Source organism: Acetanaerobacterium elongatum (assembly GCF_900103835.1).
GTDB lineage: Bacteria > Bacillota > Clostridia > Oscillospirales > Ruminococcaceae > Acetanaerobacterium > Acetanaerobacterium elongatum.
In genome coordinates this window covers 1-57,671 of record NZ_FNID01000017.1, presented here as the reverse complement: position 1 = coordinate 57,671, position 57,671 = coordinate 1, and the positions used below count along the sequence as shown (strand labels likewise).

At 44.9% G+C, this 57,671-nt stretch carries 54 protein-coding genes, 1 pseudogene and 2 riboswitches (1 of these 57 running past the window's edge); of the genes and pseudogenes, 50 read left to right on the top strand and 5 right to left on the bottom strand.

The features are described 5' to 3' along the window. From fliD to BLR50_RS07760, 3 genes are all read left to right on the top strand, one after another. Positions 1-1,745, top strand: the 3' portion of a protein-coding gene (fliD, locus tag BLR50_RS07770) for a flagellar filament capping protein FliD (RefSeq protein WP_092640265.1). 778 nt of this gene lie to the left of the window's left edge; the window shows 1,745 of its 2,523 coding nt (coding positions 779-2,523); its start codon lies off the left edge, out of view; the stop codon is at positions 1,743-1,745. Between the two features lie 88 nt (positions 1,746-1,833). Then, entirely contained in the window at positions 1,834-2,208 is a 375-nt protein-coding gene (gene fliS / locus BLR50_RS07765; protein WP_092640263.1) for a flagellar export chaperone FliS, read from the top strand. 37 nt (positions 2,209-2,245) lie between these two features. Then, a complete protein-coding gene (locus BLR50_RS07760) occupies positions 2,246-2,728 on the top strand; it encodes a hypothetical protein (protein ID WP_092640261.1) in 483 nt (160 codons plus the stop codon). A 48-nt stretch (positions 2,729-2,776) separates the two neighbouring features. On the opposite strand, the gene metK is transcribed toward BLR50_RS07760, so the two are convergent. After that, entirely contained in the window at positions 2,777-3,958 is a 1,182-nt protein-coding gene (gene metK, locus BLR50_RS07755; RefSeq protein WP_092640259.1) for a methionine adenosyltransferase, read from the bottom strand. A gap of 155 nt (positions 3,959-4,113) precedes the next feature. After that, positions 4,114-4,210, bottom strand: a riboswitch (SAM riboswitch). Positions 4,211-4,273: 63 nt separating this feature from the next. Then, on the bottom strand, positions 4,274-4,870 hold the full coding sequence (locus BLR50_RS07750) for an ECF transporter S component (protein WP_092640257.1): 597 nt from the start codon (positions 4,868-4,870) through the stop codon (positions 4,274-4,276). A gap of 127 nt (positions 4,871-4,997) precedes the next feature. Next, positions 4,998-5,136, bottom strand: a riboswitch (FMN riboswitch). Between the two features lie 110 nt (positions 5,137-5,246). Between BLR50_RS07750 and BLR50_RS07745 the strand changes: the two genes are divergently transcribed. The 5 genes and pseudogenes from BLR50_RS07745 to BLR50_RS07725 form a co-directional block, all read left to right on the top strand. Next, a complete protein-coding gene (locus BLR50_RS07745; protein WP_092640255.1) occupies positions 5,247-5,606 on the top strand; it encodes a hypothetical protein in 360 nt (119 codons plus the stop codon). 124 nt (positions 5,607-5,730) lie between these two features. Continuing rightward, on the top strand, positions 5,731-7,938 hold the full coding sequence (gene recD2, locus BLR50_RS07740) for an SF1B family DNA helicase RecD2 (protein WP_092640253.1): 2,208 nt from the start codon (positions 5,731-5,733) through the stop codon (positions 7,936-7,938). A gap of 55 nt (positions 7,939-7,993) precedes the next feature. Beyond that, positions 7,994-8,698 (top strand): ComF family protein, encoded by a 705-nt coding sequence (locus BLR50_RS07735; protein ID WP_162840366.1) that lies wholly within the window; start codon positions 7,994-7,996, stop codon positions 8,696-8,698. A 138-nt stretch (positions 8,699-8,836) separates the two neighbouring features. Then, on the top strand, positions 8,837-9,856 hold the full coding sequence (gene mreB / locus BLR50_RS07730; RefSeq protein WP_092640249.1) for a rod shape-determining protein: 1,020 nt from the start codon (positions 8,837-8,839) through the stop codon (positions 9,854-9,856). Between the two features lie 190 nt (positions 9,857-10,046). Continuing rightward, positions 10,047-10,154: pseudogene (locus BLR50_RS07725) on the top strand (IS200/IS605 family transposase); the annotation flags it as partial. Positions 10,155-10,305: 151 nt separating this feature from the next. On the opposite strand, the gene BLR50_RS07720 reads toward BLR50_RS07725, so the two are convergent. Next, a complete protein-coding gene (locus BLR50_RS07720; protein ID WP_092640247.1) occupies positions 10,306-11,700 on the bottom strand; it encodes an NAD(P)/FAD-dependent oxidoreductase in 1,395 nt (464 codons plus the stop codon). A gap of 27 nt (positions 11,701-11,727) precedes the next feature. Continuing rightward, positions 11,728-12,975, bottom strand: a complete 1,248-nt coding sequence (locus BLR50_RS07715) for a glycosyltransferase (protein WP_092640245.1) — start codon at positions 12,973-12,975, stop codon at positions 11,728-11,730. Positions 12,976-13,251: 276 nt separating this feature from the next. Here BLR50_RS07715 and hprK point away from each other — a divergent pair, with 276 nt between their 5' ends. From hprK to recN, 42 genes are all read left to right on the top strand, one after another. Next, on the top strand, positions 13,252-14,214 hold the full coding sequence (gene hprK / locus BLR50_RS07710) for an HPr(Ser) kinase/phosphatase (protein WP_092640243.1): 963 nt from the start codon (positions 13,252-13,254) through the stop codon (positions 14,212-14,214). Between the two features lie 59 nt (positions 14,215-14,273). Then, on the top strand, positions 14,274-15,014 hold the full coding sequence (locus tag BLR50_RS07705; RefSeq protein ID WP_092640241.1) for a phosphatase: 741 nt from the start codon (positions 14,274-14,276) through the stop codon (positions 15,012-15,014). Positions 15,015-15,046: 32 nt separating this feature from the next. Next, positions 15,047-16,006, top strand: a complete 960-nt coding sequence (locus BLR50_RS07700; protein ID WP_092640239.1) for an ROK family protein — start codon at positions 15,047-15,049, stop codon at positions 16,004-16,006. A 102-nt stretch (positions 16,007-16,108) separates the two neighbouring features. After that, a complete protein-coding gene (gene murB, locus BLR50_RS07695) occupies positions 16,109-17,002 on the top strand; it encodes a UDP-N-acetylmuramate dehydrogenase (RefSeq protein WP_242871713.1) in 894 nt (297 codons plus the stop codon). 79 nt (positions 17,003-17,081) lie between these two features. Beyond that, a complete protein-coding gene (rapZ, locus tag BLR50_RS07690; protein WP_092640237.1) occupies positions 17,082-17,945 on the top strand; it encodes an RNase adapter RapZ in 864 nt (287 codons plus the stop codon). 45 nt (positions 17,946-17,990) lie between these two features. After that, positions 17,991-18,911 (top strand): DNA-binding protein WhiA, encoded by a 921-nt coding sequence (gene whiA, locus BLR50_RS07685; protein WP_092640235.1) that lies wholly within the window; start codon positions 17,991-17,993, stop codon positions 18,909-18,911. 33 nt (positions 18,912-18,944) lie between these two features. Next, the gene (locus BLR50_RS07680) at positions 18,945-22,445 is read left to right on the top strand and encodes a DNA polymerase III subunit alpha (RefSeq protein WP_092640233.1); all 3,501 of its coding nucleotides are present in this window, start codon (positions 18,945-18,947) and stop codon (positions 22,443-22,445) included. A 228-nt stretch (positions 22,446-22,673) separates the two neighbouring features. Then, on the top strand, positions 22,674-23,663 hold the full coding sequence (pfkA, locus tag BLR50_RS07675; RefSeq protein ID WP_092640231.1) for a 6-phosphofructokinase: 990 nt from the start codon (positions 22,674-22,676) through the stop codon (positions 23,661-23,663). Between the two features lie 212 nt (positions 23,664-23,875). Next, positions 23,876-24,559 carry a sporulation protein YunB gene (gene yunB, locus BLR50_RS07670; protein WP_092640229.1) on the top strand — a complete coding sequence of 228 codons (684 nt, stop codon included), beginning with the start codon at positions 23,876-23,878 and terminating at the stop codon, positions 24,557-24,559. A 160-nt stretch (positions 24,560-24,719) separates the two neighbouring features. Continuing rightward, positions 24,720-26,711, top strand: a complete 1,992-nt coding sequence (gene ligA / locus BLR50_RS07665) for an NAD-dependent DNA ligase LigA (RefSeq protein ID WP_092640227.1) — start codon at positions 24,720-24,722, stop codon at positions 26,709-26,711. Between the two features lie 155 nt (positions 26,712-26,866). Beyond that, positions 26,867-27,139 (top strand): Asp-tRNA(Asn)/Glu-tRNA(Gln) amidotransferase subunit GatC, encoded by a 273-nt coding sequence (gene gatC / locus BLR50_RS07660; protein WP_162840365.1) that lies wholly within the window; start codon positions 26,867-26,869, stop codon positions 27,137-27,139. Positions 27,140-27,246: 107 nt separating this feature from the next. Further along, the gene (gene gatA, locus BLR50_RS07655; protein WP_092640223.1) at positions 27,247-28,710 is read left to right on the top strand and encodes an Asp-tRNA(Asn)/Glu-tRNA(Gln) amidotransferase subunit GatA; all 1,464 of its coding nucleotides are present in this window, start codon (positions 27,247-27,249) and stop codon (positions 28,708-28,710) included. A gap of 42 nt (positions 28,711-28,752) precedes the next feature. Continuing rightward, the gene (gene gatB, locus BLR50_RS07650) at positions 28,753-30,189 is read left to right on the top strand and encodes an Asp-tRNA(Asn)/Glu-tRNA(Gln) amidotransferase subunit GatB (RefSeq protein WP_092640221.1); all 1,437 of its coding nucleotides are present in this window, start codon (positions 28,753-28,755) and stop codon (positions 30,187-30,189) included. 90 nt (positions 30,190-30,279) lie between these two features. Then, entirely contained in the window at positions 30,280-31,083 is an 804-nt protein-coding gene (locus BLR50_RS07645; RefSeq protein ID WP_092640219.1) for a M23 family metallopeptidase, read from the top strand. Then, positions 31,080-31,697, top strand: coding sequence for a site-2 protease family protein (locus BLR50_RS07640; RefSeq protein ID WP_092640217.1), 618 nt, complete (start codon positions 31,080-31,082; stop codon positions 31,695-31,697). The genes BLR50_RS07645 and BLR50_RS07640 overlap by 4 nt, the downstream gene beginning before the upstream one ends. 84 nt (positions 31,698-31,781) lie before the next feature. Beyond that, the gene (locus tag BLR50_RS07635; protein ID WP_092640215.1) at positions 31,782-33,635 is read left to right on the top strand and encodes a TIGR03960 family B12-binding radical SAM protein; all 1,854 of its coding nucleotides are present in this window, start codon (positions 31,782-31,784) and stop codon (positions 33,633-33,635) included. After that, entirely contained in the window at positions 33,550-34,275 is a 726-nt protein-coding gene (locus BLR50_RS07630) for a TIGR03936 family radical SAM-associated protein (protein ID WP_092640212.1), read from the top strand. The genes BLR50_RS07635 and BLR50_RS07630 overlap by 86 nt, the downstream gene beginning before the upstream one ends. Before the next feature lie 32 nt (positions 34,276-34,307). Further along, the gene (gene asnS, locus BLR50_RS07625; protein ID WP_092640210.1) at positions 34,308-35,708 is read left to right on the top strand and encodes an asparagine--tRNA ligase; all 1,401 of its coding nucleotides are present in this window, start codon (positions 34,308-34,310) and stop codon (positions 35,706-35,708) included. A gap of 170 nt (positions 35,709-35,878) precedes the next feature. After that, on the top strand, positions 35,879-37,159 hold the full coding sequence (locus tag BLR50_RS07620) for an aspartate aminotransferase type Ic (protein WP_092640208.1): 1,281 nt from the start codon (positions 35,879-35,881) through the stop codon (positions 37,157-37,159). A gap of 203 nt (positions 37,160-37,362) precedes the next feature. Further along, the gene (gene purB / locus BLR50_RS07615) at positions 37,363-38,793 is read left to right on the top strand and encodes an adenylosuccinate lyase (protein ID WP_092640206.1); all 1,431 of its coding nucleotides are present in this window, start codon (positions 37,363-37,365) and stop codon (positions 38,791-38,793) included. A 154-nt stretch (positions 38,794-38,947) separates the two neighbouring features. After that, a complete protein-coding gene (gene secD, locus BLR50_RS07610) occupies positions 38,948-40,348 on the top strand; it encodes a protein translocase subunit SecD (RefSeq protein ID WP_092640204.1) in 1,401 nt (466 codons plus the stop codon). Then, positions 40,348-41,301 carry a protein translocase subunit SecF gene (gene secF / locus BLR50_RS07605; protein ID WP_092640202.1) on the top strand — a complete coding sequence of 318 codons (954 nt, stop codon included), beginning with the start codon at positions 40,348-40,350 and terminating at the stop codon, positions 41,299-41,301. Before secD ends, secF begins: the two co-directional genes overlap by 1 nt. Before the next feature lie 143 nt (positions 41,302-41,444). After that, complete coding sequence (locus BLR50_RS07600) at positions 41,445-42,455, top strand: type IV secretion system DNA-binding domain-containing protein (RefSeq protein ID WP_092640200.1); 1,011 nt, start codon at positions 41,445-41,447, stop codon at positions 42,453-42,455. Then, on the top strand, positions 42,436-42,888 hold the full coding sequence (locus BLR50_RS07595) for a stage III sporulation protein AB (RefSeq protein ID WP_242871712.1): 453 nt from the start codon (positions 42,436-42,438) through the stop codon (positions 42,886-42,888). Before BLR50_RS07600 ends, BLR50_RS07595 begins: the two co-directional genes overlap by 20 nt. A gap of 40 nt (positions 42,889-42,928) precedes the next feature. Continuing rightward, positions 42,929-43,123 carry a stage III sporulation protein AC gene (gene spoIIIAC / locus BLR50_RS07590; RefSeq protein ID WP_092640196.1) on the top strand — a complete coding sequence of 65 codons (195 nt, stop codon included), beginning with the start codon at positions 42,929-42,931 and terminating at the stop codon, positions 43,121-43,123. A 2-nt stretch (positions 43,124-43,125) separates the two neighbouring features. Beyond that, positions 43,126-43,518: a SpoIIIAC/SpoIIIAD family protein gene (locus tag BLR50_RS07585; protein ID WP_092640194.1), complete on the top strand. Its 393-nt coding sequence runs from the start codon at positions 43,126-43,128 to the stop codon at positions 43,516-43,518. Between the two features lie 84 nt (positions 43,519-43,602). Beyond that, positions 43,603-44,772 (top strand): stage III sporulation protein AE, encoded by a 1,170-nt coding sequence (locus tag BLR50_RS07580; protein WP_092640192.1) that lies wholly within the window; start codon positions 43,603-43,605, stop codon positions 44,770-44,772. Positions 44,773-44,838: 66 nt separating this feature from the next. Further along, positions 44,839-45,306 carry a stage III sporulation protein AF gene (locus BLR50_RS07575; protein WP_092640190.1) on the top strand — a complete coding sequence of 156 codons (468 nt, stop codon included), beginning with the start codon at positions 44,839-44,841 and terminating at the stop codon, positions 45,304-45,306. Positions 45,307-45,318: 12 nt separating this feature from the next. Then, entirely contained in the window at positions 45,319-45,912 is a 594-nt protein-coding gene (locus tag BLR50_RS07570; RefSeq protein WP_092640188.1) for a hypothetical protein, read from the top strand. Between the two features lie 23 nt (positions 45,913-45,935). Further along, positions 45,936-46,550, top strand: a complete 615-nt coding sequence (locus tag BLR50_RS07565; protein WP_092640186.1) for a SpoIIIAH-like family protein — start codon at positions 45,936-45,938, stop codon at positions 46,548-46,550. Positions 46,551-46,674: 124 nt separating this feature from the next. Then, positions 46,675-47,043, top strand: a complete 369-nt coding sequence (locus BLR50_RS07560; RefSeq protein WP_092640184.1) for an Asp23/Gls24 family envelope stress response protein — start codon at positions 46,675-46,677, stop codon at positions 47,041-47,043. 89 nt (positions 47,044-47,132) lie between these two features. Next, positions 47,133-47,597 (top strand): transcription antitermination factor NusB, encoded by a 465-nt coding sequence (gene nusB / locus BLR50_RS07555; RefSeq protein ID WP_092640182.1) that lies wholly within the window; start codon positions 47,133-47,135, stop codon positions 47,595-47,597. A 1-nt stretch (position 47,598) separates the two neighbouring features. Next, the gene (locus tag BLR50_RS07550; protein ID WP_092640180.1) at positions 47,599-48,543 is read left to right on the top strand and encodes a tRNA (adenosine(37)-N6)-threonylcarbamoyltransferase complex transferase subunit TsaD; all 945 of its coding nucleotides are present in this window, start codon (positions 47,599-47,601) and stop codon (positions 48,541-48,543) included. A 17-nt stretch (positions 48,544-48,560) separates the two neighbouring features. Further along, on the top strand, positions 48,561-49,754 hold the full coding sequence (gene xseA, locus BLR50_RS07545) for an exodeoxyribonuclease VII large subunit (RefSeq protein ID WP_092640285.1): 1,194 nt from the start codon (positions 48,561-48,563) through the stop codon (positions 49,752-49,754). A 22-nt stretch (positions 49,755-49,776) separates the two neighbouring features. Continuing rightward, a complete protein-coding gene (gene xseB / locus BLR50_RS07540; protein ID WP_092640178.1) occupies positions 49,777-49,983 on the top strand; it encodes an exodeoxyribonuclease VII small subunit in 207 nt (68 codons plus the stop codon). A gap of 22 nt (positions 49,984-50,005) precedes the next feature. Then, the gene (locus tag BLR50_RS07535; RefSeq protein WP_092640176.1) at positions 50,006-50,890 is read left to right on the top strand and encodes a polyprenyl synthetase family protein; all 885 of its coding nucleotides are present in this window, start codon (positions 50,006-50,008) and stop codon (positions 50,888-50,890) included. 55 nt (positions 50,891-50,945) lie between these two features. Next, positions 50,946-51,473, top strand: coding sequence for a divergent PAP2 family protein (locus tag BLR50_RS07530; protein WP_092640174.1), 528 nt, complete (start codon positions 50,946-50,948; stop codon positions 51,471-51,473). 50 nt (positions 51,474-51,523) lie between these two features. After that, positions 51,524-53,383 (top strand): 1-deoxy-D-xylulose-5-phosphate synthase, encoded by a 1,860-nt coding sequence (gene dxs, locus BLR50_RS07525; RefSeq protein ID WP_092640172.1) that lies wholly within the window; start codon positions 51,524-51,526, stop codon positions 53,381-53,383. Continuing rightward, positions 53,380-54,192 (top strand): TlyA family RNA methyltransferase, encoded by an 813-nt coding sequence (locus tag BLR50_RS07520; protein ID WP_092640170.1) that lies wholly within the window; start codon positions 53,380-53,382, stop codon positions 54,190-54,192. The genes dxs and BLR50_RS07520 overlap by 4 nt, the downstream gene beginning before the upstream one ends. Positions 54,193-54,251: 59 nt before the next feature. Continuing rightward, on the top strand, positions 54,252-55,115 hold the full coding sequence (locus tag BLR50_RS07515) for an NAD(+)/NADH kinase (RefSeq protein ID WP_092640168.1): 864 nt from the start codon (positions 54,252-54,254) through the stop codon (positions 55,113-55,115). Between the two features lie 115 nt (positions 55,116-55,230). After that, positions 55,231-55,683: an arginine repressor gene (gene argR / locus BLR50_RS07510; protein WP_205408678.1), complete on the top strand. Its 453-nt coding sequence runs from the start codon at positions 55,231-55,233 to the stop codon at positions 55,681-55,683. Positions 55,684-55,723: 40 nt separating this feature from the next. Continuing rightward, positions 55,724-57,394: a DNA repair protein RecN gene (gene recN, locus BLR50_RS07505; protein WP_092640164.1), complete on the top strand. Its 1,671-nt coding sequence runs from the start codon at positions 55,724-55,726 to the stop codon at positions 57,392-57,394. Positions 57,395-57,426: 32 nt separating this feature from the next. Here recN and BLR50_RS07500 read toward each other — a convergent pair. Beyond that, the coding region (locus BLR50_RS07500) for an integrase core domain-containing protein (protein ID WP_143008067.1) at positions 57,427-57,671 on the bottom strand (245 nt) is incomplete at its 5' end.

Sequence of the window (57,671 nt, the reverse complement as noted above, 5' to 3'; positions counted from 1 at the left end):
GCGTAGACTTTAACTTTACCAGCAGCGATTCGGTAATGAAGGTAATTAACACCGTTAACTCCAGCAACGCCGGTGTGAAGATGACCTATTCCGAAACGGATGATACATTTTCGCTTACATCTACCACCGCTGGTACCGGCAGTAATATCACTGCTTCACAGTTGAAGGGCAATCTCCTCAGCGCCATGTTTGGCTTTGCCACCGATACAGTTACCGAGGTGGCCAGCCCAGTTACATACGCTTCCAGAATGGTAGCGCAGGGTGAGTTTGTTATGCCCGATTCCGGTTGGGAGGGTTTAAAAACCTTTGATATTACTGTAAACGGTGTTACAAAAACGCTAACTGTTTCTGCGTTTGATCCAACAAAATATGATACGGATGAGGAAAAAATAGATGCTGTTAAGGCAATTGTTGATTCATTAAACGATCAATTAAAGAGTGTATATGGTAACTCCGATGTTCAATTTTCTCTGAATAATAAAACCGTAGAGGTTACCGCAAAGAATAATAAATCAGTATCCTTGAACCCTGTTGACAGCGAAGGAAAAGTTAATGAAGCCTTAAAACTACTGGGATATAATAAGAATATTAATAACAGCATTGTAGCCGGAACTCCGGAAATTCCCGGAACCACATTGTCATCTCTAGGCTTAAGTGGTGGAGAGCTAATACTGGGTGGTGATACCGAAAATAAGATTACATATACGGGAAGTACGACTATTGAGGATTTGTTAGAATTAATTAATGCTCAAAAAGCCACTACAGGCATTACCGCTTCCTTTGACAGCGGAAAGCTTTCTTTAAAGTCTGACGGAACCAAACCCTTCTCGTTTAGCGATAGCGGTAGTCTTGCAAAGACATTCTTCGGAACAGCTGCATTTTCAACCAGTGCTAATAATACAGTAGCTGAAACAGAGGGGAAAAACGCTGTTATTACACTTAAAGACGGCACCACGATTGAGCGCAACTCAAATTCCTTCAACGTGAAGGGCATTAACTTACAGCTTAACGAAACCTTTACGAGTTCAGAGGCTGTAAAGAGTATTACCATACGTTCCACCCAGAACCTTGACGATATCGTCAAAACGGTTAAAAGCTTTGTTGAAGGCTATAATGCAATGGTTGCAAGTGTTAAAACCAAGCTAACGGAGGATGTGAATAAAGATTATCTTCCGTTAACAGACGCGCAGCGTGAAGATATGTCTGAGAGCCAGGTTAAGCTGTGGGAAGATAAGGCCAAGAGCGGTATTCTTAAGAATGACCGTACCGTAAATGAAATGCTGGATGATTTTTACGATGTATTGGTATCCGGTTCATCCAACTCTCCCTATTCGCTTGAGGATATCGGGTTAACTACATCGGTAAGTACAACTGAAGGGACAAAGCTTGTCTTTAATGAGGAAAAATTCCGAGAGATGCTTACCAAGGACCATGAGGGTGTAACCAGACTGTTTACTGACCCGACAGACGGTTTTTCTGATAAACTTTCTGCTGCGATTGATAAATACGGAAGTTCCAGCGTGGTTTCCACCGGCGCGCTCGTTGAAATCGCAGGTACAGCCGGATATAAAGATAGTCAGGAAGCCCAACAATTATCAGATATTGATGAAAAGATTACTGAACTAAAGAATAAGCTAACTGCAGAGGAGACAAAGCTATGGAAACAGTTTTCTGCTATGGAGACAGCTCTCAGTCAGCTGAATTCTCAGGCAAGTTGGCTTACCTCGCTAAATAGCCAGCAATAGTTCATTCTTAATAATATCAGCTTTCCGTATTCCGGCGAACCTGCGGGGAGTTTTCTATAACATATCGCCGGAGAAACGGCGGAGGATTATGTTAACATCAGCTTATGATCAATACAAGCAGCAATCTATCGTTACGCTTACACCTGGCGAAATGATTGTAAAGCTTTACGATGAAGCCATTAAGCGCTGCAACTTTTCTGTAAAGTACCTCGACGATAAGGATTATGAGGCGGCAAATGTTTGTCTGAAGAAGGCTCAGGATATCGTTTCGTATTTGAATTCGTCTTTAGACAAAAACTACAGTCTATCGGCAGAACTGTCCCCGTTGTACGACTATATTAAAAATCAGCTGATTACTGCGAATATTAAAAAGGATACTCAGCCGATAAACGATGTTCTGCCCCTTTTAAAGGAGCTGCGTGATGCGTTTTCCACTGCTGAAAAATCCGTTCGTAAATCATAAGTGCTGTTGGCACAATAAGTATTGAGGTATATGCAATATGAAGATCAGTGATCAGGATATAGCAGCGCTCAACGAACATCTTACATATAAGCTTAATCAAATGCGCATCTACCATTCGCTTACGGTTGCGCTGCTCAATAATGAAATTGATCAGTACGGCACCTTTTTGGATGAACGGCAGCATATTATTGACGAGGTAAATGCTGCTAACCTTAGAATCAAGCGTTGCCTTTCCGCAGAGGATGCCTCGTTAAAGGCAATAGAGCAGGCGATGCGTGGAAAGGAAGCAAAGGTTTCCGATCCAAGGTTTAACGCAGCTCTAAAGCTAACCAAGCAAATCTATGAGCTGATTAACGATATTGCACTTCTTGATAAAAAGCTGATACTAAAAACAGAAGAAAAGAAAAATGGTATGCTTGAAGAACTGAAAGGAATGTCTGGCCAGCGCAAAGTGGTAGATACACTTTATTTTACTGGACAAAACCCCTCAATCGGTAAAAACTACGATATTAAGAGATAAAAATGTGGCAGGAGCGAAAGCTCCTGCCACATTTTCGTAATCAAAGATTTATTGGTTAAAATACTTTTTCAAAGCATCCGCTTTGTCGGTTTTCTCCCAGGCAACGCCTAAATCCTCGCGTCCCATGTGCCCGTAGGCTGCAAGCTGCCTGTAAATTGGCTTTCGCAAGTCTAAAGAACTGATAATTGCGGCCGGCCGCAGGTCAAACAGCTCGTTAACCGCTTGTGAAAGGGCTTCGTCAGAAACAACGCCGGTACCGAAGGTATCAACCATTACCGAAACTGGGTGTGCTACTCCAATGGCATAAGCCAGCTGAATTTCGCACTTGCTGGCAAGCTTCGCTGCAACAATATTCTTTGCAACATAACGTGCCGCATAGGCAGCGGAACGGTCTACCTTCGTAGGGTCTTTACCCGAAAAAGCACCGCCGCCGTGGCGTGCATAGCCGCCGTAGGTATCTACGATAATCTTTCGCCCTGTAAGACCGCTGTCGCCCTGCGGGCCGCCTATTACAAAGCGTCCGGTTGGGTTTACAAAGTAGTGGGTATTTTCGTCCAGCAGAGCAGAGGATATCACCGGGCGAATAACATGCTCAATAATGTCGCTTCGTATTTGGTCAAGAGTAATCTCAGGGTTATGCTGTGAAGAAACCACGATGGTATCAATCCGCTTGGGCTTACCGTCTTGGTATTCAACCGTAACCTGTGTTTTACCGTCCGGACGCAGATAGGGGAGTGTGCCATCCTTACGCACCTCGGTAAGACGTTTGGCAAGACGGTGTGCCAGTGCAATCGGCATTGGCATCAGCTCACTGGTTTCATCGCACGCATATCCGAACATCATGCCCTGATCCCCGGCACCGGTATCGAATGCATTGTCAGCTCCGTTGCGGGTTTCCAACGCATTGTTTACACCCATCGCGATATCGGGCGACTGCTCGTCGATAGAAGTAAGAACTGCGCAGGTGGTTGCATCAAAGCCGAACTTCGCACGGTTATAGCCGATATCGGCAATAACCGAACGGGCAATTTTGGGAATATCCACATAACAGTTGCAGGTTATTTCACCCATCAACAGAACCATACCGGTGGTTACGGTGGTTTCGCACGCCACACGGGCAAGCGGGTCCTCCTTTAAAATAGCATCCAGCACTGCATCAGAGATTTGGTCACATATCTTGTCGGGGTGCCCTTCGGTCACCGATTCAGATGTAAACAGCATTTTTGACATTTCAATTCCTCCGTTAAAAAAGTTGATTAAATAATCCTGTGGTAATTTTATATTGGGCGGCGAATATCAATTTCATTTTACTTAATTATTGTAAGGCATAAAATTAAAAATAAACGCCCCAACTGCAAGTTGAGGCGCTTTTTAATAAGAATTCAGCCTCATCTCTCGTTTTCTACGCAGGATTTGGCACCTTACTGTTACGCAGGTTGCCGGGTTTCACAGGGCCTGTCCCTCCACCACTCTTGATAAGGATTATTTAATTGCTATTATAATATCATACGTTGTAGAATTGTCAATATTTTTTCTATAAATATTTTATGCTGCAATTCTGCCCTTAATCAGAACTGAAAGTCTTTTATAAACCAGCAGAGTGACTACGGATATAATCGTACCCTTGATAAAATTAAACGGTACTACCCCAAACAGAATATATGCATTAATACTGTCAATGTAAGGGTTTACGGCTTTGCAAGCCTGAATAATTGCATCAATCGGCATAATTTTTTCGTAAAATGGGATAATCAGGTATTTGTTTGAGAGAGAGCCTGTAATCAAAATAGTTGCGGTTCCTGCTGCGCAGGCTAGTACAGCAGCTTTTTTGGTTTTCTTAGTGCGGTAAACTAGAAAAGCAACCAATATAAACGAGGTATAGATAATAAAATCTGAAAGCTCTCCAACTCCGCCTGAGGTACTGCCAAACAGATGAGCTATGTCTTTAATTAGGGTTACGGTTATACCCTCCAAGGGGCCGAACATAAAGGCCGCCAGCAATATCGGTATACCGCTCAGGTCAAGCTTTAAAAACGGCGGGAGAAATGGCAGCGGAAATTCGGGGATGTACATCAGTACCGAGGATATTGCCGCAAACATGGCAAGATAGGTAAGTTTTCTTGTTTTGCTGTTCAACTGCATAAGAATAAGCCTCCAAACTATAATTCTCTGTTTTAGGAGTTCTTTTTATGCAAAACCACACGAAGGCAAAATAAAAACCCTTGAACAAATTGTTCAAGGGTGAAAATAAACCTTACTTTTGGGTATGGTTTTGTTTCTTTCATCCGGACTATACCGTCGGTTTCGGAATCTAACCGAAATCTGCGGGGATTACCCGCTCGCGGACTTGTGGCAAAAATATGCCCATTACCGCCGGTGAGGATTTACACCTCGCCCTGAAACAGATTATATTCACATTATATGTATGTTGCGGCGCAGTGTCAAGATGAATTCACAATAATTATCAGCTCTCATACTATGAAATAGATGGCATTTTATACAAAAGGGGTTGTTTTTTGTGGCCGAAAGCGTAAAAATACTTCTTTTAACGATGTTAACCGTAGCAGGTATCTTCTGGGCCCTTCACTGGGTGCTGCCCCTATTCATCTTTAATCATGATACCAGCCCGCTGATAAAGATTATACGGGTAAGTGAACATAAGCAGGATATGGAGTATGTGCTGCGTTCTGTGCAATATACTATCGCCCGCGGGGGGTTAGAGCGAAATACTGTCATACTGCTGGTATGTGGCGATAACGACGGAGATGCCGATGAGGTTTGCAGAAGGTTTTGCGATGAATGCGGCAACATACGTTTGTGCAGTGAAGGAATGCTGACGCAGGAGCTTATGCAGCTAGCAGGTTTACAAATGCCATGATAGGGATTATACTAAAACTAAGTGTGAATTTTCATGATTTTCAAAAATATAAATTACCGAAATCCCTATTGTTGAATATATAAGCTTTACATAGGGCGTTTAACGTGACCGGAAGGATAGTGCCGTGCAGCAAGAGGAATTTACCGTTCTTGAAGGAACGGTTGAGACAATTGTATATCATAACGACGACAGCGGGTTTACAGTCATCGAGGTTAATTGCGGTGGAGAGTTGATTACTGCCGTTGGCGAGCTTGGTAGCCTTGGAGAAGGGGAAGAGGTACGCCTGATGGGGCAGTATGCAACCCATGCCTCTTATGGTTCGCAGTTCCGTGCCGCAACCTGCGAGGTAAAGCTGCCTGCAACCGCAGGGGCTATACTGAAATATCTTTCTGCCGGCGCTATTAAAGGGATTGGGCCTAAAACAGCCAGAAAGATTGTAGAGGCGTTTGGCGATAAAACGCTTGAGATTATCGAGAAACAACCCGAACTGCTTTCAGAAGTAAACGGCATTTCGCAAAGCAAGGCGAAACAGATCGAGAATGATTTTAAAAAGGTTTTTGGCATTCGTACGGTAATGGCTTACCTGAAAAGGTTCAATATTACGCCTTACTATTGTATTCGGGCATGGAAGAAGTTTGGCCCCATGACCATTGATGTGGTGAACGAAAATCCATTTGCCCTGTGTAGTGATGATATTGGGCTGGCTTTTAAAGCCACCGATGAGATTAGCCGGGCATTGTCGCTACCCACCGATGCGCCTGCCCGTATTCTCGCGGGAATTCAATATGAGCTTTCGGCGGCTAACCGCAATGGGCATACCTGTATGCTTTATGCAAAGCTCGTTGAACGTGCCCAACAGTTATTAGATGTTTCAACTGATGAAATTGAAAACGTACTTTACGAGCAAAATCAAGCTCAGACGATAGTAACAGAGCAGATTGGCGATGCCGAATATGTGTATCTGCCGCAATATTATGATGCGGAACGTTTTATTGCATGCAGGCTTTCATTGATTATTAAATCCATCCCTGATACAATGAAAAGCTACGATGAAGACATTTCAAGGCTTGAAGCCGAAAAGGGCATTCACTATGAACGGCTGCAAAAGAAAGCAATCGCCATGGCACTATCTAACGGCATTACCGTTCTTACCGGCGGGCCTGGTACCGGAAAAACAACAACCATTATGGGCATTATCGAACTTTATAAGCGCATGGGTAAAAAGGTACTGCTGGCCGCCCCTACAGGGCGCGCGGCAAAACGCATGAGTGAGCTTTCCGGCTATGAGGCTAAAACCATTCACCGCCTGCTGGAGGTGGAATACTCCAAGGGTGACCAGCCTTCCTTCCGCCGCAACAGCCGTAACCCACTGAACTGCGATGTCATTATTATTGATGAGTTTTCAATGGTGGATACGCTATTGTTTGAATCGCTGCTCAGTGCTGTAAGGCTCTCCTGCCGCATTGTGTTAGTGGGTGATTCTGATCAGTTACCCTCGGTGGGGGCAGGTAATATACTGCACGATCTGATTCAGAGCGATTGTGTACCCACCGTCACCCTTACCGAGATATTCCGCCAAGCCGCTCAAAGCTTGATTGTAACCAATGCACACGACATTATTAACGGAGAGGTTCCGCAGATCGAGGTAAAGGATAACGATTTCTTCTTTATAAAAAGAGATTTGGATCAGATAGCGCAGACTGTGGTTTCACTTTGCAGGGACAGGCTCCCCAAGGCATATGCGTATTCACCGCTGTGGGATATTCAGGTGCTTTGCCCCAGTCGTCAGGGGGAATTGGGTACAGCAGCGTTGAACTCAAAGCTACAGGCATCCATAAACCCCAAACAAGCGGATAGGCCGGAGGTAAAATCGGGGCCAAACCTGTTCAGATTAGGCGATAAGGTCATGCAGATACGCAATAATTATGATATTATCTGGACACGGGATGACGGTGAGAACGGTGCCGGCGTGTTTAACGGCGATATTGGTATTATTGAAAGCATCGATCGTCCGGCGCAGCTGCTGACCATCCGGTTTGATGACAGGGTAGCCGATTATACATTTGATCAGCTTATAGAGCTTGAGCTTGCGTATGCTATTACGGTGCACAAAAGCCAAGGCAGCGAGTATGAGGCGGTGATTATTCCGCTGGCCAAGCCTATGCAAAATCTGTATTACCGTAATCTGCTATACACTGCGGTCACACGCGCGAAGAAACTGTTGATTATTCTGGGTGCACCTGAAACACTGTCTTATATGGTAGGCAACAACCGTAAGACCTATCGTTATACCAATCTGCAGCAGTTTATCACCGATGAAGTGCTTGGTTAACTTACAGATAAACCCCTTGTCATAATTAAGGAGCGGCAAAATGACAATATGGGAAATGCTATTAAATTTTATATTCCCCAATGTCTGTAAATTCTGCGGTAAGGTCATAGCATATGATCAAGAGGTCTGTGCTTATTGTAAAGACAGCATAGAGCCTATTAACGGTATTACCTGCAGTGTTTGCGGTAAAGAGCAGGGCTTCTGCGGTTGCGAGGTAAATCATTTTGAGTTTGAGCGCTGTATTGCCCCGTTTTATTATGAAGGGACAGCAAAGAAAGGTATTAATACGCTCAAGTATGGCGGGGTTCCGTATATTGCAAAGTATCTTGCGTGTTATATCAGCCGGCTAGTTAAAAAGCAGTATAAGGATGTAGTCTTTGATTATGCTTGCTGTGTTCCGATGCACCGTTTAAAGGAGCTAGAACGCGGCTATAATCAATCTGAACTGCTTTTGCGCTCAGTATGTCGCAGCCTTTCAATAAAGCCTGCCAAGCATCTGCTTATTCAGGTTAAAAACAACGAATCTCAGCATCGAAAGCATCGTAAAGAACGTGCTGAGAATGTTAAAGGTATTTACAAGGTACAGGAAAAAATGGATTTGACGGATAAAACAATCCTGCTGATTGATGACATTTTTACTACCGGTGCCACCCTGAACGAATGTACGCGTATGCTTAAGGGCGCTGGAGCAACCAACGTGTATTGTGCCGTTTTTTGTACAACCAAGCCGATAAAGCTTGAAATACATAAGAATAATTAGTATAATAAAAATTGCGATGTGCTTATCCGAGCAAATTAAGGATGTATAGTTACCTTTAATTGTGAAGTGAACTAGAACATTCATATCGTTATAGAGTATATCAACCCTGTGGGTGCAGCTGAAAGGAACGAAATAGGAATGGCAAATAAAGACATAGGAATTGATTTAGGTACGGCTACCGTAATTGTTTATATTGTAGGCAAGGGCGTAGTTCTTTGCGAACCGTCAATTGTAGCGGTTGAAACAGTTTCGGGCAAGATTGTAAGCGTAGGTGAAGAGGCTTTTAAGGTTCTTGGCAGAACCCCTGATAATATCCGTGCAGTAAGGCCGCTGCAAGATGGCGTTATCTCGGATTATGTACTTACCGAGCAGATGATCAAGCATTTTCTTAAAAAATCCTGCGGCAACATGATGTTTAAACCGCGCGTGGCGCTCTGCGTACCCTCTGGTATTACCGATGTGGAGTCGCGTGCCGTTATTGAGGCGGCGATTACAGCCGGCGCTCGAAAAGTGTTTTTAATAGAAGAGCCGGTTGCTGCGGCGATTGGTGCAGGGATTGATATTTCTCGTCCGAACGGCTGTATGATTCTTGATATCGGCGGTGGTACCACTGATATTGCTGTTATTTCGCTCAACGGTATCGTATGTAAAACCTCGCTGAAGATTGCGGGTAATAAGTTTGATAACGCACTGGTTAAATACATCCGTAATAAGTACAGTGTTTTAATCGGCGAAAAGTCAGCCGAGCGCCTGAAGAAAGAGATTGCCTGTGTGTGGAACCCCCAGCCCGATTCGGTGATGGAGGTTAAAGGCAGAAATCTGATTACTGGTCTTCCGCAGAAGATAGCGATATCAGCCGAAGAAACCTGTGAGGCGCTGAACGAACCGGTTTCACTGATTGTTCAGGCCATCCAGTCGGTTGTTGAGCGTACCCCTCCGGAGCTTGTAGCTGATATTTCGGAAAATGGCATCGTGCTTACCGGCGGCGGTTCACTGTTAAGAGGGTTGGCAGAATATATTACCGCTGAGCTGCGCATGAAAGCTCGCGTTGCCGAAGACCCTACCAACTGTGTGGCTATCGGTACCGGTAAAGCATTTGAATACCTGAATATTCTGCAGGATGGTTTCTTTAACCCATCCACCTATAAATATCAATAAATATTATGAAATTAAGAAGGCCAATCGCAGGGTTTTATTATCCGGCAGTTGGCCTTTTTGTTGTAGTTTCAGCGCAAAAAACCACCAGCACTGCTGGTGGAATTAAAACGCTAATAGCGAAAAGAGGTCCTCCAGTGATAGAATGATGAAGGTTCACCAACCGCATCAAAGAACAAAGGAGGACATGTCAATGGATGACATAAATAGTTTAACACATTCGAAATGGAGATGTAAATATCATATAGTATTTGCACCGAAGTATAGACGACAAGATATCTATTCTCAGTTATGGACGGATTGTTTGTGTTTCAGGCTACATTATAAAGAGAATTTAATGCGGGAGCTTCATCTTCAGATAACGAATCTCACCTTGGTTGATTGGCAAGTTATGCGTAGATATAAAAGCAGCCCATGAGATGATTAAAAAATCATATCATGAGCTGTTTTCGTTAATATTGTTTAGATTTATTCGCCAGTAAATCCGCTACATACAAACCATTTGCAGCAGCCTGTGATAAGGATCGTGTAAAGCCTGCTCCGTCGCCGATTGCATAGATATTGTCAAACCCATTCAACCTGAAATTCTTGCATTCCGGGCGTGCGGAGTAGTATTTGCATTCTACCCCATAAAGCAGCGTATCGTAGTTTGCGGTGCCGGGGGCAATCTTATCCAAGGCGTGCAGTGTTTCAACAATATTGTCAATCTGCCGTTTTGGCAGACAAAGGCTTAAATCACCCGCAACAGCCTTAAGGGTAGGGATAGTCGTGGATTGGCCGAGCCGCTTCTCATCGGTTCGGCGCCCGATTTCAAGGTCGCCAAGCCGCTGCACAAGTACACTGCCTCCGCTGATGAGGTTTGCAAGGCTTGCAACATGGCGAGCATATTCAATGGGGTACTTAAATGGCTGGGTAAACCGAATCGTTGTGAGCAGCGCAAAGTTGGAGTTACTGGTTTTCCGCTCTTCCTCCCGGAACGAATGACCGTTTACGGTTAATACCCCATCAGTATTTTCGGTTACTACATGTCCGCGCTCGTTGAAGCAGAACATTCTGGTAATGTCACCATAACCTTTGCTGCGGTACCATATCTTCGGCTCATAAATCTTTTTAGAAAAATGCTCCCAGATTATTGAAGGCAGTTCTACCCGAACGCCGATATCCACTTGATTGTTTGTAAGTGGAATATTGTGGTCGGTACACCATCTGGAGAAGAAGCGGCTTCCGGCACGGCCTACCGCGAAAACTATATTTTCGGCGGTAAGACTGTCTTCAGTTGAACGCTGCTTGTAGAAGATCGTACTGGATTTTGTGTCAACATCGGTTACCTCGGTATCGGTGATAATGTCACATTTATTCCGAAGAGAATCAATCATCCGGCACATTGTATCAAAGTTTGAATCGGTGCCCAGATGCTTAAGCTGAGCTTGGCTCATATGCAGGTCGTGCTGCAAACAGAGTTTTTTCAATTCGTTATCAGGCATAAAACGCTCGGTGGTAGCACCAAAGTTCACAAGGATGCTGTCCGCCTGTTCTATATAGTTAATCACGGTCGAAGCAGGCAGAAAATCTGTCAGCCAGCCGCCGTACTCGGTAGAGATTACATACTTACCGTCAGAGAATGCACCAGCACCTGCCATGCCCTCCATGATGGCACAGGAGGCACAGTGAACGCAGCTTTCAGTTTTTTTAGTAACAATAGGGCAGACGCGCTTGCCAATGTCATGGCCTTTTTCAAGAATGCAAACCGAAAGCTTAGGCGCCTTTTCACATAGCCGGTAAGCCGTCATCAGCCCGCCGATACCTCCGCCGATAATGGCGATATCATAATGCTTTTTTGCGGTCATGTTCTACTCCGTTTCTGGTTCGCAGAATTATTTCTTTACTCGATGCAGCTTTGTCAGCTTAATTTTGGAGTTGTTAATTGAATCACGTAGCTGTGTGGCTTTTTTGTATTTTTTCTTCCCGGTTAAGTCGGTGTATATCTCCAGCAGGCTTTTTGCAAGCGACTCGGCGCCGGAATCCTTTACGGAATTGATAACAGCCTCTCTCATCTTTTTCATGTCTTCAGGGTTCTTACGTTTGAGTATCCTTAAAACCGAAGCCATTTCGGTAGCGCTGTTAAAGAAGAAGCCGTTTTTACCCGCCTGTATCTGGTTTGAGATGAGCTCGTCGAACCGCTGAAGTACCGGCAGACCGGAGGCCATACTCTCAAGAATGGTCATTGAGTATACTTCAGAGAGGGAAGCGGTTACGAATACATCAGAAATCGCGTAATAAGACGCTACCTCCTCGTGAGGTACAGGCCCCGTGAAGGTAACCATTGAATCAAGATTTAATGTTTTGGCGAGCTCTTGGAGGGGCTCACTGTCTGGCCCACCGCCAACAATTAGCAGGTGAATCCCATCCTCTGGCTTTATCGTTTGTGCCCAATACTCCAGCAGCACGTCAACACTTTTTTCCTTACCAATGCGCCCGACAAAGATGGCTATCATCTGATCGTCTGGAATGTTATAACGCTGTTTTAACTCTTTTTTCTGTTCTTCACTAAAGTTATTGGGATCAAACTTTTCAATTTCAATGGTATTGGGAATGATATTCACAGGTTTTTTAACCCCATGAGATTGGAAATAATCCTGTATTTTTACGGATGGGCCGGTGATGGCATTTACCGAGCCCGCAATAATCTTTGCGTAGCCGTGAGAAAGCTTTTTAACCAGTGGTACCAGCTTGCTGGGTGCCACATAGTAAATGTAATCGTCATACATGGTATGAAGCGTATAAACCAACGGGATACGCAAAATCTTTGCAATCATAATGCCCGAAAGCCCAACGCCGAATTCCGTTTGCACATGTATAATATCGGGGTTGAATTTTAAAATCATATTTAAGCGCTTTTGGCTGAGCGGAGAGGCAAGACCATAACCGTAAATGCGTTTTGAGGTGACTGCCGGGCAGTGCAGGATACCATTTTCGATATAATGGTGCTTGGCATGTGCATCTGCAGATACAATCAACACCTCATGCCCTAGCTTTTCAAGCCCGCTTTTTAATACACTGATATGCGTTACCACTCCGTTAAGGTAGGGAAGATACGTTTCAGCAAATATGGCAATCTTCATCAGTTATGCTCCTTTAAATTCTTCATTGTAGGTACCAAAAAACATTGCAAATTGATTATAACATATAATTACGAAATTTTCAGCAATTTAGTCTGCTTCATTGTATTTAAGTTTTCGAGCAATTTCGAAAATATTAATTGAAAGAATTTAATCGTTACGGTATAATTATATAATAGTATTTGTACTATTTTGAACTCTGTTCTGGAAAAAGCATTTATAACCGTCCGACAACGGTTTGCAAACCTTATTCTTTTTGTCGGAGAAGTGGTGGACAAGATGTCGACAATATTTACGGTAGCATTAAATAAGCTGATTGATGAGTTCAAGCTCGAGGCTATCTATCTTCCGGTAGATCCTTCACAAATTCTGATATCCAGCAGCGAAGTAAACAGGCCGGGCTTATATTTCGCAGGCTTTCATGAATATTTTGACTGCCAGCGCATTCAAATACTGGGGAAAGCTGAATGCGGCTACCTTGCCAACATTACGGAAGAAGCTCGCAGAGAAAGCCTCAAGCGTTTCTTTATGGAAAAGCCTGCGGCCGTTATTGTTGCCCGAAGCTTAGAGATCTTCCCCGAGATGTACGACTATGCCAAAGAATACGCGGTTCCTGTTTTGCGAACCAGTGAGTCTACCTCTTCATTTCTTTCTGGGCTTATTTCGAAACTGAATGTTGAGCTTGCACCCAGAATCACGCGCCACGGCGTTTTAGTTGAAGTTTACGGCGAAGGTATACTTCTGCTGGGTGAAAGCGGCGTAGGTAAGAGTGAAACGGCGATTGAACTTGTAAAGCGCGGGCATCGACTGATTGCAGATGATGCAGTTGAGCTGAGAAAGGTATCCAATAAAACCTTGGTGGGTACAGCGCCCGAGAATATACGACACTTTTTAGAGCTTCGCGGTATTGGTATTATTAACGCCAGACGTATTTTCGGTATGGGCTCGGTAAAAGTAACCGAGAAGGTGGATATGATCATCCAGCTTGAGCTTTGGGATCAGAACAAGGTTTATGATCGCATGGGCATGGAAAACGAGTTTACTGAGATTCTGGGTATAGAGCTGCCCTCTCTTACCATTCCTGTTAAGCCTGGCCGAAATCTGGCTATTATTATTGAGGTGGCCGCGATGAATAACCGCCAGAAGAAAATGGGTTACAATGCGGCGCGGGAGCTGCTTGAAAAGCTCGGTATGGCTAGCTCCGAGACAACTAGCACTGACACCGATTGGAACGCGTACTAATATTGTAATGATAATTCTTTCATATAGGCATAATGTTGCCGGAAAGGCATGATTAAACATTGAAACTTAAAGATGCAAAATCTGTTGCCGAAACACATTGTCACACTGTCGCCTCCAGTCACGCCTACAGTACCTTGCTTGAGAATATCCAATACGCTAAGAAATATGGAATGTGCGCACTGGCTATTACGGAGCATTGCCCGCAGATGCCCGATGGGCCATATCTTTGGTTTTTTAATAACCTTTCCACCCTTGATCGCGTAATAGATGATATGCTCATCCTGCGCGGAGCCGAAGCGGACATCATTACCGCTGACGGGGGGATGGACTTAACCGCCCAATCATTGGCGTGTTTGGATTGGGTCATCGCTTCTTTCCATTTTTCACTAGGGGAGTGGGCAACTGTAAAGGATTACACCAGCGCCTATATTGGCGTAGCTAAAAACCCGTATGTGAAGGTAATCGGCCACTGTGGCACCGAGGCATTTCGTTTTGACTACGAGCAGGGAGTAAAGGCCTTTAAAGAATATGGAAAGATCGTAGAAATAAATGCTCATTCATTTAAAGTACGCAAAGGTGCCGACAAAAATTGTGCAGAAATTGCACGATTGTGCAAAAAGTATGAGGTGCCGGTCGTAGTTAGCGCTGATGCGCATTTTGCGCTTGAGATAGGCCGGGTACAGCCATCACTGGATATGTTGGACGAAATCGGGTTCCCTGAGCAATTGGTCTTAAATATTGACAAGCAGCGCTTTCTGGAAACGGTAGAGAAATACTGCGGCATTAAAGCCGAGATATAAATTTAATCATTTAAGGAAAGATGGTTTTAGCAATGAGATATTATGCAGGCATCGACCTTGGCGGAACCAATATTGCGGTTGGTATTGTAGACGAAAACTATAAGATTATCGGCAGGGGTAAGATGAAAACCAATGCTCCCCGTGCGGCAGAATTAATCGCTGATGATATGGCAGCGGCTACAAGGGCTGCTGTTCAGGATGCCAACATCGATATCAGCCAGATTGAATGGGTTGGAATAGGTACCCCCGGTACGGTAAACCAACAAACAGGTGAGATTGAATATGCCAATAACCTCTACTTCCGCAACGTTCCGATGGTTAAAATGCTGAAAGAGCGCCTTGGTAAAAGCGTCTATATGGAAAACGACGCGAACGCTGCGGTTTATGGCGAGGCACTTGCAGGAGCCGCAAAGGGTCGCAGCAATGTAATAGGTATTACACTTGGCACGGGTGTTGGCGGCGGTATTATTATTGATGGCAAAATCTATTCAGGCTTTAACTTTTCGGGTGCAGAGCTGGGGCATACCGTTATTGTTTACGATGGCAGGCAGTGCACCTGCGGCAGAAAAGGCTGCTTTGAGGCCTATTCGTCAGCTACTGGGCTTATCAACATGACCAAGGATTATCTTACTCAGCACCCCGGTTCCGCTATGTGGAAACTGGTGGATAGTGACATTAACAAGGTAAACGGGCGTGTAGCGTTTGATGCAATGCGCGGGGGCGTTGAGGGCGGCAAGGAGATTGTAGACACCTACCTAAACTATCTTGGCTGCGGGTTGGTAAATATGATTAACATCTTTCAACCGGAAATTCTATTCCTGGGCGGCGGTATCTCAAAAGAAGGAGAAACCATCTTAAAACCGCTTCGTGAATATATCAAACGTGAGGTTTACACGAAATATTCCGAAAAGAACACGGAGCTTTGTGTTGCACAGCTTGGCAACGATGCCGGCATTATCGGTGCGGCATTTTTAGGCAATCTTTACGCATAAAGCGGTATTATACTGTGTTAAGAGCTATAGGAAAATTTATATAGTTGCTGTCTAATACCATATGAAATTGAGGTTTTTGGCTTGAAGGATACTGCTTTATTGGTGAGAGATTTTTGTGGCTCAATCAACTGCCATGTAAAAATTGATGAACCTATGTCACTGCATTCCACCTTTAAAGTAGGCGGCCCGGCTGATGTGTTTATTTCTCCCAGTGAGGAAAACCAAGTTTCCGCATTAATCTCTTATTTTAAAGATCACGAGATTCCCTATTGTATTTTAGGCAAGGGTTCCAATATATTAGTTTGTGATGCCGGTATACGGGGTGCGGTAATCCACCTAGGACATCGTTTTTCAGGTATTAGCCAGTATGGTGAGGTTATGGAGTGCAGGGCGGGCACACCACTTGCGCAGCTTAGCTATACTGCATATCAGGCGGCCCTTACGGGCATTGAGTTTGCGTGGGGTATTCCCGGAAGCGTTGGTGGCGCCGCCTATATGAATGCGGGTGCCTATGGCGGAGAGATGAAGGACATCCTCATTTCATGCAGGCATGTTGACCATAATGGGGAAATGGGCGAGTTTGCAGGCAGCGAGCTTGCGCTTGGTTACCGAAAGAGTATCTATAGCGGAAGCGACTCTTGCATCACAAGTGTAAAAATACAGCTAAAGCCCGGCAACAAGGAAATCATTAAAGAGCGTATGGATGAGCTGTTCCAGCGACGAAAAACAAAGCAGCCGTTGGAATATCCCAGTGCAGGAAGTACCTTTAAAAGGCCGGAAGGGTATTTTGCGGCCGCCTTGATTGAGCAGTGCGGGTTAAAGGGCAAATCGGTAGGAGGCGCTATGGTTAGTATTAAGCATTCGGGCTTTGTTATTAATACCGGAACCGCAACCTGTAATGACATCTTACGGCTGATAGAAATTATTAAAGAAGAGGTTTTAAGGCAGACAGGGGTTACACTTGAATGTGAGATTCGATTCTTTGGTTGCGACTAGAATCATACCATTTTGAAAAATAAAGCTGCCGCTCAAGCGGTTTAGACATTTGCAAGTTAAAGAAAGGCATGGATACAAAATGCAGCTCGTAATTATAACCGGGCTTTCGGGCGCCGGAAAAACAAGAGCAATCAACGTACTGGAGGATATTGGTTTCTTTTGCGCAGATAATATGCCTCCCATGCTGATTCCTAAATTCGCCGAGCTGTGCTCTCAATCCGACGGTAAAATCAGCAAGATTGCGGTCGTTACCGATATTCGCGGCGGGAATATGTTTAGTGGGCTGGTTGACAGCCTTGACGAGATGAAAAAGAATGGCTATCGGTATAAGATTTTGTTTTTGGATTGCCGTGACGATGTATTAATCAGACGGTATAAGGAAACAAGGCGAAAGCACCCATTGGTTGACAGTGAAAATGCTTCGGTAGAAAATGCGATAGCCGTAGAGCGCGTTATGCTTAAGAAGATTAAAAGCATGGCTGACTATGTTATCGATACCTCCATATTATCAACTGCGCAGCTGAAAGAGCGCATTTCCGCGTTATTTCTTGAGGATAACTCTTCGGGCATGCTTGTGAACTGTATGTCCTTTGGCTTTAAATATGGCCTTCCGAGTGAGGCAGACCTAGTTTTTGATGTGCGTTGCCTGCCCAACCCGTTTTACTATGATGAACTAAAACCTAAATCGGGGCTGGACAAGGAGGTACACGATTTTGTGCTCAGCTTTGAGGAGTCACGTACCTTTTTAAGCAAGATTAAAGACCTCATTGATTTTACGCTTCCTCTTTATACAAATGAAGGAAAAAGTCAGTTGGTAGTTGCCATCGGCTGTACCGGCGGCAAGCATCGTTCGGTGACGTTTGCACAGGAGCTTTCAAAGTACCTTAATGAAAAGGGTATTATCGCAATTGCAAATCATCGCGATATCACCAAAGACAGATAACGGCATATTCATAGCTTACTTTGCGAAACGGGGTTTGGCATTAGTATGGCAGACACTTACGGATACAAGCTCAAAGCCGAGTTGTGTAATACGGCCAAGCTTTCATCGGCTGGTAAAAAAGCGTTACTTTACGGGTTAATGCTTTTTTCGCGAAGCTTTAACTCTTCCGGGATATCTATTCAAACCGAATACGAGTGCGTAGCCACCCTCTACCAAGACCTTTTGCACGAATTATGCGGTGCCGAGGCAAAGTTGAGGGTAATGGGCACTGAAGCGAAGGCGTTTGCCGTATCTGTTTTACGAGAAATTGACCGGCAGAGGGTACTAGAATATTTCGCGCATGAGTTTAATGAGATTGCGTTAAAGGTTAATATGGCTAACATCGATACACCGGAGGATATCTGCCATTTTATCCGCGGTGCTTTTTTGGCATGCGGTTATGTCAGTGACCCACATAAGGCTTATCGGTTAGAGTTTGTTGAACCTCGTTTCACCCTTAGCAGGAATCTTGCACTGCTGTTGGAGGATGCGGGCTTTACCTTTAAAAGCTCGGTTCGTAAGGGGAGTTATGTACTCTATGTGAAAGACAGCGGTGTAATTGAAGATGTAATTACCTATATGGGCGCTTCGCGGTTTACACTGGAACTGATGGATATTAAAATAATCAAAGATTTGCGTAATAATATTAACCGTAAAACCAACTGTGAAACAGCAAATATTGAAAAGACCATTACCGCTTCCGCCGCCCAGATTCGGGATATTAAATATTTAAAAAAGGCGCTTGGCCTTGCACTTTTGCCGGAAGAATTAAGGGAGATTGCACTGCTTAGGATTAAATACCCTGAAAGCTCTTTAAGCGAGCTTGGGCAGATGTTGAAGCCGCCCCTTTCGCGTTCTGGGGTTAGCCACAGGCTAAGAAGACTTTCAGCTATGGCAAAAGAACAAAAGCAGCTTATCAAGAAGTAAACCATACTGTGTACCGAAAGAGTGATAAACAATATGAACGAGTTTGTCCACCTTCATGTGCATACCGAGTACAGCTTGCTGGATGGTGCGTGCCGTATTCCTCAGTTGATAAAACGGGTTAAAGATCTGGGGCAAACCTCTGTAGCCATAACCGACCACGGCGTAATGTACGGCGTGGTTGATTTTTATAAGGAAGCAAAAAAGAATGGCATTAAACCAATTATCGGCTGTGAGGTTTATGTAGCGCCTCGAACACGATTTGATAAGGTGCATGCATTGGATTCCAGCCCCTATCATCTGGTTTTGCTGTGCCAAAATAATCAGGGCTACCAAAATCTGATACAGCTGGTTTCGTTGGGCTTTATCGATGGCTTCTATAACCGCCCCAGAGTAGATATGGAGCTGCTGAAAAGGTACAGCGATGGGCTTATCTGCCTTTCCGCCTGCCTTGCGGGTGAGATACCTCGAAAGCTCTTAAATGGCGAGTATGATGAAGCCAAGCGCGTAGCCCTTGAATATGAGGCTATCTTTGGAAAAGGAAACTATTACTTAGAGATACAGGATCACGGTATAGAGGAACAGAAACAGATCATCCCTTATATTATACGACTTTCGCAGGAAACAGGTATTGGGCTGGTTGCTACCAACGATGCGCATTATTTGGTAAGGGAAGATGCCAAGATGCAGCATGTTATGGTATGTATTCAAACCGGGCATACCGTGGATGACGATGATACGCTCGAATTTCCCACCGAAGAATTTTATATTAAAAGCGGCGAAGAGATGAAATCGCTTTTTTCTTATGCACCGCAGGCAATTTCCAATACCCTAGCAATTGCCGAACGCTGCGAGGTTACATTTGAGTTCGGTGTTACAAAACTGCCATACTTTAAAGCACCGGAAAACAAGGATAATGTTGAGTACTTTAAAGAGAAATGCTATGAAGGGTTAAAGCGAAACTACGGCGATAATCCTGCACCCACACTTTACGAAAGACTTGATTATGAGCTTTCGGTTATCATCAAGATGGGGTATGTGGATTACTTTCTAATCGTTCACGACTTTATTGCTTATGCAAAAAGAAACGATATTCCCGTAGGCCCAGGTAGAGGTTCAGGTGCCGGAAGCCTTGCGGCATACTGCATCGGCATCACGGGTATAGACCCGATTAAATACAACCTGCTGTTTGAACGTTTTTTAAACCCAGAGCGTGTAAGCATGCCGGACTTTGATATCGACTTTTGCTATGAAAAACGACAGAAGGTTATAGATTATGTTATCTCCAAATACGGCAGTGACCATGTGGCGCAGATTATAACCTTCGGTACAATGGCAGCACGTGCGGCAATCCGCGATGTTGGGCGCGCATTAGGGCTCACATTTCAAGCGGTGGACACGGTTGCCAAGCTGATACCTACTGAGCTGCACATGACTATTGAAAAGGCACTTTCTGTAATGCCGGAGCTTAAAACCCTGTATGAAAACGACGTTAAGATTCGGGAACTGATTGATATGGCCCGGAAGCTGGAGGGGATGCCGCGCCATGCCTCTACCCATGCGGCGGGTGTAGTAATTACACGCGATCCGGTAAGCTCATATGTACCGCTTTCAAAAAGTGATGAGTCTATTATCACCCAGTTTACCATGACCACCCTTGAGGAACTTGGGCTGTTAAAAATGGACTTTCTTGGCCTGCGCAACCTCACCGTTATCCACGACTGCGAAGAAATGATTCGTTGTACGACTCCCGATTTTTCGATGGAGCATATACCAAATGGAGACCAAGATGTCTTCAAAATGCTGTCGCAGGGGTATACCCTGGGTGTTTTCCAGTTTGAATCGGCTGGTATGAAACGTGTGCTAACAGACCTTAAGCCGGATAAGATAGAAGACTTAATTGCCATCAACTCGCTTTACCGCCCGGGGCCGATGGAGTCTATTCCCAAGTACATCGCGAATCGTCACCGTCCTGAGCTGGTTACCTATAAAACGCCGCTGCTCAAGCCCATTCTGGATGTAACCTACGGTTGTATTGTGTATCAGGAGCAGGTTATGCAGATTTGCCGCCAGCTTGCCGGTTATTCGTATGGGCGTGCGGATCTGGTACGCCGCGCTATGTCCAAAAAGAAGGCAGATGTCATGGAGAAGGAACGCCATAACTTTATCTATGGCGCGAAACGTGATGACGGCAGTATAGAATGTGTCGGCGCCGTGAGTAACGGCGTATCAGAAGAGGTTGCAAACGACATCTTTAACGAGATGTCCAGCTTTGCCTCCTACGCCTTTAATAAGTCGCATGCTGCGGCCTATGCCTTCGTGGCATATCAAACAGCCTACCTTAAGTATCATTACCCCAAGGAGTATATGGCGGCGTTACTTACCAGCGTACTGGATAATACCGATAAAGTGGTGGAATATATTGGAGAATGCAGCCGGATGAATATTAAGGTGCTCCCGCCGGATATCAACCAGAGCGGGGAGGGCTTTACTGTTGCGGGCGAGGGGATTCGGTTTGGGTTGGTTGCGATTAAAAACCTTGGCAGAAATCTTATCCGTGATCTAATCAATGAACGAAGAAATGGGCCGTTTACTTCGTTCTACAGCTTCTGTGAGCGTATGCAGGGTTCCGATTTAAATAAGCGCGGTATGGAAAGCCTGATAAAAGCAGGAGCCTTTGACAGCCTTGGCTATAAGCGCAGGCAGCTTTGTTTAAACAGTGAATCAATTCTTAACGCTATCGGTTCTCGCAGCCGCAGTATGCTGGAGGGGCAGATTGACCTTTTTGCGCTGAACAATCCTATTAAGCAGAGCGAGCCTGTTATGGCGGATACCGAAGAATTCAGCCTTACCGAGCTGCTGCATTATGAAAAAGAGACTATAGGGCTGTTTATTTCCGGGCATCCGCTCAACGATTTTAGGCATGCAGCCGAACGGATCGGAACCGTAAACCTTTCTGACGTAATAGCCAGCCAGAAGGAAGAAACTGGCCGTTTTAAGGATAGAGACATCGTAAAACTGCTTTGCATTGTAACTTCAAAAAAACTTAAAACAACCAAATCCAATGAAACGATGGCGTTTATAGAAATTGAGGATACTACTGCATCAGTTGAGGCTATTGTTTTCCCAAAGCTGCTTGCTGATAATACAAAGTTGTTAACAGTGGGTGGCACTGTCGTTATTACGGGCAGAGTATCAGTTCGAGAAGAAGAGGAGCCAAAGATTGTATGTGAGAACATAGAATCCGTAGAACAAGCTGTGGCTTCCTCCGTTGCTGCCGAACGAATCAACACTGCACCCGAAAAGAAGGGGCGTACCGGCTTGTTTTTAAAGCTTGAGTCGCGGCAGGATGAACGGCTCAAAAAGGCGCAGAATATACTTGAATACTTTAACGGTACGACGGCTGTTTATGTCTATTTTAATCATGAAAAAGAACTAACGCAGGCCCCGGCCAGCCTATGGATAACCCCTTACCCCAATATGCTATTAGAGTTAAAACGTATTCTTGGCGCAGAAAATGTAGTTTTAAGAGAGTAATTCAGATAAACTTACAACAAACTTTCCCGATATCCTTGCAGAAATTATTGAAAAACGATTTTTTATATATTATAATCGTAAAAGGTATGATTAGAGTTGAGATCTCCGTAAAGCGGGAAGAGGATAAATCCTTAAAAGGGGAAGTCTGAAAAATATATCAGGCTAGGATTTTGTGTAATCGTTTTAACAACGCACGTTTCCCCGGTATTTCAGAAAGGATGTTCTATGATGAGTGATTCAGTAAAAACAATCGGTGTTCTTACCAGTGGCGGAGACGCCCCCGGTATGAATGCTACCGTTCGTTCTGTGGTAAGAACGGGCTTGCACATGGGTATGCGTGTGCTTGGCATACGTCATGGCTATAATGGCCTCATTTCCGGTGACATGGTAGAAATGAACCTTAGAAGCGTATCGGATATCATTCACCGCGGCGGTACTATTCTTTACACCGCGCGCTGCCCGGAATTTCGTGAGCAAGCAGGTCTTGAAAAGGCAAAAAAGACCTGTCAAGCTGCCGGGCTTGACGGCATTGTTGTTATCGGTGGCGACGGTTCCTTCAGGGGTGCTCGCGATTTATCGTTGCTTGGTATTCCTTGTGTAGGCCTTCCCGGCACGATTGATAACGACATTGCCTCGTCTGATTACACTATTGGATTTGATACCGCTATGAACACTGCCATGCAGATGGTGGATAGGCTGCGTGATACTACCCAGTCTCACGACCGCTGCAGTGTGGTAGAGGTAATGGGTCGTCATGCGGGCTATATTGCGCTGAATACTGGTATTGCCTGCGGTGCTACATCTATTCTTGTTCCTGAAGTGCCGTTTGATTTTAAACGCGATATCTACGACAGAATGATGAACACCCGTAAAACCGGCAAGCAGCATTTCATTATTGTTGTTGCCGAGGGTGTAGTAGCCGAAAATAATCCCAGTATTGATGAATTGGCTAAACGTATTCAGACCGAAACCGGTATTGAAACACGTGCTACCGTGCTTGGGCATGTACAGCGAGGCGGTTCTCCCACAGTTGAAGACCGCGTAAACGCAAGTTTAATGGGTAACTATGCGGTAGAGCTTTTAAACAGAGGTATCGGCAACCGTGTGGTTGTTATGAGAGACAATAAGATAGTAGATATCGATATCTACGAAGCACTGCAGATGAAAAAAACAATTGATATGCATACCTACGAGGTAGCACACCAGATTTCTATCTGATTTATTCAGCATCCAATCAGGCCTCTCAGCGATGGGAGGCTTTTTCTTATGCTATCATCTATAACTAACATACGCTTACTGTCACATAATGCCGCAACAGCGAATATATATAACTGTAGCTTAATTGCATAAAAACATGTGAATTCTCACAGCTTTTTATCAAATACAGCCTTTTTATATATTAAACAGCATTGAAAGGCCGTGGTTGCAGCATGCGCAGAGTAAGAATGAATAGATGGCAGCAGGTTGAGTTGAAGATACTTATTACTTTGGTCATAATCGTTGTGGTACTTATTATCTGTGATATCAGAATGAGGCCGGTTATAAAAACCTTTGCGGAGTATGAGGCTAAAATAATATCCGCACGCATGATTAACGATGCGGTATGTAACGAGCTTGAAAATAACGCAGTGAAGTATAATGACATTATCACGCTTTCCACCGATAGTTCTGGCGCGATAACTGCAATACAGACCAATTCAATGGCCGTCAATATCTTAAAGTCCAGAATTAGCGCGGCAATCCTTGAGAAGCTATCTTCAATGGAAAGTACCGAAATTAAGGTGCATCTTGGTACACTGCTGGGGGCACAGGCCTTTATGGGGCGCGGGCCGAATCTGCCCTTTAAAATTGTTCCAACGGGGGATGTCTCTACCGACCTTTCACATTCCTTTGAGGCTGCGGGTATTAACCAAACACGCCACCAAATTCTGCTAAGCGTAAATGTTACAGTAACTGCGGTAATCGCCGGAACCTCCAGCAAGGTGGTGGTGCCCTGTAATTTCTTGATCGTGGATACGATTATTGTAGGAAAGGTGCCAAATTCTTTTACCGATATCAATGGCGATAATTCATCTACAATTTCGAAAATTAACGATTATGCCGATCAAAAATAATTTAAAAATGGTTATAAATATGGTATACTAAACAAAGTATACATAGCAGAATTTTCTGCCTCAATTCACGAGTGAGCTGTTATAGTGGCATACCTGGATGTTATTTATCATGGTATACTAACAATATATTGTATTTTTAACTTTAGGAAGAGGTATTCTTATGGATTTGAATGCCGCAAAACAGAGGGTAGCTGAGATCAAACCGCTGTTGGAGGAATATGCTTATCAGTATTATGTGATGGATAACCCCACTGTAAGTGATTTCGAGTACGATAAGCTGCTGCATGAGTTAATAGACATCGAGCAACAATACCCGGAGTTGCTCACGCCGGATTCTCCTTCACAGCGTGTGGGCGGCAAGGCGTTGAATACCTTTGAACCTGTGGCTCATACGGTGCAGATGGGCAGCCTTCAGGACGTTTTTTCGTATGAAGAGGTTAAGGAGTTCGATCGCAGAGTTCGGGAAACGATTAGCAACCCTTTATATGTTGTAGAGCCTAAAATTGATGGGCTTTCCGTTTCACTGGAGTATCAAGACGGGGTACTGGTGCGAGCATCTACCCGTGGTGACGGCTTTACGGGTGAGGATGTTACCGCCAATATTAAAACCATCTCCTCGATACCGTTACGCTTGAAAAAACAACTGGCAGGTATAGAGGTTCGCGGCGAGGTTTATATGCCGTTAAAAAGCTTTGAAGAGGTTATAAAGCGTCAGGAAATGGAGAAAGTCACGCCCTTTAAAAATCCGCGCAATGCCGCAGCCGGTTCCCTGAGGCAGAAGGACCCGAAGATTACTGCTTCCCGCAAGTTGGACATTTTTGTATTTAATATTCAGCAGCTTCAAGGGGAGATATTATCTTCCCACCGTCAGTCTCTGGATTATATGAAATCACTTGGGTTTAAGGTGATCCCCTCTTATAAATGCTTTAAAAGTATAGATGAAGTAATAAATGAGATTAAAAATATCGGCCAAAGTCGAGGGACATACCCGTTTGATATCGATGGCGCTGTTGTAAAGGTAGATAGCTTTTCAGATCGGGAAAGCCTTGGAGCTACGGCAAAATTCCCCCGTTGGGCAGTAGCGTTTAAGTATCCGCCCGAAGAGAAGACTACAAAGCTGCTTGATATTGAAATCAATGTCGGCAGAACCGGTGCACTTACACCTACAGCTGTTTTTGAGCCGATAACGCTTGCGGGTACGACCGTAAGCCGCGCGGTGCTTCATAATGAGGATTTCATCAAAGAGAAGAATATCTGTATTGGTGATACGATTGTGGTACGCAAGGCGGGCGAGATTATCCCTGAGGTGTTGAGTGTTGCGGCGCACGGAGAGGATGCGCAGCCGTTTCAGATGCCAACGCATTGCCCGTCCTGTGGAGAAGCGGTTTCACGTCAGCCGGATGAGGCGGTAATACGGTGTGTGAATCCTGAATGCCCTGCTACGCTATTAAAGAATATTGTTCATTTCGTTTCCCGTGACGCGATGGATATTGAGGGAATGGGCCCTGCAGTGATAGAAGTTCTTGTCAACAACGGGCTTATTCGTTCGGTTGCCGATTTATATACCCTATCACCGCAGGAGGTTATAAAGCTTGAGCGAATGGGGGAAAAATCGGCAGCAAACCTGATGAATTCAATTGAAAAATCAAAGAGTGCAGATCTTTCCCGGTTGCTTTTCGGCTTAGGCATACGCAATATAGGCCAGAAAGCGGCACAACTGCTGGCAAAGCAGTTTAAAACCATAGATCAGCTCATGAAAGCCAGTGTGGATGAGATTGCATCCATTGAAGGCTTTGGCGAGGTTATGGCTCAGAGCGTATTCAGCTTTTTTACACTGAGCGGCACCAAAGACCTTATCGAACGGCTTAAGGCAGCCGGAGTGAATATGGTGTCAACATTGGCGCCCACCGGTAATCAGTTTGCCGGGCTTACCTTTGTGCTTACCGGTACACTGCCGACGCTTTCACGCGACGAGGCCACGAAACTTATTGAGGATTTAGGCGGAAAAGCCTCATCCAGTGTTTCTAAAAAAACCAGTTATGTGGTTGCGGGCGAGGCTGCGGGCAGTAAGCTGACGAAGGCTCAGGAGCTTGGTGTAACGGTTATTACAGAGGAAGATTTGTTAAAGATGTGCGGTGAAAATCGCGTATAATATGGAGGTAGGTTGAAAGAATGTCTTTCAACTTTCGAAAAGCAGCCTATTAGGGCGGCCCCTTCCTGCCGCTATGCGGTGCCGGCACTTTTATAATCGGTTTTATGTCCTTGCTTTTGGGCATAGAACCCCAAAGAAAGGACATGGTTCTTAATATGAACATCGACATTAAAAAGGTGGCCAAGTTGTCACGGCTCAAAATCAGTGAGCAGGATATCCCAAAGTTTGAACGGGATATGCAGAGTATCGTGGATATGGTAGACAAGCTCCCGGACGTTTCTGATCTAACCCTTTCGTTAGACCGGAATGACCCGATGGTTCTTCGTGAGGATGTGATAGGGGCTTCGGTAAAGCGGACAGATATGCTCAAAAACGCCCCGCAGGTGGAAGCGGGCTGTTTCGTTGTTCCCAAGGTAGTTGAAGAGTAGTATTAAAACTTTGGCAGGCAATACCTTAAAAAGCATTTACCCCCTCATCTTCCGTGCGGGATGTGTGGGACATTGATATTACATGGCGCGGAGAAACGGCGGAGGCTATGAATCTTTACGAACTAACAGCAACAGAACTTTCAAAAAAGCTCGCGAGCAAGGATTGCTCTGCGGTAGAGGCAACAAAATCAGTTTTTGATCGAATTGAAGAGGTGGAGGGCAAGGTTGAGGCTTACCTTGCCGTTACAAAAGAAGAAGCCCTCAATAAAGCTAAAGAGGTAGATGAGAAGCGGGCAAAGGGTGAAGCGCTCTCTCCGATAGCTGGTGTGCCAATTGGCATAAAGGATAACATCTGCACAAAAGGGGTGCTTACTACCTGTGCCTCCAAGATGCTTTATAGTTTTGTGCCGCCATATAATGCCACCGTTATTGATAAGCTGTGTTCACAGGATATGGTGATGACCGGCAAGCTGAATATGGATGAGTTTGCAATGGGTTCCTCCTGCGAGAATTCCTACTTTAAAAAGACCAAGAACCCCCACAATCTATCTTGCGTTCCCGGCGGTTCCTCTGGTGGCTCTGCTGCAGCCGTAGCGGCAGGCGAGGTGTTTTTGTCGCTGGGGTCTGATACCGGCGGTTCCATCCGTATGCCGGCTTCTTACTGCGGCATTGTCGGTTTAAAGCCTACCTATGGCAGCGTATCACGTTACGGTTTGGTGGCTTTTGCTTCGTCACTGGATCAGATCGGCCCGTTTGGGCGGTGCGTTGAGGATGTGGCGATGCTGTATAGTGCCATCTGTGGCCGGGATGAAAACGACGCAACTAGCGTAATTTGTAAGTACCCCCGCTTTACGGCAAACTGTACCGATATCAGAGGGTTAAGAATTGGATTGCCCAAGGAATACTTCGGCGAAGGTGTGGATGCAGAGGTTAAAAAGGCTGTGACAGCTGCTGTGTCGGAGTTGGAGAAGGCAGGCGCTGTTGTAAAGCAGATTTCGCTGCCAAGCACCGATAACGCACTTTCCGCCTATTATATTATTTCGTCGGCAGAGGCATCCTCCAATCTGGCGAGGTTTGACGGGGTAAAATACGGTTACCGTACCGAGAGCTTTGACGGCCTGATTGATATGTACGAGAAAACGCGCAGCGAGGGCTTTGGTGACGAGGTAAAACGCCGAATTATGCTTGGAACCTTTGTGCTGAGCTCAGGATATTATGATGCCTACTATAAAAAGGCCAAGCTGTTCCAGAAACGTATCTCGCTGGAGTTTGAAGAGGCGTTTAAGGGCTGTGATATAATTATTACCCCCACCGCACCGGATACCGCCTTTAAGCTTGGTGAAAAGGTAAGCGACCCGGTGAAGATGTATGCTTCCGATATCTGTACGGTTACCGTAAACATTGCCGGGCTGCCTGCAATCTCCGTACCCTGCGGCAAGGACTCTAAGGGCTTACCTGTCGGCATGCAGATTATTGGTGCTAAGTTTACTGAACAAAAGCTATTTGATGTTGCAAGCTTTTACGAAGCGCTTACTGGCGGGCCGCAGAAGGTTGTACATGTTCCTGTGTAACAGACATACCCTTATGGAAGGAATTCATTTCTGGAGGTTAATATGGAATATGAAGTAGTGGTGGGGCTTGAGGTTCATGCCGAGCTGAACACCAAAACCAAGATATATTGCTCCTGCAAAAATGCCTTTGGCGGCGAGGTTAATACCAACATCTGCCCCAAGTGTACGGGAATGCCCGGCACGCTGCCCACGCTCAACAAACAGGTGGTGAAATCGGCTGTTAAGATGGGTTATGCGTTAAACTGCACCATCAACAATGTCTGCAAGCAGGACCGGAAAAGCTATTTCTATCCCGACCTGCCCAAGGCATATCAGATTTCTCAATATGATATCCCGCTTTGTGAGCATGGGTATGTTGATGTATTGGTTAACGGTGCACAGAAGCGCATCGGTGTAACAAGAATTCATATTGAAGAGGATGCTGGCAAACTGCTGCACGACGACAGCTTTTCCGGCTCCCTCGTAGATTTCAACCGCTGCGGGGTGCCGCTGATTGAGATAGTTTCCGAGCCGGATATGCGCAGCTCCGCAGAGGCGAAGGCATACCTTGACACCATCCGTTCCATACTGCAATACCTTGACATCTCCGACTGCAAGATGCAGGAGGGTTCGATTCGCTGCGATGTAAACGTTTCTGTTATGAAAAAGGGCGCCGAACATTTCGGAACTCGCGTTGAGATGAAGAATGTTAACGGCTTCAGCGGTACGGTAAGAGCTATTGAATATGAGGCACAGCGGCAGATAGAGGCACTGGAAAAAGGCGAAGAAATCTTTCAGGAAACCCGTCGCTGGGATGATGTAAAGGGAAAGAACTTTATACTTCGAAGCAAGGAAGACGCAATGGATTACCGCTACTTCCCGGAGCCTGATTTGGGCACTATTGTAGTGGATGAGAAAGAACTGAAACGCCTAAAAGATAGCATTCCCGAGCTGCCCAACAAAAAGCAGATGCGGTATATCAGTGAATACGGGCTGCCGGAATTTGAAGCCGGTTTGCTGGTTGAAAACATTGAGAAGGCACATTTTTTTGAGGATTGTGTTGCCCTAAACATCTGTGAACCGAAGAATATTCTTAATTGGCTGCTTGGCGACGTTACAAGGATATTAAACGAACGTAATTGCGAGATTTCTGCGACTAGGCTTACCTCCAAGAATCTTACCCATATGATTGCTCTTATTGACAAGGGAATCATCTCCAATACTGCGGGAAAAACTGTACTTGAGGTTATCGTTGACGCTGATGTATCTCCAGAGAAGGTAATTGAGGAAAAGGGGCTTGCACAAATCAGCGATACCTCTGCGCTTGAAGCTATTGCTCAGGAAATTATTGCCGCAAACCAAAAATCAATTGAAGATTATAAAAAGGGTAAAACCAATGTACTTGGTTTTTTGGTTGGCCAGTGTATGCGAGCATCGAAGGGGCAAGGAAACCCAACCGTTCTTCGCGAGATTTTATTATCGATTATTGAAAAGAATTAGCAGTTGTTTTTTTATATTTTTAACCTAAGCGCCTGTTCGGTTATTTTTTGACGTTGTTTTGAATATACTATCCTCAGAGGAGTGACGTATATGTCGGAAATAACCAGAACAGAGTACCGCAGCAGAGCGTCAAAGGCAAACCAAAAGGATAGCGCAAACATCAGCGGAAGTTATATAAAAATATTAACGCTTCAGCTGTTTTTGTGCGTATTAATTCTGCTTTCGGCGGTCGTTGTAAAACAATTCGGGGCAGGCGCCTACGATACATTAAAACAATCATATAATGAAATCATTCGCGAAAGCTTTACCGGTAAGGTGTTGAGCGAAAACCTCGATTCCATTGAAAATGCCGTCAGCAAAACCTTTTCATTTCTAAATGATACTCAAAAAGAAGAAACAGGCATGGGAGGAGAGATGCCTGTTTCTTCTTTTAAAAATTTAAAATACCTGAAAGCCCCAAAGGGAACAACGCTTTCACCGATTATGGTTTTTACTGGGGTTACGTTTCCGGTTGAGGGTGGTAATGTATTAAGTGATTTTGGTTATCGTACCCACCCTATAACCGGTAAGCCGGATTTTCACACCGGTATAGATATCTGCGCTCCTAAGGGGACAAGAATTATGGCGGCGATTGGCGGAACTGTTAAGGAGATTACCTTTTCAAGAATATATGGCAATGTGATAATACTGAATCACGGTGCCGGTTTTGAAACAAGATACTGCCACTGTGAGAAAATCCTTGCCCCTAAGGGAGCAAAAATCAAGCGCGGGGAAATCATTGCACTGGTTGGCAGCACAGGAGAAACAACCGGCCCTCACCTGCATTTTGAGATGCGTAAAGACAGTGTGGCGGCCGACCCGATGTGGGTGTTCGATAAAGGTGAAAGCTTATGAGCTTTCAGTTTTATGGTGTTCGCATTGAGGTAAAGTTTCTTTTCATTGCGGTATTGGCCTTGCTGTTGACGGTTGATCGTTCCGGTGTGGTGCTTTATGCGTTTATATCCTCTGCTGCACATGAGCTTGCCCATCTACTGGCGATGCTGCTGTTTAAGGGGAATATACTTTCTGTCAGCTTTGAGATTTTTGGCATCAGGATTGTAAAAGCCGATTCCTTACTGCTGCACGAAGAGATTATCACACTGCTTGCTGGGCCTTCTGTCAATATTCTGCTGTTCTTTTTATGCAGCGGTGCAGCCTTGCCTTCAGTCTCTTTAATAGCAGCAGTGAATCTTGCCATTGGGGTGTTCAATCTGCTGCCGGTAGGCTCTTTAGACGGTGGTATGGTAGTAAACTTATTGTGTACTCATTTCTGGGGCTCCCAAACAGGAAACAGGGTAGCATTTGCAATTTCACTAATTATACTGGTGCCGCTTGTTGTGCTCGGTATCATTTTATTATTACAAACACGCACCAATTTCAGTCTGCTAGCCGTATCACTTTTTCTTCTGGCAGGTTTGTTGTTTAGTATTAAGCCAAAGAAAAGCTATGCACCGAATAAATCGGCATAATGTATTGTGTTCATGTGCTTAATGAGGTATGATATGGTATTGGAGCGATTTTGTACCCTTATGCGAGTTTGAAAGGACAAATCTATGTTGCAGCTTAAAGAAACACTTGACAGTTTCCTTACATCAGTAGAGAAGCCGGCCAGATATATTGGCGGTGAGCTTGGCTGTGTGGTTAAGAATCCTAAAGATGTCAAGCTTCGTTTTGCGTTTTGTTTCCCTGATACCTACGAGGTGGGTATGTCACACCTTGGCATGAAGATATTATATTCACTGCTGAACAGCCGCGAAGAGATTTGGTGTGAACGGGTTTTTACCCCGTGGCTGGATATGCAGCAGAAGATGCGCGAGTATCATATCCCCTTATATGGTCTTGAAAGCTTAGATCCGATTGCCGGTTTTGATATTATCGGATTTTCCCTTCAATACGAACTGAGCTATACCAATGTATTGAACATGCTGGATTTAGCCGGTGTACCGCTGAAGGCATGCGATCGGCATGACCTTTCACCGCTGGTGGTTGCGGGCGGGCCTTGTACCTGCAACCCGGAACCGATGGCAGATTTTATCGACCTTTTTATGCTCGGCGAGGGAGAAGAACATATCCTGTTACTCAGTGACCTTTATATAAAGGCGAAGGAGCAGAAGCTCAGTAAACGTGAATTCCTAAAACAGGCTGCGCAAATTGAAGGAGTATATGCTCCTTCTCTATATACGGTGGACTATAACCATGATGGAACCATTGCTAAGGTAACCGCGCATGACGGTGCACCGAACCGTATAAGAAAAGCTATTATTAAAGATCTGGACAAGGTGTTCTACCCTAAACAGTTTGTAGTTCCTTTTGTGGATATTGTGTTTGACCGTGCTCAGTTAGAGGTGATGCGTGGTTGTTTGCGTGGATGTAGGTTCTGTCAGGCCGGGTTTATCTACCGCCCACTGCGCGAAAAGGATGCAAACACCTTGAACAATGATGCGCACAGCCTGTGTGAAAGCACCGGATATGAAGAGGTTTCACTTTCCTCCCTCAGTACCAGCGACTATTCACAGCTCAATGACCTCTTAGGTGCGATGATAGACTGGACAAGCAGTGAGAAAATAAATCTGGCGCTGCCAAGCCTGCGTATCGATAACTTCTCGGAAGAACTGATGGAGAAGATTAAACGGGTTCGCAAAAGCGGCCTTACCTTCGCGCCGGAGGCGGGAACACAGCGCCTGCGCGATGTTATAAATAAGAATATCACCGAGGATGAGATACTGAATACTTGTAAAACCGCGTTTGAAGGTGGTTATACTGCGGTAAAGCTGTATTTTATGCTTGGACTTCCAACCGAAACCATGGAAGATGTACTGGGCATTATTGAGTTGGCTCAAAAGGTTGTTGATCTTTATTATTCACTTCCTACCCGCCAGAAAGGGAAGGGGGTAACGGTGAGCGTAAGCGTTGCAACCTTTGTTCCGAAACCGTTTACACCCTTTGAATTTGAGCCGCAGGACACACGCGAGTCGGTAATTCATAAGCACAGTGCATTGCTGGAAGCTGTAAGAAAAGACCGAAAGATAACTGTCAGTTGGAGCGGTGTGGATGCAAGTTTGCTCGAGGCTGTGCTTGCCCGTGGTGACCGCCGGTTAGGCGAGGTGATAGAAGAGGCTTACCATAATGGCAGTTTTTTTGATAGCTGGACCGAATGCTTCCATTATTCAACTTGGGAAAATGCCATGAAGTCAAAAGGGTTAGACCCAGCGTTTTATGCAAACCGGGCAAGAACCTACGACGAGGTTATGCCGTGGGACCATTTGGATTATTATATTACCAAGTCGTTTTTAGTGCGTGAGAATCAAACGGCACACAAAAATGAAACTACCCCGCATTGCAGAATTCGCTGTGCAGGCTGTGGAGCCAGCGATGCCGAAAGGGGGGTGTGCGTTGAACAACGTTAGAATCCGCTTTTCAAAGCTAGGTCGCGCGGCCTACATTTCACACTTGGACATGATGCGCTGCATGCAGCGAGCGCTTAAACGTTCAAAGATACCCGTATGGTACACACAGGGCTTTAACCCGCATATGTATGTAACCTTCGCTATGCCGCTTTCGCTTGGCTTTGAGAGCGTCTATGAAACCATGGATTTTAAACTTACTGAAGAGCTTGCCATGCCATCGCTTATTAAGCGTCTTAACGAGGCGCTACCACCTGAAATTCGAGTATTGCAAGCCGCAGAACCTCAAAAAAAATTTGAGGATATTGCATTCTCTGAGTATCAGTTAACAGTGCATGGTACGCAGCCTGATAATTTTCTTCCTCTGTGGGAAGCCTTTATCGCACAGCCAGAGATAATGAGCCAGAAGAAAACAAAAAAAGGGTTTAAGGAAGTAAACCTTAAGGATTACATCGGAGAGGCATCTGCATCAAAGCAGGAAGGTAACGTAGTAATAGCCCTTCGTTTGACGGCAGGGGTAAATGAGGGGTTAAATCCATCCCTGCTTATCAAGGCTTTTCAGCAGCAAAATCCAAGCAGTTTCAGCCATATTACTGTATTGCGCACTATTTTATTGGATAAAGAGCTTCATCCCTTTGAATAATGCAACATAACGAAAGGATATGAAACATCAATATGGAACGGGTAGAAATAAAAACGTTGTTTTCAAATGCAAATAATTATGCAAATCAACAGGTAACGGTATGCGGATGGATTAAAACCTTGCGTGATTCCAAAGCACTCTGTTTTATCGAATTAAATGACGGAAGCTGTTTTATAAACCTGCAGATAGTGATGGAGGAAGCCAAGCTAACGAATTATCGCGAGATTACCAAGCTGAACGTTGGCTCAGCTATAATTATACACGGTAACGTTGTGCTAACACCCGAGGCCAAACAACCATTGGAGATTCATGCGGTTGCCGCAGAGATTGAAGGGGTGTCCACTCCCGATTACCCGCTGCAGAAAAAGCGACACAGCTTGGAATTTCTGCGAACAATACAGCATCTGCGCCCCCGCACCAATACCTTCAGCGCAGCATTCAGGGTACGTTCGGCAGCGGCCTATGCCATTCACAAATTCTTCCAGGAAGATGGGTTTGTTTACGCGCACACCCCGATTATTACCGGCAGCGATTGCGAGGGCGCGGGCGAGATGTTCCGCGTAACCACGCTGGACTCTTTAAACCCGCCGCTCACAGAACAGGGAAGAGTGGATTTTAGCCGCGACTTTTTCGAAAAGCCCGCAAGTCTTACGGTTTCCGGTCAGCTTGAGGCTGAATGCATGGCACTTGCATTCGGAAAGGTGTATACCTTTGGGCCGACCTTCCGGGCTGAAAACTCCAACACCCCCCGCCATGCCGCCGAGTTTTGGATGATTGAGCCGGAGATTGCGTTTGCAGACCTTTCTGATGATATGCGTCTTGCAGAACGCATGGTGAAGTTTGTAATTAGCTATGTATTACAAACCTGTCCTCAAGAGATGCAATTCTTTAATGACTTCTATGATAAGGATAAGGCGCTTATCGAGCGGCTTACCTCCATTGTGAACGCTGATTTTGGTTGTGTAACCTATACAGAGGCAGTGGAGCTGCTCAAGCAGAATAATGAAGCCTTTGAATATCCTGTTTCTTGGGGCTGTGACCTTCAAACTGAACATGAGCGGTTCTTAACCGAACAGATCTTTAAGAAGCCGGTTTTTGTGATTGACTATCCTAAGGAGATTAAGGCATTCTATATGCGTTTGAATAGCGACGGTAAGACGGTTGCGGCTATGGATATGCTGGTGCCCGGCATTGGTGAGCTGATTGGCGGAAGCCAGCGTGAAGAGCGCTTGGATGTTCTTACTTCAAGAATGAACGAGCTGGGCTTAGCGACAGAGGATTACTCATGGTATCTCGACCTCAGAAGATACGGCGGTACCCGCCATGCAGGCTTTGGGCTTGGTTTTGAACGGCTTGTAATGTATCTAACCGGTATCACTAATATCCGTGATGTGCTTCCGTTTCCACGCACCACTGGTCTTTGTGAGTTTTAAACAATAGGAACCCCCATAGCACTATTTCATATACTAGTAATACAAATTTGCAAGCGTTCAAAAATAAACTTGCAAAAACATTAAAAGTATATTACAATAAGCATGTTATTTATCTATCATCATTTTATGTTCACTTGATCTTTTATGCAGTATTACAGGGGGATCTATTCATGTTAAAGCTTGCACAGCAACCCAGAGAGCACATTCTGGAGTTAAAAAAGCAGTGGGAATCACAATATAGTGAAATGAAAGCTGCCGGATTAAAGCTAGATATGTCGCGTGGTAAGCCTTCCTCATCACAGTTGGATATCTCAAACGGTATTTTCGATTGTTTAAGCAGCAGCGATGTTATGAAGGCCGAGGATGGTACTGACTGCAGAAATTATGGCCTGCTTGACGGTATACCTGAAGCAAAACGCTTATTTTCAGATATGCTGGGTATACCCGCACAGAATATCATCATAGGTGGTAATTCCAGCCTGAACATGATGTTTGATGCTATCTCCCGGGCGATGACACACGGTGTTTACGGTTCAAAACAGCCGTGGATGAAGCTTGATAAGATAAAATTCCTTTGCCCGTCTCCGGGGTATGACCGCCATTTTGCTATTACCGAGCTGTTTGGCTTTGAGCTTATTACCATCAAGATGAACAGCGATGGCCCCGATATGGATGAGGTTGAACGCCTTGTATCCAATGACAGTGCAATTAAGGGTATTTGGTGTGTGCCGAAATATTCAAACCCCGAGGGCATTACCTACTCGGATGCCGTTGTAAAGCGTTTTGCCCACCTGAAGCCCGCAGCCGAAGACTTCAGAATTTTCTGGGATAATGCCTACGCAGTTCATGATCTGTATATAGCCGATCAGCTGCTAAATATCTTTGATGAATGCAAAGCTGCGGGTACCGAGGATATGGTTTTCGAGTTTGCCTCTACCTCGAAGATCTCGTTCCCGGGTTCCGGCGTTGCAGTAATGGCTGCTTCTGAAAACAACATCAAGCAGATTAAAAGCATCCTGACAATTCAGTCTATCGGCCCCGATAAGCTTAACCAGTTGCGGCATGTGAAGTACTTTAAGAATATGGACGGTATCCGGCAGCATATGAAGAAGCAAGCGGAGGTTCTTATCCCTAAGTTTGAACTGGTTACAAACATGCTGGAGCGGGAGCTGACCGAACTGGGCCTTGTAAGCTTTCATAAGCCGAATGGCGGCTATTTCATATCGGTAAATGTTCCCAATGGTTGCGCAAAACGCGTTGTACAGCTTTGTAAGGAAGCTGGAGTCGTACTTACCGCTGCCGGTGCTACATACCCCTACGGTAAGGATCCGGATGATAGCAACATCCGTATTGCGCCAACCTTCCCGCCTCTTTCAGAGCTTAAAACAGCGATGGAGCTTTTCTGCTTGTGCGTAAAGCTTGCTGGTGCCGAAAAGATATTAAGTGTTTAATTCGCTATAATTATTAAAAATATCCGAAGAGCAAAGCTTTTTCGGGTATTTTTTTTGCTAGACGTTTTTAATATTAAAGTAGAACAACAGACGCTTAACGTGGTATAATAATTATTGCGCTCTTTTTACTATGCTTTTGCAGATAGTAATAGCGTAGTTTACACATTGCTCTATCAAGCAGATAATATTCGGAGGTGTATAGTTTGCACAACTCATACGAAAGCCCATTCTGCACGCGATATGCAAGCGACGAGATGCAGTATATCTTTTCCGCTGATAAAAAATTCAAAACGTGGAGAAGGCTTTGGGTAGCGCTTGCAAAGGCTGAAAAGACGCTGGGGCTGGATATAACCGACACCCAGATTGGCGAGCTTGAGGAAAATATCGACAACATAAACTATGAAGAAGCCGAACAACGTGAACGGCTGGTACGCCATGATGTGATGGCACATGTTTATGCATATGGTCTGCAGTGCCCGACGGCAAAGGGGATCATCCATCTGGGGGCAACCTCCTGTTATGTGGGCGACAATACCGATATCATTGTCATGCGCGACGCATTGAAGGTTGTACGCCGCAAGCTGTTAAATGTAATCGCACTATTAAACGATTTCGCGCTGAAATACAAGGATTTACCGGCACTTGCTTATACTCACTTGCAGCCCGCTCAGCTTACCACCGTCGGCAAGCGGGCTACGCTTTGGCTGAACGAGCTGCTATATGATTTCGATGAGGTGGAATATCGTATCAGAAGCCTCAAACTGCTGGGCTCAAAGGGGACAACTGGTACTCAGGCAAGCTTTGTGGAGCTTTTTGACGGCAACGATGAAAAAATCCGCCGCCTTGAAGCATTAATTGCACAGGACATGGGCTTTGAGGGTGTTGTTCCGGTTTCAGGGCAAACCTACTCCAGAAAGATAGATTCGCAGGTTTTGGCTACGCTGAGCGGTATTGCCCAGTCTGCCTCTAAATTCTCCAATGACATGCGTATCCTGCAAAGCTTTAAGGAGATGGAAGAGCCGTTTGAAAAGAATCAAATTGGTTCATCCGCGATGCCTTATAAGCGTAACCCTATGCGCAGCGAGCGTATTACCTCTCTGGCCAGATATGTGATGGTAGATAGTCTGAACCCTTCGTTTACCGCTGCAACGCAATGGTTTGAACGTACACTGGACGATTCCGCAAACAAGAGAATCAGCGTGGCGGAGGCATTCTTAGGTGTGGATGCAATTCTGAATATCATGCTGAACGTATGCGACGGTATCGTGGTATACCCCAAGGTGATTGAGCAGCGGGTAATGAAGGAACTGCCGTTTATGGCAACTGAGAATATCATGATGCAGGCTGTCAAAAAGGGCGGGGATCGTCAGGTGCTTCATGAGAAATTGCGGGAGCATTCTCTGGCGGCCGCAAAGGTGGTAAAGGAGCAGGGAGGGGAGAACGACTTAATTGACCGTATTGTTAATGACAAGGCATTTAAGCTAACCAAAGAGGACATCCTTTCTGTTTTAAAGCCTCAAAACTTCACCGGCAGGGCATCGAAACAGGTTGAGGAATTTTCGATGAATTGTGTAAAACCCCTTCTTGATGCTAATAAAGAAATAATTGGTGAAAAAGCCGAGTTAAGTGTTTAGTTTTATTGACTTTTTGTGTGGAAAACAATATAATAATCGTTGTGATTGCCAATTTTCATTAATCGTTCGGCTAATCGTTACCAGCCCTTAATCACCTTACGGTCGGCTGCAACTCTTATAAAATTGGGCATACTATTACTAGGAGGATTGGGCTATGAAAAAGAGCTCAAAAGCAACATTCTTTGTTGTGTTTGCGCTAATTGTTTTTTTAGCTGTGACATCATTTTTTGGTATCAGCACTACATATGGTGATACCAAAACCGTGTATGTCAAGGGTGCTAATGATATCCGATGGGGTATCGATATCCGAGGCGGTGTAGATGTAACGTTTACTCCCCCCGCTGGCTTTGATGCAACCGACGCTCAGATGCTGGCAGCCGAATCGGTAATCAAACAGCGTCTTGTTACCCAGAATATTACCGACTACGAAGTTTATACCGACACTACTAAAGACCGTATTGTTGTTCGTTTCCCTTGGAAAGATGAAGCAGCCAGTAAAAACCCCGAGAAGGCAATCAAAGAACTGGGTGATACCGCATTGCTTACCTTCCGTGAAGGTAATAATCAGGATTCATCCGGAAAGCCTACCGGTGTTACCAAGGATAATATTGTTATTGAGGGCAAGGATGTAAAAGCGGCAAGCGCTGTAACTAATACCCAGACTTCTGAGCCCGAGGTACAGCTTGAACTTACCAGTGAGGGTGCAAAGAAATTCGGTGAGGCTACCACGAGGCTTATAGGCCAGCCGATATCCATCTGGATGGATGACACGATGATCTCCGACCCGGTGGTTAAATCGGCCATCACCGGAGGTATTGCCAGCATTTCCGGAAGTACGGCCAAGCCCTTCACTACTCAAGAGGCCACGGATCTGGCTAACAAGATTAACGGCGGTGCGCTTCCGTTTAAGCTTGTAACCGAGAACTACAGCTCAATTGCAGCAACACTTGGCGTCGCAGCAAAGGATTCCATGCTGCTTGCACTGTTGATTGCGTATATTCTGGTTTGCGTATTCATGATTTGCTATTATAAAGTGCCAGGCCTAATCGCTTCAATCGCATTGCTGGGGCAGTTTGCAGGCTTTATTATTGCGGTTTCCGGCTACCTACCCTTCATCCCCAGCTTTACGCTTACGCTGCCTGGTATCGCAGGTATCATCCTGAGTATCGGTATGGGCGTTGATGCGAACGTTATTACTTCTGAGCGTGTTAAGGAAGAACTGCGCGCCGGAAAAACTATTGAAGGAGCTATCGACCTAGGCTATGAGCGTGGCTTTACCGCTATCTTTGACGGTAATGTCACCGTTATTATCGTTGCAATCATTCTAATGGGTTCGTTTGGCCCGTCGTCCAGCTTCTGGGCTAAGCTGCTGACACCCTTTATGTTTATGTTCGGTGCAGCTACAACCGGCGCCATCTATTCCTTTGGTTATACACTGCTGATTGGTGTAATCTTCAACTTCTTAATGGGTGTAACAGCATCCAGACTGATGCTTCGTTCTATTTCTAAATTCAAAGGTCTGCGTAAGCCCTGGATGTATGGAGGTGCAAAATAATGATAGACTTCATGGGAAAAAAGAAGATTTATTTTACAATCTCCATTGTCATTATAGCTATTTCGTTAATTTACTCTTTTATCTTTGGCGTAAAGCTCGACATTCAGTTTAAAGGCGGCGCAATGATTAACTATTCCTACAGCGGGGATATCAACACAGATGACGTTGAAGGTGTAGTTGAAAAAGCTACGGGTGAAGATGTCAGTGTACAGAAGACGCAAGGTAATATTAATAAGCTGATAGTTTCATTGCCCAAAAGCCTTTCAATCGACAGCCAGAAAAAAATGACTGATGAAATTGCAAAGGCATTCCCCAGCAACAATATAGTACTATTAGATTCCTCTAACGTAAACGCCTCAATGGGTAAAGAGTTCTTCGCTAAGTGTATGGTGGCCATTGCCTTGGCGTCACTCTTGATTATAATCTATGTTGGCTTCCGTTTCCGTAAAATCGGCGGTATCTCGGCAGGCGCTATGGGTGTAATAGCGTTATTTCATGACGCATTCATGGTATTTGCTGCGTTTACCTTCTTCCAGTTCCCGATTAACGATAACTTTATTGCCGTTGTTTTAACCATTCTCGGCTTCTCGATTAACGATACCATCGTTATCTACGACCGTATTCGCGAGAATGAGAAGATTTATGGCAATAAGAAAGAGCTTGCTGAGATAGTAAATCTCAGCATCAACCAGTCGTTAACCCGTTCCATCAATACCAGTGGCTGCGGTTTGTTGGTTATGATCGTTACCTGTATCGTTGCCTATATTAATGGTGTTACCTCTATTCTTACCTTTGCACTGCCCATGATTATCGGTATGATTTCAGGTGTATACTCCACCATCTGCATTGCTGGTCCTCTGTGGGTAGTTTGGAAGAACTACCGCGCAAAGAAACTCAGCCAGAAAACCGGTGGCAGCAAACCTTCTTCCTCTATCGGCAAGATTAAAATTTAATTATCCTTCAGATAAACTGAATAGTTTACCTATAAAAGCAGAAAGGTTTAAGACCTTTCTGCTTTTTCTTTGTTCTAAACGGACAACCGGTGAATATATTAAAGTAGCAAGGGTTATACACGGAGGTGAAGGTAGTGGAACCGATGTCAAGTTTACAACGTGTTGACGATGCGGCGGGGTTACTGGCACCCCATTTAAGCAGATACATATATGAACTTTCAGATGATAAAAAGGGACAAGTACGCGAGATTCGCCTGCGCTGCGGCAAGCCGCTTGCTGTAAACCTGACCGACAAAGACCTGTTTTTTCAGCAGGACGGCAGTCTTTCGTCAATATGCACCCTAAAATCGGTGGTGGTAACAAAAGAAGATGTATCTGAGTGCTTTAAAAAGCTGTGCGGTTATTCGGTTTACAGCCACCAAAATGAGATTGCTTCCGGCTTTTTAACGGTAAAAAACGGGCATCGGGCGGGCATCTGCGGTACCGCTGTGATAGAAAACGGCAAGGTAGTTGGGCTTAGGGACATATCATCGTTGAACATTCGTGTTGCACGTGAAATTTTTGGAGCCGCTGACGAAATTATGAACCGGATAATGACCAATAAAACCAGCAGCGTATTGATATGCGGGGCACCTGCCAGCGGTAAAACCACGGTATTGCGAGATCTGGCACGACAGCTTTCGCTTAGAAATACGCGTGTGGCTGTAGTAGATGAACGCGGAGAATTAGCCGCCACCTATTGCGGACAGGCGGGTAACAATCTTGGGCCGCGATGTGATGTATTGGATGGTTACCCAAAGGGTAAAGGAATGATGATAGCAATAAAATGCTTAGCACCGGATGTTATTATATGTGATGAAATCGGCACAGAGGAAGAGGCAAATGCCATACATACCGGCTTAAACTGTGGGGTATGCGTCATTGCTTCCGCCCATGCTTATGACAGTACCGAGCTTTACCATAAAAAACAGATCATGCGCCTTATCGCACTAGGTGCTTTTGAATACATTGTTTTTTTAAAGAATGTTGGAACACCCGGCAGGGTTCAGGAAGTAATAAAGGCAGGTGAGATAATTGCTCAAGGTAGCAGGAGCCATCTGTATCGTAATAACCTGTTCGGCGGTAGGGATATCTATGTGCCGCAAGCTTATTGAAAAGGTTAAATTCCTTGAGAAAATTATTGGAATGCTGGATTATTTCTCGGCTCAAATCAGTTATTCACGGCAGCCAGTTCCCGATATTATTAAGGCCCTTGCGTGCTCAGAAAGATTTGGTACACTGCTCTTTTTACAAAAGTGTCTGGAAGAGCTAAATTCTGGCCAGACATTCCAGAAGGCATGGTGTTTAGCGGTTACATATTATAAAAAGTCCATGCCTATTGAGGATGAGGATATCAGCCGATTGCTCGCTTTGGGAGAGTATATTGGAACCACTGATTCTGAAGAGCAGAACAAAACATTAGTGCTCTACCAAAAGCTGTTTACTCAAAGCTATGAAAAAGCAAAAAGTGAAAGCAGTTCACACTCAAGGATGTATACCACCCTTGGTGTTCTGTCCGGCCTTGGCCTTGCGGTTTTAATACTGTAAGCAGTGCAGACCCAATTATATCGGAATGGAGTTTATATCTATGGAAGTGGATTTAATCTTTAAGATTGCGGCTATCGGGATTATCGTAGCAGTTCTCAATCAGGTGCTTATCCGTTCCGGCAGGGAAGAACAGGCCATGATGACAACGCTGGCCGGCCTGATTGTCGTACTGATGATGATTATCTATGAAATCAGCAACCTGTTTGAAACGGTAAAAAGTGTGTTTGGATTATAGACATGAATATCATAACCATTGCCGGAGTAGCCATTATCGCCGCCGCAATCTCGGTGCTGCTGAAACAATATAAACCTGAATACTCCATGATTATAAACCTCGGTGCAGGTATTGTAATCCTTGTGCTGGTAATAGCGGCTGCGGCCCCGATTCTCACACAGGTGCAGGAACTGATTGAATCCACCAACCTACCTGCAGAATATATCGTTATTCTTTTTAAATGCCTGGGTATCTGCTTTATCACTCAGTTGGCTGCCGATGTCTGTCGTGATTCCGGTGCGGGCAGCATTGCCACCAAAGTGGAGACTGCCGGTAAAATTGCGGTGTTGCTTCAGTCGCTGCCACTGTTTAAGCAGATACTTGAGGTTGCCAAGAATTTGATCTCAGCAGGTTAAGCTTTATTTATTATTATTCATGCCCAATAATCACAAATAACGAGTGAATTTTAAGACAAGCCCAGTAGAAAGCCGATAGGCAGAATGGAAAAGCAAATGAAAAGGCTGTTGGTTTTAATTTGCATGCTTTTGTTACTTACAACCCCCGTGTTTGCGGAGGCTCCTGACATAGATACAGAAGAACCTGTGCCGAACGAGGTATTTGAACAGCAGTTGGAGGCAAGCGGTGCGGGTGATTTAATGTTTACGCTGCCTAATGAAACACAGGAGTATTTACAAAAGCTTGGAATAGATAAGATTAGTATTGGCAGTTTTTTAAACCTGGAACCCTTACAATTTTTTAAGATTATCTGGCTTATGATTAAGGACACGCTTGCTAAGCCCAGAATTTTGTTTTTTTCAATATTAGGCATCATCATTTTATGCTCGCTGGTAGACGGTTTTAAAGAAGGCTTTTTGCAGAAGCCGATTGGCGGTGTTTTTTCAACCGTATCGGTGCTTTGCATTATTGCTGGAATCATCGGTCCGGTATGGACATGCATCCAAAACACTGCTCAGGCGGTAGAGAACTGCTCAAACTTTATGCTGGGCTTTGTACCGGTGCTTTCAGGCATCATGTCGGTATCCGGGCAGCCAGTAACTGCCTCAACCTACAGCATTTTTTTATTCTCTGCAGCAGAGCTTGTTTCGCAGATTGCGTCATCCACCGTTGTACCGCTCTTATGTATCTATCTTGCGTTCTGTATCATCTCAGCAGTATCGCCCCAAATAAACATTGCCGGAGTTGCAAAGATGATAAAAAGCAGCGCAACATGGATTTTAGGATTTATTATCACTGTATTTGTAGCGCTTTTGGGTGTACAAACTATCGTTTCAACCGGTGCAGACAGTGTGGCATTAAAAGCCGGAAAATTCCTTATCGGCAGTTTTGTGCCGGTTGTTGGTGGGGCCTTAGCCGATGCGGTCACCTCGGTAGGCGGCTGTCTAACACTGTTAAAGAATGTAGTAGGCGGCTTCGGTATTGTTTCGGCTTCAATCATCTTCCTGCCGGTATTGGTAGAATCGGCTGTATGGTACCTTACACTGAACATCTCCGCAGCGGTCAGTGATATTTTTGAACTAAAATCTGTAAGTGAGGTTCTTAAGGCTTCCGCTACTGCGGTATCGTTGTTGATGACTATCATTCTGTGCTTTGCACTGCTGCTTATTGTTACCACCACCATTACCCTGATGATAAGCTCTGGAGCAGCGTAAGCGTGAAAATTCTTTTCACACTTTACGGATTTTTTCTGACGCTGGTGTAGAGAGATGGAGGATTATATGGCTGATATTAAAATCTGGGCTATTTCGCTTTGTGTTGCTGCCGTAGCCGGGGGTATCATGAATCTGCTGATCCCCAACACAAGCCTTGAAAAGATTATGAAGCTGGTAGTAGCGGCCTTCTTCTTAAGCTGTGTAATCTCACCGGTGATTATGCGATTCCCCGAAATAAGGCTTACGCTTACGCAGGATGTGAAGGCTAGGGTAAATGAGGTTCAAGAGAATTTGGTATCAGCTGTGGATGGGCAGGTATCCGCGGCAGTAACAGAAAGGGTAAAAAAACTGTTAAAGGATATCAGGGTTGAGGCAGAAAATATTTCAGTTAGGTATAATACTGCGGACAATACCAGCATATCTATTAGTCAGATAGATGTTGTCTTTAAAAACAAATATGCCTCTCGTAAGGCAGAGATTAAAGAATATCTAAGCAGTAAAACAGGAAATCAGGTCAATGTTTATTTTTCCTGATTGGAGGACGTTATGGGCGGTAAGCAAGGCATTATCAGCATAAAAGATAAGCTGCTGGATTTATTTAAGGGTGACAAGAAAATTAAATTTATTGTAGCTGTTGGAATACTGGGTATTATTTTAATTCTTCTTTCAGATGTATTTGCACCTAAGAAGGAAAATAAGGCAGCCACTACTGCAAGTGATTACAGTCTTTCGCAGGAAAACCAAGAGCTTGAAAAGCAGATTTATGATATGGTTGCAACCATTGAAGGAGTAGGCAAAGCAAAAGTTATCGTCACGCTGGAAAATAGCGCGGAAAATATTTATGCGAAGGAACAAAAAAGAAATACTGATGTAACAAAAGATGCCCAAGGTGGGCAAGACACCAAAACAACCCAGAAGGACAGCACCGAAGAGAAATATATCTTTGTCGATGATCCAGATGGAGGCAAACAGGCGTTGCTAACAACACAGAAGGCACCGCTGGTAAAAGGGGTTGTGGTGGTATGTGAAGGCGGTGATGATACGACAGTGCGGTCACGGATTATAGACGCAGTGACCACGGCGCTTGACATAGGGTCTAACAGGGTTTGTGTCACTAAAATGTCCAATGTAAACAAATAAGGGCTTAGGAGGGAATCGTACTTATGGTATTTGGGAAAAGACAGATATTGCTGGCTACATTAGTACTTGCACTGGGGGTTGCAATCTATCTGAATTGGCAGTTCTCACAGAGTGGAAAGGATTTAACCTTAACAGACGACGTGGATGCATCTAAGAACTACGGTGAGGCTCAGTTTGTTGATAAGGAAGAGAATCAGCCCGCCGATGCTGTAGATGCTACGGATGTTGCCGATAAAGGTATTACCAATCCAACAGGGATGATTGAGGCAGCCATGACCAACGAGGCCGGTGAGGATTACTTCATAGAGGCACGATTAAACAAGAAGCAAAGTCGCGATAAGGCGGTTGAAACCTTGCAAGACATTCTGAAAGACTCAAAGGTGTCTGAAGAAGAAAAAAATATCGCCATAGCCACAGCGGCAAGCCTCTCTGATGCTATAGACGCAGAAAGCAATATCGAAAGCCTGATAAAAGCCAAAGGGTTTAAGGACTGCATTGCATTCATAGACGGCGAAAAGGCTAGCATTGTGGTAAAAACTGATGGATTGCTAAACAGCGAGGCCGCACAGATAAAGGATATTGTTTTGAAGGAATGCAAGGTTAAGGCAGAAAATATCACGATTATTCCGGTAAAATAGTTGTGTCTTTCTCATTTTGTGGTATAATACCATTATAGCAAATGGTGTTATACCACTTTCTTTTGTGAATAATGTAACAGTATAATATAATGCCCTACAATCATGTGGCGAAACGGAGGTTTACATGAAAGAGAGTACGATTAAGGATACCGTTGGCAGCTTAAAGATTTCTGAGGATGTTATCTCAAAAATTACCTGCACTGCAACCAAAGAGGTAAGCGGAGTAGCCGAGATGGCAACCATGCCTACTAGCTTTAAAGGGTTGGTAACAAAACCGGTTGTTCCGAATCCGGTAAAGATTTCGGTGCGAGAAGATGTGGCAATAATTGATGTTTATGTAAATCTTGTGGCTGGGGCTAAGATTCAAGAGGTTGCGCAGCAGATACAGTCGAATGTCAAGGCCTCCGTACAGAGTATGACAGGAATTGCGGTTTCCAAGGTAAATGTTCATGTAATCTCAATTGTATTTGGCGATGCCGAGGATAAACATTAAATCTGTTTGATAAGCCCTCCTTAAAGGCGGAGGGCTTATTTTACATTTGAATTGAAGCTGTTTTATAAACCTGAAAGGATGCTCAAAACATGTCGCGAAGAGAAGCCCGAGAACAGGCCTTTATTTTGATATTTGAAAAATCTTTTAGAACCGAAAATATGCAGGAGATTATTGATCTTGCCGTTAAGAGCCGTGAGTTGGAGGTTGAACCCTTTGCAGCCGAAGTAGCCCTGCATGCCGTAGAACATTTTGAAGCATTAGACGCAAGAATAGAAAGATTATCGTTAAAATGGAAGATGAACCGCATATCAAAGGTTGCGTTTGCCATTTTAAGGCTTGCTCTTTATGAAATGATTTATGAAAGCGACATTCCGGTAAGTGTTTCTATAAACGAAGCGGTTGAGCTTGCCAAAAAGTATGCCGGGGAAGAGGATTCATCTTTTGTAAACGGCGTTCTTGGTGCTGCGGCAAAAGAGCTCGAAGCAGACAAAGTTGGCGATGAAGTACAGGGCGATGCCAATTCCATGCCTGAAAAGTTTGAGGAGCAACAGTAATATGGCAGCCTTCTTGGGTATCGATACCAGTAACTATACTACCTCAGCCGCGGTATATGATGCTAAGTCTAACCTGATAATACATCAAAAAAAGCTGCTGCCGGTTGAGATCGGTGCACTTGGCCTAAAGCAGAGTGACGCAGTGTTTTGCCATGTTAAGCAGTTGCCTGTAATTATGGAACAGCTGTCGGCCTTACAGCCTGCTTTTGATTTTGATGCAGTTGGCTATTCGGCCAGACCACGTGATGCTGAAGGTTCCTATATGCCCTGCTTTTTAGTGGGGGAATGCGCTGCAAGATCGATAGCCGCAGCACTTAAAATACCGGCATACGGTTTTTCACATCAGGCCGGGCATATTGCTGCGGCCCTTTATTCTGTGAAACGGCTGGACCTTATGAACCGCCGGTTTATTGCATTCCATGTTTCGGGCGGTACGACCGACTGCCTTTTAGTGAGCCCCGGTAAGGAACAGCTTTTAGATATCAACCAGATAGCCTCCAGCCTTGATTTAAAGGCTGGGCAGGCCATTGACCGGGTAGGTGTCATGCTGGGGCTGCCGTTCCCTGCAGGTAGACATCTGGAGGAATTAGCACTTACGAGCAGTACACGGTTTAAGATAACACCCACTATCCGAGGTATGGATTGTTGCCTTTCCGGGCTTGAAAACATCTGCAAAAGAATGGTTGTTGATGGTAAACCAAGCTGTGATATAGCGTTTTATTGCATTGAACACATCGCAGCAACGCTTGATAAAATGACTGAGCTTGTACTGAAAGAATACGGTAACCTGCCGATTATCTATGCGGGTGGTGTGATGTCGAACTCCATCATACGCGCACGGTTTACCGAAAAATACGGTGGCATGTTTGCAGAGCCGGAATATTCCAGTGATAACGCTGCAGGGGTCGCTATACTAACCGCAAGTAAAGCCGGTCAATTGCGATAGTAATGATGGGGGTTGCTATGGGTTCTTCCAGAATCTTAACTGTAACACAGGTTAATACCTATATTAAATCTATTATTGAGGGAGACCGAAAGTTAAACCGCATTATGCTTCGCGGCGAGATATCTAACTTTAAGAGTCAATTCTCCTCAGGACATTTTTATTTTACGCTAAAGGATAGCGAGTCTTCTATCCGCGCGGTGATGTTCAAAAAATATGCCTCAACTGTACGGTTTACCCCTGAAAACGGGATGTCGGTGGTTGTAAGCGGGGATATCTCGGTGTACGAAAAGGAAGGTCAGTATCAGGTTTACTGTACCGATATGATGCCAGACGGAATCGGCAGCCTTGCGCTTGCGTTTGAGCAATTGAAACAACGTTTAAGTGAGGAAGGACTATTTAATCCAGAACATAAAAAGGCTATTCCGCAGATTCCTAAGCGGATTGCCGTTATCACCTCAAAGACAGGGGCGGCAATTCAGGATATCCTCAGTGTTCTGTCACGGCGATACCCTGTTGCGGAGGTCATCCTGTGCCCGGTCACGGTACAAGGCGCTGACGCTCCTGCAAGTATTGTAAACGCACTGGGGGCAGTAAACCGTCTGAATGATATCGATGTAATTATTCTTGCCCGCGGCGGCGGTAGCTACGAAGACCTTTTCTGTTTTAACGATGAAGTGGTTGCAAGAGCCATTTATGACAGTAAGGTTCCTGTAATCTCGGCCATTGGGCACGAAACCGATTTTACCATTGCTGATTTTGTGGCGGATTTACGCGCGCCAACTCCCTCAGCGGCCTCAGAGCTGGCAGTTCCCGAGTTAACCGAGCTACAAAACCGATTGCACCAGCTGGGCCGGCAGCTTAATGTATCCTACGCTGAACAGTTCAGTAAAGCGAGTACCCGAATGAATTTGATAGCAGATAATTTTTATGCCATGAGTCCTCTGAAAAAGCTTAAGGGGCATTACGAGCAACTGCAAAACGACACTGTGCGCCTAAACTCTGTTATGATAAATAAATTTGCAGTAAAGCAGAATCAATGGCTTTATTATACCGATATGTTGGATGCGCTTAGCCCGTTAAAGGTTTTACAGCGTGGGTATGCGTTGGCGTATAAAAACAACAGGGTCATTAAGAGTACCGGAGAGATTCATACAGGAGACCAGGTAACTGTCCGAATCGCTGACGGTGAGTTTGATGCAAAGGTACTTTGAGGTATGAAAGGTATAATGCTATATGAGTAAACAAGACAAACAAATGAGTATTGAAGAAACCTTTTCTGCACTGGAAGGGATTATCAGGCAGCTTGAAAGCGGTGAGACCGATTTAGAAACCTCATTAAAGCTCTACGAGCAGGGAACACTACTTTTATCTGAGTGCCAAAAAAAGCTGAAGACGGCTGAACTGAAGATTACGGAGTTATCCGGTGTATCCGGCCAATAAATATTATGTAAAGGGTTTCGTTATGAGCAGTTATTCCGAGCGGTTGAATGAATATATATCCATGGTTAATAATGAGCTTGACAGGCTGCTACCGGAGCAGAGAATTCCGCAGCAGGTGGTAATAGATGCGATGCGCTACAGCCTTTTATCGGGTGGTAAGCGTATTCGTGCTGTTCTTGTATTGGAATTTTGCCGTATGTGCGGCGGGGATGTTGCCGCTGCGCTGCCTATTGCATGTGCTGTAGAAATGCTTCATTGCTATTCACTCATACATGATGATCTTCCGTGCATGGATGATGATGACCTGCGCAGAGGAAGGCCATCCTGTCATATTGCCTTTGGTGAAGCAAACGCCTTACTTGCCGGTGACGGGCTGCTCACGCTTGCCTTTGAAACAATACTGTCCTCACGCAATTTAGCACCGGAGCAGATTGTGAAGGCTGCCGGGGTACTCTCCAAGGCTGCGGGGTATCAGGGAATGGTGGGCGGGCAGACGGTTGACCTGCAGAATGAAGGGAAGCCGATCTCAGGTGAGACGCTTGAGTATATTCATGCTTTAAAAACTGGTGCATTGATACGTGCCGCGGTACAGATGGGCTGTATTACTGCAAAGGCAGACGAAGGTTTGTGTAGCGGCGCTGATGAATATGCTGAAAAAATCGGCTTGTCGTTTCAGATTATTGATGATATACTTGATATTGTCGGGTTTGCCCAAGAAATGGGGAAGCCTGTAGGCAGTGATAGGAATAATGATAAAACAACCTTTGCAACCCTGTACGGGGTTGACAAAGCTAGACAAATTGTTAAAACCCTTAATGATGAGGCTAAAGCTTTACTGAAACGGTTCCCGAAAGCGAATGAATTCATCTATGAGTTTACCGATTCGCTGACCAGCCGAACCTGTTAAGCAATAGTGTATACGATACTTTGGCTGCACAGTGAGGCGGCGGAATGGGGCTGTTATGGACGATATATACGATCTTATAAACAACTATATTCTCTCCGCGGCAGTATTATCATGGATAACCGCACAGGTTATTAAAACAATTCTCACACTCATTACAACCAAACGTTTTGAGTTTGAACGGCTGGTTGGCGCGGGTGGTATGCCAAGTGCCCATTCGGCCCTTGTTTGTTCCATGACCTTTGCGGTTGCGAGAAAAGAAGGATTCGGTTCACCACTGTTTGCACTTTCTTTAATGTTTGCGGCTATAGTAATGTATGATGCAATGGGTGTTCGCCGTGCGGCAGGCGAACAGGCAAAGGTAATCAATAAAATTGTAGTAAGCATCAGGCGCCCGGAAGATAAACATGAAGAAGAAATCGAGTGCATCAGTAAGAAAAGGTTTCGAAAGGATAAAAACAAATTTATTAAAATTGATGATATGCAGTTTAAAAAGCTGAAGGAGTATCTTGGGCACACACCTCTTGAAGTATTAGGTGGGGCCCTGCTCGGTATTATTATGGCACTGATTATACCCATGCGCTGATTCTCACTTTAAACTTATGCCGCGCCTTATAAAGGAGAACTACCTATAGGATGGATAACGATAGTCTTTTGCGAAAACTGAATCTGCCCGAAGACCTCAAAAAGCTGAATGATTTTGAATTAAATCAGCTTTGTATTGAGATTCGGGAAGTTCTTATAGAAACAATCTCCCAAACCGGTGGACATCTGGCTTCCAATCTGGGCATGGTTGAGCTTACTGTTGCAATTCATACTGTATTTGATTCCCCACAGGACCGTATATTGTTTGATGTTGGGCATCAATGTTACACCCATAAGCTACTTACCGGAAGGTTAGAGCAGTTTAGCTCCTTGAGGCAGGAGAACGGTATCTCCGGCTTTCCAAAAAGCAAAGAGAATATCCACGATGCCTTTATCTCAGGGCATGCAGGGAATGCGATCTCCGCAGCGTGCGGTATCGCGGCTGCAAAACGCCTAAACGGTGAAGAGGGCAAGGTGCTTGCTATTGTTGGTGACGGCTCTTTTACCAATGGTCTTACCTTTGAGGGGATGAACAATACCGGTAAGGCGGCTGAAAACCTGATAGTGATCCTAAACGACAACGAGATGTCCATCTCAAAAAATGTCGGGGCGCTCGCGAAATATTTAGCAAAAATCCGTTCACGTCCAAGTTATTTTAATGCCAAAGACAGGGCACACCGTATTTTAGACCATATGCCTTTGCTGGGTGACCCAATAGAGAAGCTCCTGATAAGAGGAAAAACCACCTTTAAAGAGCTGCTATACCACAGCAATTACTTTGAAGCCTTTGGTTTTACCTACCTTGGCCCTGTAGACGGGCATGATTTGTCACGGCTAAAAAACGTACTTTTAAGGGCTAAAGCTTTAAAAGAACCTGTTTTTATTCATGTTGATACTGTAAAGGGAAAAGGCTTTGCAAGTGCAGAAGAGAACCCGGGAGCCTTCCATGGCATCGCGCAGATGGATCTTTCGGGCAAGTATACAACTACTTCAAGCTGTGAAACCTTTTCTACCTGTTTTGGACAGTGCCTGTTGGAGCTTGCGGATAAAGACGACCGAATCTGTGCCATTACCGCGGCAATGAAGTATGCGACCGGTCTGAATTTTTTCTATAAGAAGTATAAAGAGCGATTTTTTGATGTAGGTATCGCCGAAGAACACGGTGTTACCTTTGCGGCAGGTCTTGCCACGGGCGGAAAGCTGCCTGTTTTTGCGGTTTACTCTACATTTTTACAGCGTGCTTATGACGAGGTGCTGCATGATGCGGCCATAGAACAAACACATATTGTTCTGGCGGTAGACCGTGCGGGAATTGTTGGGGATGATGGGGAGACTCATCAGGGGCTGTTCGATGTTGCTTTCCTTTCCTCCATTCCTGGTATCACAATCTTTTCGCCTTTCACTTACGCTGAACTGCAGCTTACCTTGAAGGAAGCGCTTTATAATACTCCCGGTGTGGTTGCGGTGCGTTACCCACGAGGCTCGCAAGGTTTATATGCCGATACCTTTGAGTCTTCGATTGAATATACTCATTTATCAGATTCTAAGGACAGTAATCTACTGGTTATTACCTATGGCCGTGAATTCAGCGAAGTATTGCTCGCACGGGATAAAAGCACAGAGAAATTTGATATCCTCAAGCTTACAAAGATAACCCCTATTCCGCCGGAATGTGTGACTATGGCCAAAGGCTATCAGCACATTCTTTTTATCGAAGAAGGCATACAGAACGGCTCGGTTGCCGAGCATTTTCATACCCTGCTTGCGAAGAACGGCTATACCGGAAGCTTTACGATAAAAGCGGTGGATAACTGCTTTGTTACACAGGCTTCGGTTAGCTCCTCCATCAGGAATGTAGGGCTGGACAGTGACAGTATTGTAGAATATATAAAACAGGAGAGCCTGCGGTGAGTGAGAATAGATTGCGTTTGGACGCTGCACTGGTTGAACAGGGGCTTGCGCAAAGCCGGGAACGCGCCAAGGCGCTGATTATGTCCGGAGTGGTATTCGTAAATGGACAAAAGGTCGATAAGCCCGGTGAAGAGATAAAAGAAGGAGCAGATATCCGTGTAAACGGTTCCGATATAAAATATGTCAGCCGTGGCGGCCTAAAGCTCGAAAAAGCAATGACAACCTTTCAGCTCTCATTGAATGATTGTATATGTATGGATATTGGCGCCTCAACCGGCGGCTTTACCGATTGTATGTTGCAAAACGGTGCAAAAAAGGTGTATGCTGTTGATGTTGGTTACGGTCAGTTGGCTTGGAAACTGCGCACGGATGAACGTGTAATCAACCTTGAACGTACCAACATTCGTTATGTAACACGGGAACAGGTTGGTGAACCGTTGGATTTTGCAAGTATAGATGTATCTTTTATCTCCCTAACGCTGGTGTTGCCGGTGGCTTTTTCACTTTTAAAGAATAACGGTGAGGTGGTCTGTCTTGTGAAACCGCAATTTGAAGCGGGAAAAGGCAAGGTGGGCAAAAAGGGTGTTGTACGGGAGCCGGAGATTCATTTAGAGGTGCTGCAAAAAATTGCGAACACCTTGCCGGAGATAGGTTTTACCTTATTAGGCGCTGACTATTCTCCCGTAAAAGGGCCAGAGGGGAATATAGAGTACCTGTACTATCTGAAAAAATCCGCTGAGTGTCTTGCGCCTGCAACAATTGATTTAGAGGCTTTGGTACAAGCGTCTCATGAGAATTTTAAGGCATAGCATTACATGCGTCGTAGGTGTTTAGTAAAGCATGCCATTAGTGAGGGATTAAACCGGATATGAGTGAATTAAAGGCGTTTTTAATCCCTAATCTGGATAAGCCAAACAGCCTGAATTGTACAACCGAGGTCTGCAGAGAACTACTCAAGATCGGGGTTATCCCCTGCCTTGAGGATGACAAGCAAAAACACTTTACGCGTATCGGCGCGCTGTTTGGTTCGTTTGATTCTATAATGCGGGGCTGCAATTTTGTCGTGACAATCGGCGGTGACGGCACTCTGTTGCATGCGGCCAAAAAAGCAGCCTTTTATGGTAAGCCTGTAGTAGGGGTTAATGTAGGCAGGCTTGGCTTTATGTCGTTTATTGAGCCCAATAACCTTTCGGTATTAAACCGGGTTACGAACGGAGACTACAACACCGAAAATCGCATGATGCTGGAGATTATCAAACAATCCGGCAATATTGAGCAGAGCTATTATGCTTTAAATGATGCTGTTATCTCTAAGGGCATTAAGGCACAGATTATTGACCTTAATGTAGCATGTAATGATAAAGCTGTGAGTAGCTACCGTGCTGATGGTATTATTCTTTCTACCCCCACCGGTTCCACGGCTTATAATATGGCGGCGGGAGGGCCGGTGATATCGCCGTATGTTGAATGTATTACGATGACACCTATCTGTGCGCATTCTTTGGTTTCAAGAACGATTATCTTCTCACCCGAGGATGTTATTTCCGTTACGAGCGGTAAAGAGAGAGACGGGTGTGAAGTCTACCTGACTGTCGACGGCGAAGAGGCCATAAAGATAGATATCGAAGACACTATAATAATAAAAAAATCATCAGTCTATGTTAAATTATTAAACCTTGAATATAAAGATTTCTTTGAAGTGCTTAACCAAAAGGTATTGTTACGTGGTTAACCTATAAGGTGTCTTACATTGTATTTTTTACCCTTACCATTGTCTGCTGTGCATGGTAAGGTAAACCCATGCGCTTCACTTCTTGCTCTGCACAGCGGCGGAACGGATGGTTATGATGAAAACAAAACGGCATACCAAGATACTGGAGCTCATCTCCGAGAACAGTATCAATACGCAGGAGGAGCTGCTCAGTCGTCTGCGTGAAAGCGGTTACAATGTCACTCAGGCGACGGTTTCCCGCGATATTAAAGAGCTCAAGTTGATTAAAACCCTAGGGGAGGATGGCAACTACAAATACTCCTCCAACCTGCGCGAGAAGGATGTTGAAATCAACTACAACTTTCATACCCTTTTTGTGAAATCGGCAGTGCATATAGATTACTCAGGGAATATTGTATGCGTGAAATGCTATACCGGTATGGCCAATGCAGCCTGTGCAGCATTTGACTCACTCAACTGGAAGGGTGTAGTCGGAACTTTGGCGGGCGACGATACTATTTTCATCTTAACCCGTTCGGAAGAAACCTCCATGATGCTGATGCATGATTTGATGAAGCTGATGGATTAGGTAAATGCTGTTATGTCATAAATATGGCAGGTGATTTGATATGCTTTCTGAACTCTATATCGATAATATTGCGGTGATTGAACAAACCTCTATTGTTTTGGGACAGGGTTTTAATATCTTTACCGGTGAGACCGGTGCCGGCAAGTCGATACTTATTGATTCCATCAACGCGGTTCTGGGCGAACGAACCTCGAAGGATTTGATACGTACCGGTGCTAATAAGGCCAGCGTTACCGCTCTATTTACCGATATTTCTGAGGATGCCGTTTTTAAGCTTCAAGAGCTTGGCTATGAGCCGGATGAGGGCAACACGGTTCTAATCTCCCGAGAGCTTACGGCAGACGGCAGAGCGAACTGTCGTATCGGCGGGCGGCCGGCTACTGTGGCACTGTTACGTGAATTGGGTACATACCTTATCAACATTCATGGCCAGCATGATAATCAAGCGCTGCTGGATGCCGATAAGCATATGAAGTTCATCGACAGCTTCGGTAATCTCTCCGCAGATTGTAGCTGTTATGCAAGCCAGTATGAGCAGCTGAGAACTATTGAAAACCGCCTCAGTAAGATATCTACCGATGAAGCGGAGAAGGCACGCAGGGTAGATTTGCTAAAATTCCAAATCAGCGAGATAGAAGAGGCAGGCCTGCAGCCCGATGAAGAGGATGAGCTGTTGGCAAAGCGCAAGCGGATTAAGAATGCTGCACGGATACTGGATGGGCTTAATACAGCCTATGATAATCTTTCGGGCAATGAGGAGACAGCGGGGGGCTGTAGCTTAGTTGCCAATGCTTCACAAGCGCTTAACGAGCTTTCTGCTTTTTTAGAGGACGTTGCCGAAATGTCGGAGCGTATTGGCTCCATCACTCTGGAGCTTGAAGAGATTTCAAACGATATACACGAAATACTTGATGATTTTGAATTTGACCCGCGCCTGATTGACCAAATTGAGTACCGATTAGATACGATTTATAAGCTTAAAAAGAAGTATGGCAGCAGCGTTGAAGAAGTTCTGCAATATCTGGAGAAAGCCAAGCAGGAGCTGGAAGAGATTGAGCTTTCAGATGAACTGATCAATAAGCTGACAATCCAACGTGCTGAGGTTTACGAGAAAACCCGAGAGGCGGCAATGCTGCTTTCTGCCAAGCGAAATGAGTTTGCTACAGAATTCGCACGTCGTGTTAAGCTGGAGCTGGAGTTTTTGGATATGCCCAGCGTACAGCTGGTAATTTCTAATAAGCAGGGCGATATGCGGCCCTCTGGGATAGACAATATTGAATTCTTAATCTCAACAAATCCCGGAGAGCCACCAAAGCCGCTTTCAAAGATTGCTTCCGGCGGTGAGCTTTCCCGCATCATGCTTGCCATTAAAACCGTTTTGGTAGGTAAGGACGACGTGGATACCATGATTTTTGATGAGATTGATACCGGTGTGAGTGGTCGTGCCGCACAGAAGATTGGCTTGAAGCTGCGTGAGATTGCAAGGGGACGGCAGGTAATCTGTGTAACCCATCTTGCTCAGATTGCAGCGCTCGGTGACCATCATATGTTGATTGAAAAAAAGGTGCGGGAAGGGAAAACCTATACTGAGGTGCATACTCTTAGCCGCGAACAGCGCATGCAAGAGCTTGCGCGCATCATGGGTGGCGATGCCATTACTGAACTGATGCTATCCAATGCTGATGAAATGCTTAAGCTTGCAGGAAATTAAATTTGTAGGTTTGTCAAACATCTTGGACAGTGTTAGGAAAGAGCAAGCTTTTCAAGTGGCGAAAGCCAGCGAAGTGGGCGCATCGGTATGTTATTGGAACGATTTTGATGTGCAGCTAGCTGCACATCAAAATCGGCGAGTGAATAAAAGTGGTGTATGTCATAGAAACGCTTTTGGTCTTCACGGTGGCTACGTTCTACCTTGCCGTTGTGTCGGGGTGTATAAGGACGAATAAGTTTATGTCTGATACCCAGTTTCAGTGCCGTTTGTTCAAACA

Excerpts from the sequence above, each read along its gene's own strand:
- nusB (WP_092640182.1), top strand. The coding sequence starts at position 47,133 with ATGTCGCGAAGAGAAGCCCGAGAACAGGCCTTTATTTTGATATTTGAA.
- gatB (WP_092640221.1), top strand. The coding sequence starts at position 28,753 with ATGGAATATGAAGTAGTGGTGGGGCTTGAGGTTCATGCCGAGCTGAAC.
- xseA (WP_092640285.1), top strand. The coding sequence starts at position 48,561 with ATGGGTTCTTCCAGAATCTTAACTGTAACACAGGTTAATACCTATATT.
- gatA (WP_092640223.1), top strand. The coding sequence starts at position 27,247 with ATGAATCTTTACGAACTAACAGCAACAGAACTTTCAAAAAAGCTCGCG.
- recN (WP_092640164.1), top strand. The coding sequence starts at position 55,724 with ATGCTTTCTGAACTCTATATCGATAATATTGCGGTGATTGAACAAACC.
- secF (WP_092640202.1), top strand. The coding sequence starts at position 40,348 with ATGATAGACTTCATGGGAAAAAAGAAGATTTATTTTACAATCTCCATT.
- BLR50_RS07735 (WP_162840366.1), top strand. The coding sequence starts at position 7,994 with ATGCTATTAAATTTTATATTCCCCAATGTCTGTAAATTCTGCGGTAAG.
- BLR50_RS07530 (WP_092640174.1), top strand. The coding sequence starts at position 50,946 with ATGGACGATATATACGATCTTATAAACAACTATATTCTCTCCGCGGCA.
- ligA (WP_092640227.1), top strand. The coding sequence starts at position 24,720 with ATGGATTTGAATGCCGCAAAACAGAGGGTAGCTGAGATCAAACCGCTG.
- BLR50_RS07760 (WP_092640261.1), top strand. The coding sequence starts at position 2,246 with ATGAAGATCAGTGATCAGGATATAGCAGCGCTCAACGAACATCTTACA.
- fliS (WP_092640263.1), top strand. The coding sequence starts at position 1,834 with ATGTTAACATCAGCTTATGATCAATACAAGCAGCAATCTATCGTTACG.
- BLR50_RS07750 (WP_092640257.1), bottom strand. The coding sequence starts at position 4,870 with ATGCAGTTGAACAGCAAAACAAGAAAACTTACCTATCTTGCCATGTTT.
- BLR50_RS07565 (WP_092640186.1), top strand. The coding sequence starts at position 45,936 with ATGGTATTTGGGAAAAGACAGATATTGCTGGCTACATTAGTACTTGCA.
- BLR50_RS07570 (WP_092640188.1), top strand. The coding sequence starts at position 45,319 with ATGGGCGGTAAGCAAGGCATTATCAGCATAAAAGATAAGCTGCTGGAT.
- BLR50_RS07630 (WP_092640212.1), top strand. The coding sequence starts at position 33,550 with ATGAAACTACCCCGCATTGCAGAATTCGCTGTGCAGGCTGTGGAGCCA.
- rapZ (WP_092640237.1), top strand. The coding sequence starts at position 17,082 with ATGCAGCTCGTAATTATAACCGGGCTTTCGGGCGCCGGAAAAACAAGA.
- BLR50_RS07550 (WP_092640180.1), top strand. The coding sequence starts at position 47,599 with ATGGCAGCCTTCTTGGGTATCGATACCAGTAACTATACTACCTCAGCC.
- spoIIIAC (WP_092640196.1), top strand. The coding sequence starts at position 42,929 with ATGGAAGTGGATTTAATCTTTAAGATTGCGGCTATCGGGATTATCGTA.
- BLR50_RS07595 (WP_242871712.1), top strand. The coding sequence starts at position 42,436 with ATGTGCCGCAAGCTTATTGAAAAGGTTAAATTCCTTGAGAAAATTATT.
- BLR50_RS07700 (WP_092640239.1), top strand. The coding sequence starts at position 15,047 with ATGAGATATTATGCAGGCATCGACCTTGGCGGAACCAATATTGCGGTT.
- dxs (WP_092640172.1), top strand. The coding sequence starts at position 51,524 with ATGGATAACGATAGTCTTTTGCGAAAACTGAATCTGCCCGAAGACCTC.
- BLR50_RS07645 (WP_092640219.1), top strand. The coding sequence starts at position 30,280 with ATGTCGGAAATAACCAGAACAGAGTACCGCAGCAGAGCGTCAAAGGCA.
- BLR50_RS07580 (WP_092640192.1), top strand. The coding sequence starts at position 43,603 with ATGGAAAAGCAAATGAAAAGGCTGTTGGTTTTAATTTGCATGCTTTTG.
- BLR50_RS07720 (WP_092640247.1), bottom strand. The coding sequence starts at position 11,700 with ATGACCGCAAAAAAGCATTATGATATCGCCATTATCGGCGGAGGTATC.
- whiA (WP_092640235.1), top strand. The coding sequence starts at position 17,991 with ATGGCAGACACTTACGGATACAAGCTCAAAGCCGAGTTGTGTAATACG.
- BLR50_RS07715 (WP_092640245.1), bottom strand. The coding sequence starts at position 12,975 with ATGAAGATTGCCATATTTGCTGAAACGTATCTTCCCTACCTTAACGGA.
- BLR50_RS07620 (WP_092640208.1), top strand. The coding sequence starts at position 35,879 with ATGTTAAAGCTTGCACAGCAACCCAGAGAGCACATTCTGGAGTTAAAA.
- BLR50_RS07640 (WP_092640217.1), top strand. The coding sequence starts at position 31,080 with ATGAGCTTTCAGTTTTATGGTGTTCGCATTGAGGTAAAGTTTCTTTTC.
- BLR50_RS07635 (WP_092640215.1), top strand. The coding sequence starts at position 31,782 with ATGTTGCAGCTTAAAGAAACACTTGACAGTTTCCTTACATCAGTAGAG.
- argR (WP_205408678.1), top strand. The coding sequence starts at position 55,231 with ATGAAAACAAAACGGCATACCAAGATACTGGAGCTCATCTCCGAGAAC.
- gatC (WP_162840365.1), top strand. The coding sequence starts at position 26,867 with ATGAACATCGACATTAAAAAGGTGGCCAAGTTGTCACGGCTCAAAATC.
- BLR50_RS07515 (WP_092640168.1), top strand. The coding sequence starts at position 54,252 with ATGAGTGAATTAAAGGCGTTTTTAATCCCTAATCTGGATAAGCCAAAC.
- secD (WP_092640204.1), top strand. The coding sequence starts at position 38,948 with ATGAAAAAGAGCTCAAAAGCAACATTCTTTGTTGTGTTTGCGCTAATT.
- BLR50_RS07600 (WP_092640200.1), top strand. The coding sequence starts at position 41,445 with ATGTCAAGTTTACAACGTGTTGACGATGCGGCGGGGTTACTGGCACCC.
- BLR50_RS07575 (WP_092640190.1), top strand. The coding sequence starts at position 44,839 with ATGGCTGATATTAAAATCTGGGCTATTTCGCTTTGTGTTGCTGCCGTA.
- BLR50_RS07585 (WP_092640194.1), top strand. The coding sequence starts at position 43,126 with ATGAATATCATAACCATTGCCGGAGTAGCCATTATCGCCGCCGCAATC.
- pfkA (WP_092640231.1), top strand. The coding sequence starts at position 22,674 with ATGAGTGATTCAGTAAAAACAATCGGTGTTCTTACCAGTGGCGGAGAC.
- BLR50_RS07535 (WP_092640176.1), top strand. The coding sequence starts at position 50,006 with ATGAGCAGTTATTCCGAGCGGTTGAATGAATATATATCCATGGTTAAT.
- metK (WP_092640259.1), bottom strand. The coding sequence starts at position 3,958 with ATGTCAAAAATGCTGTTTACATCTGAATCGGTGACCGAAGGGCACCCC.
- hprK (WP_092640243.1), top strand. The coding sequence starts at position 13,252 with ATGTCGACAATATTTACGGTAGCATTAAATAAGCTGATTGATGAGTTC.
- xseB (WP_092640178.1), top strand. The coding sequence starts at position 49,777 with ATGAGTAAACAAGACAAACAAATGAGTATTGAAGAAACCTTTTCTGCA.
- mreB (WP_092640249.1), top strand. The coding sequence starts at position 8,837 with ATGGCAAATAAAGACATAGGAATTGATTTAGGTACGGCTACCGTAATT.
- BLR50_RS07560 (WP_092640184.1), top strand. The coding sequence starts at position 46,675 with ATGAAAGAGAGTACGATTAAGGATACCGTTGGCAGCTTAAAGATTTCT.
- BLR50_RS07680 (WP_092640233.1), top strand. The coding sequence starts at position 18,945 with ATGAACGAGTTTGTCCACCTTCATGTGCATACCGAGTACAGCTTGCTG.
- yunB (WP_092640229.1), top strand. The coding sequence starts at position 23,876 with ATGCGCAGAGTAAGAATGAATAGATGGCAGCAGGTTGAGTTGAAGATA.
- asnS (WP_092640210.1), top strand. The coding sequence starts at position 34,308 with ATGGAACGGGTAGAAATAAAAACGTTGTTTTCAAATGCAAATAATTAT.